Genomic DNA, 57,671 nt, shown 5'->3' with positions numbered 1-57,671 from the left:
TAGCCAATTCCGGTAGAACAGCCGGTAATGAGAATGGATTTTACAGACATAACAAACCTAATTCACTGACGTTATATTTTGTGTCGATCCAGCTTAGTGCTCACTTATAGTGATGTAAAAGGTTTTTTATCGCCGGTTCCAGCCTCGAATAGTTGAAATGAAACCCTAAATCTGTCAGGTGCTTAGGTTTTGCTCTGATACTGTCAAACAGTAATGAACTCGCTTCTCCCATAAGCAGAGCAAGTGCCCACCTAGGAGTAAAAGGCAGATAAGGACGTTTCAGGTTTTTGGCCAGTATCCGGCTGAATTCCCGGTTTTGTACCGGATGGGGGGCGGTGAGGTTAAAGTATCCACTGGCATGCTCGGTGTTCAGAAGATAGCTGATCCCCCGAACCATATCCTGTATGTGGATCCAGGGCATATACTGCCGGCCACTGCCTAATACTGCCCCGGCACCAAATTTATAAGCAGGAAGCATCATTTTCAGTGCGCCCCCATTCAGGCCAAGGACCACTCCGGTTCTGAGGATACAAACCCGGGTATCCTCACTTTGAGCTCTCATCGCCAGTTCTTCCCATCTGGCGCAAACGTGATGAGTAAATTCTTCATGGCAAACATGTAAGGATTCATCAAACGGGTGTTCCTGCTGATCACCGTAATAGCCAACCGCAGAGCCACTGATGAATACGGAAGGCGGCTCGGTACTGGCATAAATCAGTTCGGTTATTTTTCGGGTTATATTCCATCGGCTATCACAGATTTTCTGCTTCTGGCGCTTACTCCAGCGTTTTCCTGCAATGGGCTCTCCTGCGAGATTAATCACAGCGTCAATGTGATTGAGGTCAGAAAGACGGTCTAGCGAGTCGATATAAGTGAGGTGAGCCTGACTGGCATGATTCAATATCTGTCTGGCTTTCGTTACATTTCTGGTTAACAGCACAATGTCATGTGTCATGAGTTGTTTCACCAGCTCAGAGCCGATAAACCCGGTTCCACCTGTAAGCAAAATTCGCATGTTATATCTCTGACCGTCTGTCCATAGTCGTTATTATAGCCAGTATTCTCATTACCCGGCTAGAATCGTTGGTTAAAGGGTTCATATATACCCTTGTAACTCATTGAAAGATCCGCGAATGTCGCTTAATCTTACAAGGGCGTGTTTATCTTTCATTACTTAATTTGTCATCAGCTGAAAATGATTTAATCAAGGTGCGAAAAGTAGTATTTAGTGGTTTTGAATAAGCGTTGAACAACGCATCTTAGTAGTATCTTCATGAAAAGTCAGTCACACAGGAGGGAGCATGGGAGCACTGTTGGCTTTGTTTAAAGCTATGTTTGACAGTCTGCGAGATTTACTCCCTATTGTGTGCGTTATCGCATTTTTTCAGCTGGTGGTTTTACAGGAACCCCTGCCGGATATTCTTTCCATATTGTTTGGGCTGATACTTGTGGTATTCGGACTGACTTTTTTTGTCATAGGGCTGAATATGGGGTTATTTCCTATCGGGGAGTCTATGGCTCAGGCGTTTGCCCGAAAAGGGAGTGTTCTCTGGCTGACTTTATTTGCCTTTTGTCTTGGGTTTGGGACCACGATTGCTGAACCGGCACTGACGGCAGTAGCGGCAGAAGCCGCAGCTGTTGCTGCGGAAGGGGGAATTATCCCTGACTCAGCTCAAGAGATGGATGCCTATGCCCTGGGACTCAGAATTACCGTGGCATTGTCTGTTGGCGTTGCTATTGTGCTTGGCGTTATCCGGATTATTCGGGGGTGGCCGATCCATATCATGATTATTTGTGGGTATGTGGGCGTGGTTGTTCTGACCTGGTTTGCCCCGAGTTCCATTATCGGCATCGCCTATGATTCTGGCGGAGTGACAACGTCAACCATCACTGTCCCTTTGGTTACGGCTTTGGGGGTGGGGTTAGCGTCAGCCATTAAAGGTCGTAACCCCATGTTGGATGGCTTTGGCCTGATCGCCTTTGCCTCTCTTTTGCCCATGATGTTTGTGATGATTTATGGAATGGTGCTGGCATGATTGAATTTAGTAAATTTGCCGATACGTTCTTGCAGACCGTCATGGATGTTGTTCCTATCGCGACGATTATTTTTGGTTTTCAGCTTGCCGTACTGAGACGGCCTGTCGCGAACCTTCCTAAAGTTATTTTAGGGTTCTTTTATGTCATTCTGGGGTTATCTCTGTTCCTTCTCGGTCTGGAACTGGCTCTCTTTCCTCTGGGGGAAATGATGGCTCAGCAACTGACGGCTCCGGACTTTCTTCATCAATTTAAGATCAGCGAAACAGAATCGCTTACATGGTCTGATTATTATTGGGTATATCTGTTCGCCTTTGCCATCGGGTTTAGCACGACTATTGCGGAGCCATCATTAATTGCTGTGGCGATTAAAGCCAATCAGGTTTCGGCCGGAAGTATTAAAGTCAATGGATTAAGGATTGCGGTTGCTTTGGGCGTCGCTATTGGTATATCCCTGGGAAGTTATCGGATAGTCGTTGGTGATCCGATTCATTATTACATTATTACCGGGTATGTCGTGGTGGTCATACAAACTCATTTTGCCCCTAAGCTAATTATTCCTCTGGCCTATGATTCCGGAGGGGTGACAACTTCGACGGTAACGGTGCCTCTGGTGACGGCGTTAGGCTTAGGGTTGGCTTCTACGGTACCGGGCCGAAACCCGGTGATTGACGGTTTTGGGCTGATTGCTTTTGCCAGTCTGTTTCCCATTATTTCTGTGATGGGGTACGCCCAGATAACACAATGGCTGAACCGTAATTCAGCCGCAGAGGAGAGTGAGAATGCGCTTTAAACTAATTATCGCTTTTGTTGAAGATACCAAAACCGATGCTGTACTGGATGCGGCGCGCTCCGCTGGCGCTACAGGTGCAACGGTTATCAATAATGCAAGAGGAGAGGGGCTGAAACAGAAAAAAACCTTTTTTGGTCTGACGTTAGATGTACAGAAAGATGTCTTGCTCTTTATGGTTGAGGAACATTTGTCCCGGCACATTCTGGAGAAAATCCGTGATGTCGGAGAGTTTGATCAGGAGTCAGGGCAGGGTATCGCGATTCAAATAGATATTGAAGATGCGGTGGGGGTTGCTCACCAGGTTCAGACATTAACGTCTATAGTTGAGGATGAGCTATGATTAAGCAAGAGATAATTCGTGTTCGCGACGTGATGGCGAATACCTATGTGGTTGTTGATGGGTTAACCACGGTAAAAGAAGGCATCAAGCTGGCTCGGCAGCACGTAGTGAAAGCCCTGATCGTAGATAAACGCCATGAAGATGATGAATACGGCATTGTCCTGATGAATGATATCGCCAAAAAGGTACTGGCAAAGAATCGTTCTTGCGACAGAACGAATATTTATGAGGTGATGACGAAGCCTGCCTTATCAGTCAGTCCGGATATGAATGTGAAATATTGTGCTCGTCTGTTCGAGCGGTTTGGTATTAGCCGGGCTCCGGTCATTGAAAACGGTAAGGTTATCGGTATGGTGAGCTATAACAATATCGTGGTCAACGGGATGGCTCTGGATACCTGACTTTATTATTACTGATACCTGTGTGTAAAATAGCTTCATAATATTGATTGGATAACGACTATTATGAAGCTTTTCTTTGCCTCCGATCTGCACGGTTCTCTGCCTGCTACGGAAAAAACCATCCAGTGTTTTAAGTCGTCCGGTGCTGATTTTCTTATTTTACTGGGTGATATCTTAAACCACGGACCACGCAACCCTATTCCGGAAGGGTATAACCCATCAGCAGTGGCCGAACGGTTAAACCAGTATGCCGACAGTATTATTGCGGTCAGGGGAAACTGTGACAGCGAAGTCGATCAGATGTTACTGACGTTTCCTATGATGATGGATTATGCATGGGTACTGCTGAATAAAACCCAAAGGCTGTTTCTGACTCATGGTCATACCTACAACTCAGATAATCGGCCAGTCTTGAAAAAAGGGGATGTCATCGCTCATGGTCATACCCATATTCCGGTTGCTGAGTTTCAGGGGGAGCAGATTATTTATAACCCTGGCTCTGTGACATTCCCCAAAGGTGGTTTTCCTGCCAGTTATGGGCTGCTGGTCGATGGATGGTTAACAGTGATGACCTTTGAAGGCCTGGAGCTGGCTAAGGTTCAGTTATAAATTCAGCTGATTCCTACCGCACCCTGCCTAAATGGCTCGGTGCGGTATGTTCTGATGACGGTTAATTAGAGGAAAGAATAATAGAGCCGTGGTCCAGGCTGGTCAGAAGGATGGAATGTTTATTGATAATATCAATACGCTTACTTTCTTGGGCATCCAGCATATACAGCTCTTTGATCATACTTAATTGCTTGTCGGTAAATACCCGGTTTGCTCTTTTGGGGTTGGTGTCAACGACTTCTGTCGGTTGGATCAGCAGGTAGTTATCACTCAGTTCCCAGTTGCCTGATTCGGACAGTTCCAGTTCCATAAGCATAACATTCTCCTCATCATAAAAATTCATAACAGACGCTTTGATATAGGTACCATTAGGCAGGTACTTTATCGTATCTCGTCCGTGTATTTTATTGATAAGATCCAACTCAGGTATCGTTTTAGCCGCCTGCTCTGAAGTGATAAAAACCGTGTTGGTATACCACTCTCTGGAGGTAAGTACTTGCTTCGTTTTTACATCCGTTCCCCAGTACAACCAGCTACTAAAGATTACTGAGATGCTAAGTAATAAATAAGCAAATCTTTTATTATTTATTCTCATTAGTTGCTCCCAGTTTACATAGCTCACTCAGATCGGTTTGGTTAGCAAAAAGGTGGACGGTGATATTTTTAAAAGAATATTCAGCCGGATGGATATAGTTCAAAATCAGGTTTCTCTGCGCCCCCGCTGTTGCAATGATTTCAACTGGCTTTTCTTTATCTGGAAATCGGGAGGCGTAAGAGAGGTAACAAGCCCGGATAAACGGTTTCCAGCTGTCCATTGGTGGATGACCCTGAGTGGTTTTTAGTGGAATACCATCAATCGTATCGATCAATCTAAATTTAGACGGTGCCGGGTTTATCATTGCCAGTGTGACAAATGGCAACAGGAATGCCAGAAACAGAATAAATTTAGGCTGAATATCAAATTTCCGAGCGGACGCCTTTTTTTCTGGAGCGGTGGGCTGCTGTGAGTTGTTCTCAACAGGTGCTTCTCCTGTTAACCCGGGGGCAGCAATGGCATCTGAGGTTAACGGCGTCGGGTCATAGTGTTCTGGTTCCTGATCGAGTTTACTGCTGTTTGTTAGCATGGTGGTTCTTTCTACAGAAGCAATAAACTGATACCCCTTTTTAGGGACGGTCTTTATAAACAGGGGCGCTTTTGTTGAGTCGTTAAGGTTTTTTCTCAACGTTGAAATCGCTTGTGTCAGGCTGGAATCATCTACCTGAAATCCTTGGTCTCTCCAGACAAATTCATGCAATTGATCGCGGGAAATAACCTCACTCGGGCGTTCAGAAAACATCATAAGAATGCGGCTTTCATTACTGCCAAGGCGAATGACCTCATTCTCATTTGACTGATCGGTTAAGGAGTTGTTGTTAGGATCGAATATAAATTTTTCTGAAAAAACGAATTTAGTGCCTACGTTACTCATTGATTTTTATTTCCAACTATCTGTCTCATAACTAGATGTAGGGCTGTGTGAGACTTGATGAATACCATTTGAGAAAGCTTTTGAAGAATACCTAAAATGTGATTTGAGTTGTAGATATTTATGTTTATTTACATTTTAGAATATTTGCTTTCCAACTGTATAGTAACGATAGAGTACACCAACTGGCTCCCGAATGTACAGCTTAATAGTTTTCATCGAATCATTGCTGAGTCCTTTTTTTTTCCAAAGGACGTCCCCATATAAAATGATGGCTTTGATATGAGAAAACTCATGGAGTAAAAATGAGCGAAACAGCAACTTTCAATAAAGAGACCCGAGGATTCCAGTCAGAAGTAAAACAACTTCTTCACCTGATGATCCACTCTCTGTACTCAAACAAAGAAATTTTTCTTCGCGAGCTTATTTCTAACTCATCTGATGCAGCAGATAAGTTACGTTTTCAGGCTCTATCAAACCCTGAACTGTATGAAGGTCAGGCTGATCTGGGTGTTAAGCTCTCCTTTGATTCGGATGCTAAGACACTGACTGTATCTGATAATGGTATTGGTATGACCCGCGAAGATGTGATTGAACATCTGGGCACTATCGCGAAGTCGGGTACTGCCGATTTCTTTGCTAAGTTGTCAGAAGATCAGAGTAAAGACTCTCAGCTTATTGGTCAGTTCGGGGTCGGTTTTTACTCTGCATTTATTGTTGCCGATGCCGTTACCGTGCGTACTCGTGCCGCCGGTTTGACAGCTGATCAGGCGGTGCAGTGGCACTCGAGCGGTGAAGGTGAATATACCGTCGAAGACATCAGTAAAGATTCCCGTGGTACGGAGATTATCCTGCATATGCGGGAAGATGCCCTGGACTTCCTGTCGGACTGGCGTCTGCGCGATGTTGTCAGCAAATACTCTGACCATATTGGTATCCCTGTTTCTATCTGGACCAAAGAGAAAGATGAAGAGGGAAATGAAAAAGAAGAGGGTAAGTGGGAGCAGATTAATAAAGCTCAGGCACTTTGGACCCGTAATAAATCAGAGATCGACGAAGAAGAATATAAAGAATTCTATAAGCACGTTTCTCATGATTTTGCTGAGCCTCTGGTGTGGAGTCATAACCGTGTTGAAGGTAAAAATGACTATACCAGCCTGCTTTACATTCCTTCAAAAGCACCGTGGGATATGATGAATCGTGACCATAAGAGTGGTCTGAAGCTGTATGTGCAGCGTGTATTCATTATGGATGATGCAGAACAGTTTATGCCAAGCTACCTGCGCTTCGTGCGTGGCCTGATAGATTCCAACGACCTGCCTCTGAACGTGTCACGTGAAATTCTGCAGGACAATAAGGTGACTCAGTCTCTGCGTAGTGCTTGTACTAAGCGCGTACTGACGACGCTTGAGCGTATGGCCAAGAATGACGAAGAAAAATATCAGTCATTCTGGAAAGAGTTCGGTCTGGTGATGAAAGAAGGCCCTGCCGAAGACTTTTCTAATAAAGAGAAAGTGGCCGGCCTGCTGCGTTTTGCCTCAACCGAAACGGATTCACCCGAGCAGTCGGTTTCTCTGGCGTCTTATATCGAACGTATGAAAGACGGTCAGGATAAGATCTATTACCTGACAGCGGACAGCTATGCCGCGGCGAAAAACAGTCCGCACCTGGAACAGTTCCGAGCCAAAGGTATTGAAGTTATTCTGATGTACGATCGCATTGATGAATGGCTGATGAACTACCTGACCGAATTCGATGGTAAACAATTCCAGTCTATTACTAAAGCGGGCCTGGATCTGAGCCAGTTCGAAGACGAAGCTGAAAAAGAAAAGCACAAAGAGACTGAGGAAGAGTTTAAGTCTGTTGTTGAGCGCACCAAAACCTACTTGGGTGACCGGGTGAAAGAGGTTCGCACCACCTTTAAGCTGGCGAGTACACCGGCTGTGGTTGTGACCGATGATTTTGAAATGGGCACGCAGATGGCCAAGCTGTTGGAAGCCGCAGGTCAGGAAGCACCTCAGGTTAAATACATCTTTGAGATTAACCCGGATCATGCTCTGGTGAAGCGTATGGCCGATGAAGCTGACGAAGAAGCCTTTGGCCGTTGGGTCGAGGTTCTTCTGGGTCAGGCGATGTTGGCAGAACGAGGCTCTCTGGAAGATCCGACTCAATTTGTTGGTGCAATCAACCAACTGTTGAACAAGTAATGACGGTTTTATCTATTTATCTACGGATGTAAGTAAATTACCTACGGATGTAAGTAAAGTGGTATAAGCAAAGCCCGCATTCTGTGATAGAATCGCGGGCTTGAATTTCTTGATTTGAGAGTTTGTTGAGACTCTCACACGTAACTTTATACCGAAACTTATCGCAGGCACTGCATGCAGAGGCTGTAAGCTTCGGTATAACATGGAAAAAGTTAAGAGGATATAAAATGCGCATCATTCTTCTAGGTGCTCCGGGTGCAGGTAAAGGCACTCAGGCTCAGTTCATCATGGAAAAATACGGTATTCCACAAATTTCTACTGGTGACATGCTACGTGCGGCAATTAAAGCTGGTACTGAACTGGGCAAGCAAGCCAAAGCCGTTATCGATGCTGGTCAGCTGGTTTCTGATGACATTATTCTTGGTCTTATCAAAGAGCGTATCGCTCAGGATGATTGTGAAAAAGGCTTCCTGCTGGACGGTTTCCCTCGCACTATTCCTCAGGCTGACGGCCTGAAAGAAATGGGCGTAGATATCGATTATGTGATCGAGTTTGATGTTGCTGATGACGTTATCGTAGAGCGCATGGCTGGTCGTCGTGCACACCTTGCTTCTGGTCGTACTTACCACGTGGTGTACAACCCGCCTAAAGTGGAAGGCAAAGATGACGTTACTGGTGAAGATCTGGTTGTCCGTGATGACGACAAAGAAGAGACAGTACGTGCTCGCCTGGGTGTATACCATGAGCAGACTGCACCTCTTATCGAATACTATGGTAAAGAAGCGGAAGCGGGTAACTGTCAGTACCTGAAATTTGATGGTACTAAGCAAGTTGCTGACGTGAGCGCTGATATCGAGAAAGCACTGGCGTAATTTGTCAGGAAAAACTGGTTAAGTTTGTTATAGTTAAAGCGACCCGAAAGGGGCGCTTTTTTTATATCGGAGCATTTTTATACGAGTATAGGGGCTGAATTAGAATGAATAAAAACAAAGGTATCCTATTAGTTAATCTTGGGACGCCGGATGAGCCAACCGCTCCGGCAGTCAAACGGTTCTTAAGTCAGTTTCTGCATGATCACCGGGTCGTGGACTTAACCCGTTGGATCTGGTGCCCCGTGCTGCATGGAATTATTTTGCCTCGCCGGTCACCAAAAGTGGCTGAAAAATACCAGCAGATCTGGATGGATGAGGGATCGCCTCTACTGGTTTACTCTCGTCGCCAGAAAGAAAAGCTGGAAAAAAAGCTGACTCTGCCTGTAGAGCTGGGGATGACTTATGGTAACCCATCCATACTGTCCGGTATTCAGGCTCTGATGCAAAGAGGTGTGACCGATATTACGGTACTGCCTCTTTTTCCTCAGTATTCAGGCACGACTACTGGTGCGGTAGAAGATGCTTTAGAAAAGGCTCTGGGTAAACTGGAAACCAAGCCTGAGTGGACGTTCATTAACAGCTATCATGATCACCCTTTGTATATTAAAGCGCTGGCAAAGACCGTCAGGCAACAGTGGGAGAGAGAAGGCCAGGGAGACTTTCTTCTCTGTTCTTATCACGGTATTCCCCAGCGTTATGCTGATAACGGCGATATTTACCCTCAACATTGTGTCGAGACAACGCATTTACTGTCTGTTGAACTGGATTTGACGGAGAAGCAGATAGGTATGAGTTATCAGTCCCGTTTTGGCAGAGAAGAGTGGATAAAGCCTTATACCGATAAGCGGCTGGAATCCATGCCGGAAGAGGGTATCAAGCATTTGAATGTGGTCACTCCTGCATTTTCAGTTGATTGCCTGGAAACACTGGAGGAAGTGGCCGAGGAGTGTAAGTCTGTATTTACCCATGCTGGTGGGAAAATTTTTCATTACGTGCCGTGCCTGAACGATGATGATGCGCATATTGAGATGATGGCCAATCTTATCACAAAAGATTAAGAGAAATTTTCCAATTACTGATTATCCCCTGTAACATATCTCTGAGATTTATCTATAACAAAGAAGTCATAATGAAACGTTGGTATTTACTTTATTGTAAACGGGGAGACCAGAGCCGGGCTAAAAGTCATCTGGAAAATCAGGGAGTTGAATGTTATTACCCTGAAATTGAAGTGGAAAAAATCGTCAGGGGTAAGCGACAAACGGTTTGTGAACCACTGTTCCCGTCCTATGTCTTTGTATACTTTGATTATGAAGAAGGACCGTCATTTACGACCATTCGCTCTACACGGGGTGTCGTGGACTTTATTCGCCTGGGACGGTATCCGCAGGAAGTGCGTGGTGAATTAGTTCAAGAACTGAAGTTGCATGAAGAAGCCGGAGAGACACCGGTGATGGGCTTCCTGCCAGAGAAAGGTCAGAGTGTTGAAATCAAAGAGGGGCAGTTCTCTGGTATCGAGGCCCTGTATCATGAAGCCGATGGAGAAAAGCGTTCTATTCTCTTGATTAAGCTGATAAACCAGACTGTTCCGGTCAGTGTAGATAATAAAAATATTGAACTGAAATAAGAAAGTCTGCTCCGTTTCTATCGGCTGAACCTCCTTAAACAAAAAGCCTACCATCTGACAGTATCAGTGGTAGGCTTTTTAGTCTCTATAGTAGTCTCTAGTAGTCTCTAGTACGCTTCATTGTGCACAGACTGAACCGCACGACCAGATGGGTCGATCATGTTCTTAAATGCTTCATCCCACTCAACGGCTTTTGCCGTTGAACATGCTACTGATGGTCCGCCAGGAACACATTTAGCAGCAGATTCCAGCGGGAATAGCTCTTCAAAGATCTCACGGTATACATACCCTTCTTTGGTTGTTGGGGTATTGTATGGGAAGCGGTACTGAGCAGTTTCCATCTGTTGATCGGTCACTTTCGCTTCAGCGACTTCTTTTAAAGAATCGATCCAGCTATAGCCTACACCATCAGAGAACTGTTCTTTCTGACGCCATGCGATAGAGTCTGGCAGGTAATGTTCGAAACATTCACGCAGAATGTGTTTTTCCATCTTACCGTTGCCGCACATTTTATCTTTCGGGTTCAGACGCATTGCGACATCAATAAACTCTTTATCCAGGAACGGAACGCGACCTTCAACACCCCATGCTGCAAGAGACTTGTTGGCACGGGCACAGTCAAACATGTTCAGGGCCCGTAACTTACGCACGGTCTCTTCGTGGAATTCACGAGCGTTTGGTGCTTTGTGGAAGTACAGGTAACCACCGAAGATTTCGTCAGCACCTTCACCAGACAGTACCATCTTGATACCCATTGCTTTGATCTTACGTCCCATCAGGAACATTGGGGTAGAGGCACGAATAGTTGTTACATCATAAGTTTCAATATGGTAGATAACATCACGAATCGCATCCAGACCTTCCTGAACGGTATAAGTCATTTCATGGTGTACTGTACCCAGCTTGTCCGCAACTTCACGAGCGGCTTTAAGATCCGGAGCACCTTCCAGGCCAACAGCAAATGAGTGCAGTTGAGGCCACCAGGCTGTTGATTTTTCGTCATCTTCGATACGCATAGCAGCAAAACGTTTTGCTACCGCTGAAGTGATAGATGAATCTAAGCCACCAGAAAGTAACACACCGTATGGCACATCAGTCATCAGTTGGCGTTTTACAGCGTCTTCCAGAGCCTGAGTCAGATCTTCTTTGCTGGTCGGGTTCTCTGAAACCGCCTCATATTCCATCCAGTCACGTAGATAGTACCGTTGTGGTTCTTCAGTTTTTGAACTGTAGAAAGAGCCTGGAGGGAATTCACTCACTGTTTTACATACCGGTACCAGTGCTTTCATTTCTGAAGCAACATAGAAGTTACCGTGTTCATCCACACCTTGATACAGCGGAATGATACCGATATGGTCACGACCTACCAGGTATTCGTCTTTTTCTTCATCATACAGGACGAATGCAAAGATACCGTTTAGCTCTTCCAGCAGGTTTTCACCCAGCTCACGATAAAGAGCAAGAATAACTTCACAGTCAGAATCTGTCTGAAATTCATATTTGTCAGCGTATTTGGCACGGATTTCTTTGTGGTTATAAATCTCACCGTTTACAGCAAGAACGTGTTTTTTATCTTTACTGTAAAGAGGCTGAGCACCACTATTCAGACCAACGATAGCCAGGCGTTCGTGAGCCAGAATCGCTTTGTCAGAAGAGTAGATACCAGACCAGTCCGGACCACGGTGGCGAAGTTTTTTAGACATTTCCAGGGCGACTGGACGAAGTGCAGTTGCATCACTCTTGATGTCTAAGATGCCAAATATTGAACACATGAAATACAAATCCTATTCTGTAAACTGCTAATGGGGTTAAATTTGCCACTTTCACTAAAAAAAGCAACCACTTTATTACAGGAAAAATGATAAAAATGGCTAGGTGGTGAATATTATTTAATATTTCTGTTATTTATTAAATTTTATCTATGTTTAGTTATTTGTTAACCATTTTTCCATAAATTAAAGGGACACCACTGGTATCCCCTTTAATCTTTGTTGGTGCAATAGACCCGGTTTATTAAGGTGGAAACAAGAAGCCTGTTAAGCTTGGTCTCCCAGTAATTTTTGTAGCAGGGCTCCATTTAGCATAGAGCGCTTAACCATAGCAAACGCCCCCATGGTCGGTTGCTCTTCCAGTTCTGATGGTACGATAGGTAAGTTACTATGGAAGGTCTTCAGTGACTGAGTCTCCACATTCCGACGGATAGCCGGGTAGACGATTTCTTTGGCCTGGTTGATATCCCCGGCAATGATAATCTTCTGTGGGTTAAACAGGTTGATGGTGATAGCAAGTACTTTTCCGAGTTCATTCCCTACCCGGACCAGACTTTCTTTTGCCAGAGAGTCACCTTCTAATGCGTGTTCGCACACATCCTGCATGGTAATCTTTTTTATACCGGACAAGGATGATTCATAGCCTTTGTCCAGTAGGGTTCGGATACGCTTCAAAATAGCCGGGTTGGCTGCTACGGTTTCCAGACAACCGAAATTACCGCATTGGCACTGTTCTCCAAGAGGATCAATCTGGATATGGCCTATTTCACCGACATTACGGTTGAATCCGAGAAATACCTGGCCGTTCACGATGATGCCTGAGCCGGTTCCCCTGTGAACACTCACCAGAATGGAATCCTGGCAATCCCGGCTGGCACCGAAGAAGTATTCTGCCAGCGCCATCCCTCGTGTGTCATTACCAACGTAGCATTCAATATCAAAGGCATCCCGGACAACATCGCCCAAGGCCAGGTTATCGATATCGGTATTAGGCATATATTCTACGACACCCGTTTCAGGGTTTACCAAGCCTGGTAAAACGATGCCGATGGCAACCAGTTGCTTGATTGAATCGATATGGCCGTTGATGAAGGCATGGACTTGTCTGATAAGTCCTTCGAGAAGATCGGTCTGATTAGAATAGTTAAAAGTGTGTTGTGTTCTTGCCAGCTCTTGACCACCAAGGGTAAATAAACTGAGCTGAATATAATCTCGTCCGATACGGACGGCGATAGAGTGAAAAGGTTCTGTTTCTGTCGTTAAGGATATTGCTCGTCTTCCGCCGGTAGATGCTTGTTGAGCGACCTCTTTTATGAGGCCGCGTTCAAGCAGTTGGCGGGTTATTTTGGTAACGCTGGCGGGAGCCAGTTGACTTACATCCGCTATTTGTATCCGGGAAATAGGGCCCTGTTGATCAATTAAGCGGTAGACAGCTGCACTATTCAGCTGCTTAACTAAATCAACATTACCAATTTGTCCGCCATTCATATTTATTTTTGCTCGTACTGTCCGTTTACTACAGTCGCAAGGACATTGAAGTCACGGTCAAATACAGTAAGGTTTGCGACCATACCTGTTCTGATGCGGCCTAACTTGTTATCCACTCCAATTGCTCGGGCTGGGTACAAGGTAGCCATTCGTAAAGCTTCATCCAGTGCGATACCTACATGCTCGACACTATTCTGAATTGCTTCAATCATGGTTAATGCCGAGCCACCAAGTGTACCGTTTTCATCAACACACTTGCCATCACGGTAATATACTTTCTTACCAACAAAAATAAAGTGATCCATATCAGCGCCAGCCGGAGCTGTGGCATCCGTCACCAATATAAGCTTATCGCCTTTAATTTTATGGGCCACGCGTATGTTTGCGTAATCAACGTGGAATCCGTCAACGATGATACCGGCATAAACATCAGGGGTGTCATAAATTGCACCGACAACACCAGGTTCACGACCGGTCATCGGTGTCATTGCATTAAACAAGTGAGTAGCAAATGAGATACCCGATTCAAACCCTTTTCTTGCTTCGGCGTAGGTGGCATTGGTGTGCCCGATAGATACGACAATACCGGCATCACGCAGTTTATTAATGTGCTGGTGGTTATTCTGTTCCGGGGCTAGTGTAACCTTAGCGATGATATCTTTATTTTCGCAAATAAAGTCGATCATATCGTCATCAGTCTGGCGAATATATTTAGGCTGGTGAATGCCTTTTTTCGCTTCGTTCAGGTATGGGCCTTCAAGGTGCAACCCCAGAGACTGATTTTGATAGTCATTATGATATTCACGGGCAGCCTGAATAGCCTGACGCATATTTTCATCTGAAGAGGTTATCAGTGTCGGCAAGAAACTGGTACAGCCAGACTTGAGATTAGCCTCATGCATCGTTTGCAGTGCGCTGGCTGTGATATCGTCGTTGAACATCACACCACCGCAGCCGTTAAGCTGCAGATCGATAAAGCCAGGGCTCAGGTTTGCACCACCCAAGTTATGGGTGGTGATATTTTGGGGCAGATCAGACTCAGGACATACTGAGTGGATTATTCCATCTTCAATGATAGCTGCGTGATTGTAGAGCACATCACTGCCGGTATAAATTGTACAGTTCGTTAGAGCATACATGGAGATGCATCCTTATTATTTCAGATCTTTGATGTTCTCAGCTTCCAGTTCCTGGAAGTATTTTACGGTTTTAACTTTTAGTTCCTGAGTTGCGGGCTCATCACATACAATAACGGATTTTGGATGCAGTTGCAGCGCAGTGACGGTCCATAAATGGTTTACGGAACCTTCAACTGCCGCTTCCAGAGCCTGAGCCTTATTGTGACCAGTGATGAGAATCATCACTTCTTCGGCATCCAGAAGGGTACCGACGCCGATAGTCAGCGCATATTTAGGAACCTGGCTGATATCTCCGTCGAAAAATCTTGAGTTTGCAATGCGTGTATCTTCCGTAAGTGTTTTAATACGCGTACGGGAAGACAAAGAAGATGCCGGCTCATTAAATGCGATATGGCCATCGTTACCCACACCACCCATGAATAGGTTGATTTTTCCGTAAGACTTGATTTTGTCTTCGTAACGTTGGCACTCTGCTTCATGATCGTCAGTATTACCATTAAGCAGGTTGATGTTTTTTTCCTGAATATCAACGTGGTTGAAGAAGTTGTTGTACATGAAAGAACGATAAGATTCCGGATGCTCAGGATCAAGACCGACATATTCATCCATGTTAAAAGTAACAACGTGCTCGAAACTTACTTCACCTGCTTTATAAAGTTCAATCAGGTGTTTGTATGTATTAAGAGGAGTCCCGCCAGTGGGCAGGCCAAGAACAAACGGGCGTTCAGCTGTTGGGCTGAACTTCTTAATAGTGTTGACAATGTGGCGAGCTGACCATAAGCCTACGTTTTGCGGGTTGTTTAGCGGGATTAATCTCATTGTGATACCTCAAATCTCGTTCTGTAATTGGTTAAAGTTTAGACTGTGAACTATGTTTTTTCGAATCATAAAATAACTTTTATGATCTTGCTAGCAAAATCTGTCAGTATTGCGTTTATCTGGTGATTTCGATCACGATTTGGAAGGCTTTAATTTGCGGAGCGAAATTAAAGTCTTACACTTAGGGTGACTAAATTGGAAGGCTGAAATAAGTCTTCTGCATCTAATACAATTCCTATAGGGGGAACTTAAGGTGAATATTCTTGGATATGCACAGAAGCTGGGTAAAGCGCTCATGCTTCCTATCGCGACCTTACCGGTTGCGGCACTTCTTTTACGTTTAGGTCAGGGCGACCTTTTAGACATTCCTTTTATGGCCCAGGCTGGTGGTGCAATTTTCAGTAATTTGCCACTTCTGTTCGGGCTGGGTATTGCCGTTGGCCTTTCTAAGGACGGTGCCGGAGCTGCTGGTATCGCAGGTGCTGTTGCTTATTTCGTTCTGACTGCAACTGCTGGAACTATTAACGCTGACATCAATATGTCGTTCTTTGGCGGTATCATCGCTGGTATTATTGCCGGTCACTCATACAATGCCTTCCACACAACACGTCTGCCGGAGTGGTTGGCATTCTTCTCAGGTAAACGTCTGGTACCTATCATGGCAGGCCTGTTTGCACTGATCGCTGGTGGTGTTGCAGGTATCGTGTGGCCTGGAATTCAGAGTGGTCTTGATGCTCTGGCTCATGCAGTATCGACATCTGGTTCTATTGGCCAGTTTGTGTATGGTGTTCTGAACCGTGCGCTTATCCCTGTTGGTCTGCACCATGTCCTGAACTCATATATGTGGTTCGGTATGGGTAGCTGTCAGGAAATTATCGTATCAGCAATGCCTGCTCTTAACGGTGCAACTCAGCTGTGTGTTGACCCTGCCCTTGCTAAGACTCTGGTTGCTGGTCAAGAGCACACCTTTACGTTTGCAAACTCTGTAACGCCTGAAATTACGACTGTTGTTCAGGAAGTCACAGATACAGTGAAAACTGGTGACCTACACCGCTTCTTTGGTGGTGATAAAGGCGCTGGTATCTTTATGGCTGGTTTCTTCCCTATCATGATGTTTGGTCTGCCAGGCGCGGCGCTTGCAATGTACTTTGCAGCACCAGCTGAGAAACGTCATCAGATCGGTGGTGCGCTGTTCTCTGTAGCATTCTGTTCGTTCCTGACAGGTATTACTGAGCCTCTAGAGTTTATGTTCGTATTCCTGGCACCGGCTCTGTACGCTCTGCACGCTGTGTTTACTGGTCTGGCTCTGGTTGTGGCTAATATGTTTGGTGCGCTGCATGGCTTTGGCTTCTCTGCGGGTCTTATCGACTTCCTGCTGAATATGGGTCTGGCAACTAAACCAGTAACGCTATTTGTTATTGGTCTATGCTTCGCAGCTCTTTACTTCTTCGTATTTACTTTCGCTATTCGCGCTTTCGACCTGAAATCTCCTGGTCGCGAAGACACGGAGACCGAGACAGGTGATGCTGGTGAACCTCAGGTTGTTACTGAGAAAGGTGACCTGGCTCGTCAATACCTGAAAGCACTGGGTGGTCACGATAACCTGACAGCGATTGATGCGTGTATCACTCGTCTGCGTCTGACATTGAAAGACCGTTCAATTGCAAATGAAGAAGTACTGAAAAAGCTGGGTGCTAAAGGTGTTGTGAAGTTAGGTGAAAATAACCTGCAAGTTATCCTTGGCCCTCTGGCTGAAATCGTTGCCGGTGAAATGAAAAATGTTCCGGCTTCAGACAGCCTTGCTGATGTGAAACTTCCTTAAACTCAGGTTTCATCACTTATTGAACAAATGCCTCCCGAAAGGGGGGCATTTTTTTCATGAAATGAAAGGTTCTGGTTGTGTAATTAAGCAGAAATGTGGATCATTAGCGCTTAATTCTGACAATACTAAAACTAGAGGTGCTTAGATGAGTGAAGCTGAGGCTCGACCATCGAATTTTATCCGCCAGATTATTGATAAAGACTTAGCGGATGGTACACATACTAGCGTGCATACTCGTTTTCCGCCGGAGCCGAATGGCTACCTGCATATCGGTCACGCGAAATCTATTTGTTTGAACTTTGGTATTGCTCAGGACTATCAGGGACAGTGTAATTTACGTTTTGATGACACTAACCCTGAAAAAGAAGACATTGAATACGTCGAGTCGATTAAAAATGATGTGCACTGGTTAGGCTTTGAGTGGGCAGGTGAGATTTGCTACTCATCTAACTACTTTGACAAGCTTTATGGCTTTGCTATTGAGTTGATTAATAAGGGCTTGGCGTACGTTGAAGAGTTGAGTCCAGAGCAGATCCGCGAATATCGTGGCACATTGAAAGAGCCAGGTAAACATAGCCCTTATCGTGAGCGCAGTGTTGAAGAAAACCTTGAGCTGTTTGAAAAGATGCGTTCTGGTGGCTTTGAAGAAGGTAAAGCGTGTCTGCGGGCGAAGATTGATATGGCGTCACCATTTATGGTTATGCGCGATCCTGTACTATACCGTGTACGCTTTGCCGACCACCATCAGACGGGAGATAAGTGGTGCATCTATCCGATGTATGATTTTACGCACTGTATCTCGGATGCCCTGGAAGGTATTACTCATTCTATCTGTACTCTTGAATTCCAGGATAACCGCCGCCTGTATGACTGGGTTTTGGAGAATATCACAATTGATTGCCGCCCCCGCCAGTATGAATTCAGCCGACTGAACCTGGAATATACGGTAATGTCCAAGCGGAAGCTGAATCAGTTGGTGACAGATAAATTAGTCAGTGGTTGGGATGATCCTCGTATGCCAACAATCTCTGGTCTCCGTCGTCGAGGGTTTACTGCAGCCTCTATTCGCGAGTTCTGTAAGCGTATTGGTGTGACCAAACAGGAGAATATGATCGAGTTTGGTTCTCTGGAGTCTTGTATCCGTGATGATCTGAATGATAATGCTCCACGGGCAATGGCGGTATTAGACCCGGTTAAAATTGTGATTGAAAACTTTGACGCAGGCAAAGTGGAGAACTTGTCAGTAGCGAATCATCCGAATAAGCCGGAAATGGGAACTCGCGAGGTACCGTTTACCCGTGAAGTCTGGATTGAGCGTGAAGATTTCCGTGAAGAAGCGAATAAGAAATATAAGCGTTTGGTGCTGGGTAAGGAAGTGCGCCTGCGTGGCTCGTATGTCATAAAAGCTGAGCGAGTAGAGAAGGACGCTGAAGGCAACATTACCACTATTTTCTGTAGCTATGACGCGGATACTCTGGGCAAGAACCCTGAGGATGGCCGTAAGGTTAAGGGTGTTATTCACTGGGTGTCTGCAGAGAAAGGATTATCGGCAGAAATACGTCTTTATGATCGTCTGTTTACGGTGCCTAACCCAGCGGCAGCAGACGACTTTACGGCTGTGATTAACCCTGAATCGTTAGTGATTAAGCAAGGTGTGGTGGAGCCAAGTCTGGCTGAAGCGAAGCCTGAGGCCGGTTATCAGTTTGAGCGTACGGGTTATTTCTGTGTTGATAATAAAGAGTCAACTGAGAGTAAACTGGTATTTAACCGTACTGTTGGCCTGCGTGATACCTGGGCAAAAATTTCTGCCAGCTAGACGTTCAGGACAGTAACAAAAAACCAGCATTCAATGCTGGTTTTTTTCGCCTTAAATAACTATATCTCTTAAATAACTATTCTTCATAAATAACTATTCTTTGCGGTAATTATTTAGGTTTATGTACCTTATCGGCGTTGTGGTGATCACCTTTACACAGCCCATCTTTACATTTGCCGTACAAATAAAGACTGTGGTTGGTTAAGTCGATGTTATATTTATCAGCAATCTCTTTCTGACGCTGTTCGATGACATCGTCCGAAAACTCAATAACGGCACCACAATCAAGGCACACAAGGTGATCATGGTGTTTCTGAGTAGCCAGTTCGAATACTGATTTACCACCTTCAAAATGATGACGGGTAACGATACCTGCATCGTCGAATTGGTTCAAAACTCGGTATACTGTTGCCAGACCAATTTCCTCTCCCTGATCAATCAGCAACTTATAAAGTTCTTCGGCACTGATGTGTTGGCATTCCGGCTGTTGTAACACCTCTAAAATTTTAAGGCGAGGTAGTGTTACTTTTAAGCCGGCATCTTTCAGTGCTTTGTTATTATCTGACATAAATATATTCCGTATTCAAATTGTGCTCTCTGTTCTGCGCAGACAAAGCACAGACCTAAGATAATAATAGGTCTGTTTACTGGCGTTTTTATAGTAAGAGCTCAAATAATTTAATCTTCGAGCTCAGCCAGACACATTTCATCGTAAATCTGATTGACCCATTTTGTCACTCGCTCTTCAGTGAGCTCTGGCTGACGGTCTTCATCAATACATAATCCGACAAATGTTTCATCATCGACTAATGCTTTTGATGCCTCGAATTCATATCCTTCAGTAGACCAGTGTCCAAGGATTGTACCACCTTTCGTTTCGACAATATCGCGAATAGTGCCCATTGCGTCACAGAAATACTCTGCATAATCTTCCTGATCGCCACAGCCAAAAATCGCGACGAGTTTGGTTGAAAAGTCAATGGCTTCCAACTCAGGGAAGAAGTCATCCCAGTCACATTGAGCTTCACCATAGTACCAGGTTGGGATACCCAGAATCAGTAGATCAAAATTGTCGACGTCTTCTTTACTGCTTTTGGCTATATCCTGAACGTGAACCAGCTTTTCACTTAACTTTGTTTGAATCATTTTTGCTACAGCTTCTGTATTACCAGTATCACTGCCAAAGAAGAGACCTACACTTGCCATAATATGTTTACCTGTTTGATTTATCTGTTAACGTCGGCCTTTTGGGCTGGTTATCATGTCTAATGACCAAATTTGTGGCGTAACTATACCATTTTTGTTTGGTAAAGTTAATGCGAAGCGTTATTGAAACAAGGGCTTACCAAGTTGTTTATTTTATTAGAAAACGCTTGATTGCCCTTGTGACCTGTAAGGGTTTTTCGGCATGTAGCCAGTGTCCGGTATTGCTGATGACATGGGCTTTTACCTGTGAAAATTGTGCGTTGACGGCTTGTTGGTGTTCGCTGGTCAGATAATCGGAGTTTTCTCCTTTCAGGAATAGCGTTGGTACATCACAAACGTCTTCTTCTTTCCAGTCTAGAATGGAAAGGTAGTTTTTTTCCAGAGAAGGTACATTAAAACGCCAGGTAAACCCCTCTTTTTGTCGATATAGTGATTTTCCCAGAAATTGTCTGACCCCTTCCGTATGGATATGCTCCGCGAGAATGTGCATTGCTTCGGAACGGCTGGACGGTGATTTCTCTAATACGGCTTTTAAGCCTGCAAATACCGCATCATGCTTTCTTTCCTGATAAGCAAAAGGGGCAATATCCATAATGATTTGCCGACTAACAGTCCGGGGAAGTTGAGTCGTCACCTTCATCGCAACCTTTCCGCCCATTGAGTGGCCTATCAGGGTGACATTTTCAAGTTCCAGGTGTCGGATTAGAGCGATAACATCGTCAGCCATTACCTGATAATTGTGTTCTTCTGAATGGAAGGATTTTCCGTGGTTGCGCAGATCCAGACTGACTACCTGATAGTCAGATACCAGATCTCTTTCCAGTAATCCAAGATTGTCCATGTTACCAAACAAGCCATGAATCAGCAGGATAGTCTGACCGGTTCCTTTTTGTCTGTAATTAAGTAAGGCTGACATTTTTCTCTTATTCGTAGTGGGATTGGCGTAGAGTATCATGTTAGATCTGGTTATAATCATCAAGATTTTAAAACAATGAGATTGTGAAAAGCGAATGAAAACAATTGAGGTTGATGAGGATCTATACCGCTATATTGCCAGCCAAACCCAGCATATTGGCGAGAGCGCATCGGATATTTTGAGACGTTTGTTGAATGTAGGATCTATTGTGTCAGAACCTGCTGCAACGGAGGCGTCATTAATCATACCGGATACAAAAGAATCCTCTGTGAACATGGAAAAAGCCGAACCACAGAATGGAATTGTGGTTGGAAAAGAGGCAGGTCAGAAAACAACAGTAGATGGTGTTAAGACGATGCGGTCGTTACTGATTTCTGATGAATTTGCAGCGAGCAATAAAGCCATTGACCGATTTATGCTGGTGCTTTCTTCACTGTATCACATTGACAACGTTAGTTTTGCTGAGGCGGCTCAGGTTAAAGGCAGGACAAGAGTTTATTTTGCTGAGAACGAAGACGTGCTACTGGCAAGCGGAAAAACAACCAAACCAAGGTTAATCCCGAACACGCCATTCTGGGTTATCACGAATAATAATACCAACCGAAAACGTCAAATGGTTGATCAGCTTATGACAAGAATGGGATTTCAGGCTGATTTAATCGAAAAAGTTTGTAGTTCAATTTAACAAAAGATACAAAACCTTATAATATGTTACCACTATGTTATAAGGTTTTTTTTGTACTTGAGATAAAAGGAATAATAATAATGGCTATGCACCCTCGCGCAGGACAGAAGGCTTTGCAGGAAGATTTACATAATATTCCAGCGTTAGTGGCTAACTATTTTCTGCTACAACCGGCATCAGACAATCCGGCTCACCGTGTTCAGTTCGGAACTTCCGGACACCGGGGTACCGCAGATAAGTCGACTTTTAATGAGAACCATATTCTGGCGATTGCTCAGGCAGTTGCTGAAGTGAGGGCAGAACAGGGAACCAAGGGCCCGCTTTTCCTGGGGAAAGATACCCACGCACTTTCTGAGCCGGCATTCTCTTCTGTACTGGAAGTACTAATTGCTAATGGAGTTCAGGTTATTACACAGGAAAATAGCGGCTATACACCGACTCCGGGTATTTCTCATGCCATTCTGACCTACAACATCAAACACGAAGATAAAGCGGACGGTATCGTGATTACACCGTCGCATAACCCTCCGCAAGATGGTGGTATCAAATATAATCCGACTCACGGTGGTCCGGCGGAAGCTGAGTTAACTCAGGCTATCGAAGATCGGGCTAATGAAATTATCGCAGCGGGTATGCAGGGAGTGAAGAGAGTCCCTCTTGCCGATGCGAAAGCCAGTGATTTTCTGATAGAGAAAGATCTGGTTAAGCCTTATATCGAAGACTTGGTCAATGTTATCGATATGGAAGCGATCCAGAAAGCGAATCTTAACATTGGTGTGGATCCATTGGGTGGTTCAGGCATTGATTACTGGCGTCAGATTGGTCAGTACTACAACCTTAATCTGACTCTGGTTAGTGAAGCCGTTGATCCATCCTTCCAGTTTATGTCTCTGGATAAAGACGGCGTAGTTCGTATGGACTGTTCGTCTCCGTATGCCATGGCTGGCCTTCTGGCTCTGAAAGATGAATACGATCTGGCTTTTGGTAATGACCCTGATTATGACCGTCATGGCATTGTTACGCCAAAAGGCTTGATGAACCCGAACCACTTCCTAGCGGTATGTATTGATTATCTGTATCGTCATCGCGATAACTGGGGTAAAGACGTCGCTGTTGGTAAAACGTTGGTTTCCAGTGCTCTGATTGACCGTGTTGTTGCGGATCTGGGTCGTGAGCTGTGTGAAGTACCTGTGGGCTTTAAGTGGTTCGTCGACGGCCTGTACAGCGGTAAATTTGGTTTCGGCGGTGAGGAAAGTGCTGGAGCTTCTTTCCTTCGTAAAGACGGTACACCATGGTCAACGGATAAAGACGGTATTCTTCTGTGTCTTCTGGCGGCGGAAATCACGGCTGTAACTGGCAAAAACCCGCAGCAGTACTACGAAGAGCTGGCAGCGAAGCACGGTGAGTCGAAATATAACCGTATCCAGGCGGTAGCTAACGGTGAGCAGAAGAATATTCTGAAAAAATTGTCTCCGGAAATGGTCTCGGCTGAGACTCTGGCTGGTGATCCAATTACTGCCCGTCTGACTCACGCTCCGGGTAATGGTGCGGCGATTGGTGGCCTGAAGGTGACAACCGATAATGGTTGGTTCGCGGCTCGTCCTTCCGGTACCGAAGATATCTATAAGATTTACTGTGAAAGCTTTAAAGGTGAAGAGCACCTTAAGCAGATTGAACAGGAAGCTCAGGAAATCGTTAATCAGGTATTCTCTGACGCTGGCCTGTAAATTAACTGATTGATTTAATAGAAAACCGGTGCATTTAGCACCGGTTTTTTTGTGCCCGAAGTCGGGGAAAGGTAAGATGATATCCAGTAGGATATGTCGCCACTCTTAATGGATACCTAATGATGACAAAAGTCGGTGTGATACAGATGACATCAGGGCCAGAACCTGAGCATAACCTTTCCTTTATTACTCAACAGTTAGATAAAAGCCGGGATGCTGGAATTGACCTGGTACTTCTCCCTGAGAATGCGTTGGTGTGCGGTAAGAAAGAGGATTACCATCAACATGCCGAGCCACTTGGTGACGGGGTGGTTCAGGCAAAGCTATCGGTATTAGCACAAACGTATCAGACATGGCTGGTGGTTGGCAGTATGCCCATCAGGAGAGAGAACGGAGTGACCACCACCACCTTGGTTTATAGCCCTGAGGGCAGGCTGACGGCTCATTACGATAAACTGCATATGTTTGATGTCGATGTGGCCGATGCGCATGCAAGATACCGAGAATCAGAAACCTTTATGCCGGGTAACCACGTCGTCCTGACTGAAACCCCTCTGGGCAAAACGGGGCTGTCGATCTGTTATGACCTGCGTTTCCCTCACCTCTACGCAGAGCTTAGGCGGGCAGGGGCGGAAGTGATTCTGGTACCAGCGGCATTTACCGCCACGACGGGAAGAGCGCATTGGGAGACTCTGTTGAAAGCCCGAGCTATTGAAACTCAGTGCTGGATTATTGCCGCCAATCAGGGAGGCGTACATCAGGACGGAAGGGAAACCTGGGGCCACTCAATGGTGATCAACCCGTGGGGAGAGGTGGTTGCAGAGTTGGCTGAAGGGACCGGGATGTTAACGGCGATACTTGACCATAAGATCACGGCGGCTGTACGGGAAAAAATGCCATTGACCCAACAGGCAAGGTTTTCTTCCGTATTTAAAAATGAAAAAGCTAAAGATGAAAAAGCTGACGGTGAAAAGTAACACAGGAAAACCGGGAGAACAGAATGAATATCAGATTAGAACAACAGTTAGCGCTGATCATGGAGCTTGATCAGCTAAAATCCGTACTGCGAAGAACCCGGGTGCTCAGTGATGAAATGCGCTTGGAAAACAGCGCAGAGCACAGTTGGCATGTGGCCCTGATGGCATTGCTTCTTGAGGAGCACGCTAATGAGCCCGTTGATATCAGTAAAGTGGTTAAGATGCTGCTTCTGCACGATATTGTTGAGATCGATGCCGGAGACACATTTGTCTATGATACGGTTGCTTTGCAGGCGCAGGAAGAGAAAGAGCTGGCAGCCGCAGACAGGCTGTTCGGTATGTTACCTGCGGATCAGGGGGAAGCACTTAAGGCTGTCTGGCTAGAGTTTGAGCAGGCAGAAACAGCGGAAGCAAAATTTGCCAAAGCCTTGGACCGGATTATTCCTATGCTTATGAACTACAATAATAATGGTCAGAGCTGGCTTGAGCACGGCGTGGCAAAGCAGCAGGTGGTAAAGGTTAACCAGAGAATTGAGCAAGGCTCTGTGATTCTGTGGGACAAAGCGATGCAGGTGATAGACGAAGCCGTAGCAAAAGGTTGGCTGAAGCCATAGGGGCAGACAGACTCTGGACGGGAGTGTGGGTACAGAACGTATATTTTTCGGAGATGGGTTTATGATTAGAACAGCTTACTTTTCCGGCCAGACACTGAGCTACGGTGGCAGAGAATATGTGGACACATTTTTACAAAATGAGGGGTATCTCTGGATCGATATCGACGATGAATTATCTTCTGAAGATGAAGGTATTCTGAGACAACTCGGTTGTCACCGTCTGGCTATTCAGGATTCACAACGGCTTCGTCATCCTCCCAAAATGGAGGAGTTTGAAGAGAACTGTTTTGTGTTGTACCGCGGGTTCAGTTCCTGCGAAGGGCTGCTTAACATAACGACCTTGCCACTGGCGTTCTTCGTCAATGACGTTCTGCTGATCACTAAGCGGTCCATGCCATCCATTGGTGTCGATACTTTGTGGGAGCATGGCAAGCTTACTCAGCTGATTGTTACGCCATCATTGCTGTTGAGTAAAATCATGAATGCATCCGCTCAGAGGTATGTTGATGTGATTCTGGAAGCGGAAAATGATATCACTGAGCTGGAAGATACCATGCTGGAGAATCCGGATGATCAGGTCATGCATAAGCTCATTTCTTTAAAGTCTCACTTACGAAAATTACTGAGAACCTCCCGATATCATACTAAATTAACCGACCAGTTACTGAGTGGCGGTAGCCGGTTTATCAATGTCGAAGATAATGAAGTCAAGCATAGTTTCAGGGATGTACACGATAAGTTTGAGCGCATAGAGAGTTTGTGCAGTATGTATTACGATCTGTGCGGTGACCTGATTGAAGGTTATATCTCTCTGAGCTCGCATCAGTTGAACAAAACCATGCAGGTACTGACCGTGATTACCGCTATTTTCGTGCCGCTGACGTTTATTGCGGGTATCTATGGGATGAACTTTGAAAATATGCCCGAGCTCAAATATTCATCAGGGTATTTTATTGTTTGGGTCGTGATGCTTGTTATCGGCGTCAGTTTATTGGTTTTGTTCAGGAAAAAACGCTGGCTTTAGTTTGTTCACTCTAAGCGGAAAATGCTATATATATAACGGATATTTACCGTAGGGTGTACTCTAATGTCTTCTGAAGTTTCCCCGTTCTGAACTTGCTTATCTAAGGTATATAAAGGCATACAATGAATTTAGATTTTACCGGCTATGTAGTCACCTTTCTGTCCGGCGTTGGTGCTTTGTTTTTGTTCCTTCAGGTAAGGGCTCAGTACCGCGCGCGCGTGGATGCCACCCGAAGAAAAGAAAAGGCGAAGTTACTACATAACTTAAGGGTTATTAAAGAGTTACTATCAGCCGCTCAGAAATTACCGTTTAGTAAGCCGCTATTTATTTGTCTGTATCGCAGACTACTCACTATATTGACGGATTTGGTTGAATTCGAACCTGATAATACAAAATTAATCAGTAAAATAGAGTATGTACAAAATAAAATCAGTCTGATAGAGGGAGGCTCTTCACCTGTCAGTAAATCTTCTTTCGAAGTCCCGGGAAATGAACTGGAAGCCATTGAACTACTAAAGTCCCTGAAAAAACTGCGGGTGGTTGTCCGGAACGGCCATTCCAAAAGACAGATTAATACCAATATGTTTGTGCATGAGAACGCCAGGCTGGATAATTATCAGACACGTATCATCATTGGTAACCTGATCAAACGAGTCAACTATGCCATAGAACGCAAACAGATGGTGATTGCGAAAGAATTACTGAAAAAAGGCATTCACTATCTGCATGCCAGATCCAGTTCTCACTCAATGGAAACCGTAGTGAAGCTGATAGAGCAACTGGAGATGATGGAGCGCAAGCTTTCCGGCGAAGACGAGCTTCAGGATTTACTCGGAACGACCAGCGATTATCTGGAAGATGATTCCACTGATCTGGATTCGACTCTGGTTGCGGATAGCTTGCCGCATGAAGGGGAAACGGAAACCAGCCATCCTGAGAGAGCAGGTTCGGTCTCATCCGTTTAGAAGTCAGTTAAACCGGGTTATCGATATCCACGAACGCCACATCAAAGCCATGCTTGGTGGCCAGCCACTCACCCAGAGCCTTCACACCATAACGTTCTGTTGCGTGGTGTCCTGCGCTGAAAAAGTGTATTTCCTGTTCCCGGGCGCTGTAGGTGGTGCGTTCAGATATCTCTCCAGAGATAAATGCATCCAGCCCTTTTTGTGCTGCCAGTTCGATGTAGTCCTGACCGCCACCGGTGCACCAGCCGATAGTCTGAATGGGTTTGTCTGTTTCCGGAGCGATATGCAAAGGTGTACGGTTTAGGGCTTTTTCAATACGCTCTGTGAGCTCTGTAGCCGTTATCGGTGTTGGGAATGAGCCATAAATAGCAACAGACTGTGGGGTGGGCTCTAATCCGCCTTCCACGCGTATACCCAGTAGTTCAGCCAGTCTGGCGTTGTTACCCAGCTCCGGATGGATATCCAGTGGCAGATGGTAACCGTAAAGGTTGATATCGTTTTGGATCAGGGCCTTGATGCGGGCTCCTTTCATACCACGGATAGGTTGCGGTTCACCTTTCCAGAAATAGCCGTGATGAACTAAAATTGCATCGGCATTCAGTTCTATGGCTTTTTCTATCAAAGCCTTAGAGGCTGTGACACCCGTTATTATTTTTCTGACTTCCCGTCGGCCTTCAACCTGCAATCCGTTCGGGCAGTAATCTTTGATCTGTTCGGGTGACAGTTTATCATTCAGCAGACTTTCCAGTTGCAGGTTATTCATTTTCTATCCTCGGGTATTTCAGTTTCAGACCCAGAAGTGTATACGTTAAGATAGAGAAAGCAATATCACGGGGAAGAGACCATCATGGCAGAAGATCAGTTAAGTCTGTTACAGGCACAAAACAGAATTGCACAGTGGATGACTGAAACCCAGCCTATATTGCTGCCCGGGTCATCCCCTATAACCAGCAACCCTTTTGCTTCTCTGGAGAGCCCGGAAATTGAACCCTTTGAACGAAGTGTCCGGTTGGGGTTTATCTATCAGGATCTCTGTCGCCAGCTTTTTATACAGCATCCGGGGTATGAGATTGTGGCGGAAGAAGTGCAGTTGCAGTCAGGCAAAACCACCATCGGTGCCATAGATTTTTTGCTAAGGCATGAAGATGCCATTGAGCACTGGGAAGTCGCCCTTAAGTTTTATCTTCTGAAAGGTGGCCAATGGTATGGCCCGGACAGCCGGGACCGGCTGGATAAAAAGCTGCACCGGATGCTCACTCATCAACTTAAAATGTCAGAGACAGAAGCGTTTGCCGAGCGGTTTCCTGACGTACAGAAAGTGATCCCTAAACTGCTTATGCAGGGGCGGTTATATCTGAATCCATTTGAAGAGGAACGGGTACCGGAGCAGTGCTGCGGTTATACGCTAAATCCGGATAGTGTTAACGGATACTGGTGCTATCAGCATCAGGCTCATCGTATCGGGGAAGCCTTGTACAAACTGGCAAAACCAGACTGGCTGACCGGTACTGATGAACCTGAAAATATGTTGAATGCCTTTCCTGATTATTCGGTTCACTGTCAGTCTGAGTCCGGTCATTTCTGGATGGTTGTGCCTGAGCACTGGCCGACATAGATTATCGATATTGATATGGATAAATATACAGTATTGATATATGATTCACACGAGTAAACGCTGTTATTTAGACCCCTTGTGCAAAAGACTGACACCCCATCTCAGGTACGTAAGATCATCCACGTTGATATGGACTGCTTTTTTGCGGCTGTAGAAATGCGGGATAACCCGGAATACCGTAACCGCCCTTTGGCGGTTGGTGGAAGTGAAAAGCAGCGTGGCGTGATCAGTACCTGTAACTACGAAGCCCGGCAATATGGCGTGCGCTCTGCAATGCCTACCGGACAGGCTTTGAAGCTTTGTCCTGGCCTTTTAGTGATCCGAGGCCGGATGGAGGTGTACAAAAGCGTGTCCAGACAGATCCGGGCTATTTTCGAACGTTATACCTCTCTGATTGAGCCCCTTTCGCTGGATGAGGCTTATCTGGATGTGACCAACAGTACCCACCTTCATGGTTCTGCGACCTTAATCGCCGAAGCTATCCGGAACGATATCCGTAATGAGCTGAATCTGACTGCATCGGCCGGTGTGGCTCCGGTTAAGTTCCTGGCTAAAGTGGCTTCAGATATGAATAAACCCGATGGGTTGTTTGCTATTCCCCCTCAGGATGTACAGAAGGTGGTGGACAAGCTGCCACTGGAAAAGATTCCCGGGGTAGGGAAGGTGAGTTTAGAAAAACTTCATCAGGCGGGGTTTTATATCTGTGAAGATATTAAAGGCAGTGATTATCGTGAGTTACTGCTGAAATTTGGCCGCTTAGGGGCGTCTTTGTGGAAAAAAAGTCATGGTATTGATGACCGTGAAGTCGAAACTTACCGGGAGAGGAAATCGGTCGGGGTCGAAAGAACGTTCAGCCGTAATATCTTCAGTTATGAAGAGTGCTGGGAAGTGATTGAAAGCCGCCTGTTTCCAGAGCTGGAACTGCGTCTGGAAAAAGCCAGCCCGGACAAAGCGATCATCAAGCAGGGTATTAAGGTGAAATTCTCGGATTTCCAGCAAACCACGATTGAACATGTGCATCACCAGTTGGAACTGGCTTATTTTAGACAGCTATTAAAGGATGTGCTTGAACGGCAGAAAGGGCGGGAGATTCGCTTGCTTGGTCTGAGTGTCATGTTAAAGCCGGAAGATCAAAATAAGCAGCTCAACCTGCAGTGGTAGAGTGAGAATTGACCGAAATCTGTCAAAAGTTTGCAGGAAATCTGATATTGTCAGACGCATTAAACGATGCAGTTTGTTGTCCTGAGGTAAATATGAAAATTGCAGCATTGGTTATGACTCTGGCGTTGAGTTTTGGTGTTCAGGCACAACAGTGCCGGGTTGATATTCAGAATGAAGTCCGCTTGGACGGAGAGCAGGTTGAGATCTATCAGACGGGTTCGCCTAAGGTAATGATTGATGAGGACAATAATGTCTTTATCAACGGCGAAAAGCTGGACCTAGATGCGATGCAGCGGGAAGCAGTAAAGCAGTACCGTGAAAAAATGAATGAATATCTGCCGAAAGCGAAAGAGCTGGCGAAAGACGGGCTTGAAATGGCCAATGATATTCTTGACGATGTGGCTGAGACTATCGGTAACAGTGAAGCGTTCGATAATGTACGCAAAGCGCTGGAAGAGTTCTACCGCAAGCAGGAAGAAAAACATCAGCAGGGAGACGAGTATATTCTGCAGGAAGCCAGTTTTTCTGAAGGGGCTGAAAGCTGGAGTGAGCAGTTTACCGAGATGAAAGAGCTCTTTACCGATGAGTTTCTGTCCAGTGCCTTTGATGTGGTGGCTGAAAATATGAAGCAGGATGGCGGTATTAACTTTACCCAGTTGCAAGACCAGCTGGTGGAACTGCAAGGTAAAATTGAGAAGAGGTTCGGTCAGGACGATATCCAGGATAAAGTAGACAACTATTGTGACTCTCTGGATGATATGGCCGAAGAAGAACAAACGCTTCAGGAAAAAATACCCGAGCTGAAAGATTACCCGGTCTTTCTTATTTAGTCGCCTGTCTGCAAGCGGTTAACACACTACCCTTCCTCTGGTTGAGGTACCTATACCTCAACCATTATTTTCTGACTGAACTGTAAGATAATCTTTACAGAGTAAAATTCTAAAATATTCTCCTTTTGCATAGCGAACATACGGATGCTTATTGTTTATAGCAGTGTTTTTCATTACTGTACTAGCCTGCTAGTTTGTTGTTGTGGTTGTAGAGTATTATGAATCAATCTGATCAGTCGCGGGAAAGTTTTGGTTCCCGTTTAGGTTTTATTCTTGCTGCTGCCGGTGCGGCGGTGGGTCTTGGTAATATCTGGGGATTCCCCACTCAGGCTGCCAGTAATGGTGGTGGCGCTTTTCTGCTGGTTTATCTGGTTATGATTCTGGTCGTCGCGTTTCCCATGTTAGTGGTGGAGATGGCCATTGGACGTCATGGTCAGGCGAACCCTGTCGACAGCATGAAATCCCTGACCAGCCATCCTGTTGGTAAACATATCGGCGGTTTGGTTGGCTGGGTTGGGCTGAGCGTACCGAGTGCTGTGCTGGCCTTTTACAGTATCGTCGGCGGCTGGTTGATCTGCTTTCTGTTTGGCGCGGTCACCGATATTCTGGGCATGGATACGGCAACGGCCTGGCTTAAAGGCTTTAGTGTGGAGCGCAATCTGTTCGGTACCATTTTATTCTATGTGCTGACGGTTCTTATCGTGCAGGGTGGTGTAAAGCAAGGGATTGAAAAATGGTCCACTCGCCTGATGCCGGCTCTGTTTGTCCTGTTTGGTGTCCTGTTTATCTATATTATGTTGCAGGACGGCGCTGTTGAGGGGCTTAAACATTATCTGATCCCGGATTTTTCTAAGGTAATGGACAGAAAACTGATTCTGGCTGCAATGGGGCAGGGCTTCTTCTCCCTGACTATCGGTGGCTGTTCTATGCTGATTTACGGGTCTTATCTGAGTAAGAAAGAGAACCTGCCCAAGATGGCGATGAACGTTACACTGGTGGATACTGCCGTTGCTTTTATCGCGGGTCTGGTGGTGATGCCAGCAATGTTCGTGGCAATGCAAAAAGGGGTGCAGATTTATGCGGAAGATGGTTCACTGCTGAGTTCTGATACGCTGGTCTTTACTGTATTACCGCTGATGTTTGACAGCCTTGGCCTGTTTGGCCAGCTGTTTGCTATTGTGTTCTTTTTACTTCTGGTGATAGCGGCTTTGACATCGTCTATTTCTATGCTGGAGTGCCCGGTGGCCCTGGTGAGTGAACGTTTCAAGACGAAGCGTACGCCAACGTCCTGGGTTCTTGGGGCATTAATCGCGGCGTTTAGTGTGGTAATTGTTTATAACTTTGGTGCGATGTTCGGACTGGTCGTAACGGTTGCGACGCAGTATCTTCAGCCGACAGCGGCATTAATGTTCTGCTTGTTTGGTGGCTGGGTATGGCACCGCCATTCGAAAGTGAAAGAGCTTGAGCTGGGCTTTCCTGAGTTTCAGCAAAGCTGGTTTGGGAAAGTGTGGCCGCTGTATGTGAAGTTTGTCTGTCCGGTACTGGTTGCTACCGTTATCTGGGCGTCGTTTGGGTAATAAAAAAAGAGTACAGAACGCTTCGCTTTCAGAATACAGAGAGGCAATTAAGCTCAAAGCTTCTAGGTTGTATTATCTCAGTATCTAGAAGCGATCTAGTTTCTAGAGGGGCGCTTTAGCGCCCGTTCTGTACGCTCGAATTAACGGAACTGCCCGATATCAGCCAGAAACTCAAAGCCTGCTGTTGCCAGTTTGGCTTCCAGCGCGGCACGGTCGATATCAAAGAATTTCACCAGTTCATTCAGGTCACCATCAAAATCGTCTCTTAGTTTAAGATTAACGATACTCATCAGCATGATGGGATCCATCTTTTCAAAGTTAGCTAAATCCATGGTATTTTCCTTACCGGCTTAATCTTCAAAATCAGAGATTAGCAGATTAGCCGCGGCAAAAGCCGCCTTTTCTCTGACTTCCTGAGGCAGTGAAGTATCTTTAGCAATATCATTCAGTGCTTTCAGTGCACAGGTAATGGCCTGAGGCACATAGCCCTGGTCACCTCCGCCAATCTGAGCATAAAGCTCACGAACCAGATCACAGCAATCATAAATTTTCATAATCTTTTCCATAACAAATGAGAACTTATCGCAATATACACAGGGTCGTGTTTAAAGACAAAATATTCGACTGACCTGACGCAAAAGAATCGCTTGTGTGGTGGAGATCTATACCATTCAGACAACATTTCTGTTCATCAGGCAGGAATTACAGGCAAAAGAAAGGGCTGCCCTTGGCAACCCTTATCTTATATGTTGAACCGCATGCTGACTTAAGCCAGTTGAGTCTTAATATGCTCAACGATATCAGTCATTGAAACCGGAGTTTTTTCACCGCTGCGACGGTTTTTGTATTCGAAGTTACCTTCGTCCATGCTACGGTCACCGATCACAATCGTATGTGGAACACCGATAAGCTCAATGTCTGAGAACATCACACCCGGGCGCTCTTTACGGTCATCGAACAGCACTTCGATACCGGCAGCCGTCAGTTCAGCGTATAGCTTTTCAGCTGCTTCTTTTACGCGCTCAGACTTGTGCATGTTCATTGGCACAATAGCCACCTGGAACGGTGCAATTGCATCTGGCCAGATGATGCCGTATTTGTCGTTGTTCTGTTCAATAGCGGCCGCCACAACACGTGATACACCAATACCGTAACAACCCATCTCCAGAGTTACGCTTTTACCGTCAGGCCCAAGAACGTTACAGTTCATTTTCTCTGAGTAGTTCGTTCCTAACTGGAAGATATGGCCCACTTCGATACCACGTTTCAGCATGATAGTGCCTTTACCACATGGGCTTGGGTCACCTTCCACTACGTTGCGCAGATCTTCAACCTGACCAAGTTCAACATCACGGCCCCAGTTGATACCAAAGTAGTGTTTATCATCAATGTTTGCACCTGCGCCAAAATCGCTCATCACCGCGACACTACGGTCAACAATAAATGGCAATTCCAGACCTACAGGCCCCAGAGAACCCGGGCCGGCACCGATTAGCGCGCGGATTTCTTCTTCCGTTGCCATCTCCAGTGGCGCAGCCACTTCTTTCAGGTTTTCTGCTTTCACTTCATTCAGTTCGTGATCGCCACGGACAATCAATGCAATGATATCGGCATCGACTTCGTCTGATGCTTTTACAAACAGGGTTTTTATTGTCTTTTCGATTGGAAGGCCGTGTTGTTCCACAAGCTCAGCAATGGTTTTGGCGTTAGGAGTATCAACCAGTTCCATTTCCTGAGTGGGTGCTGCCGCTTCAGCTGCTGGGGCAATAGCTTCTGCTTTTTCGATGTTCGCGGCGTAGTCTGATTCAGTAGAGAAGGCGATGAGATCTTCCCCGCTTTCTGCCAGTACATGGAACTCCTGAGAGCCGCTGCCACCGATAGCACCGCTGTCAGCCAATACCGGGCGATAATCCAGTCCCATTCGGTCGAATGCTTTACAGTATGCATCGTGCATCGCGTCATACGTTTTTTGTAGTCCGTCTTTGTCGATATCGAAGCTGTAGGCATCCATCATTGAGAATTCACGTGCACGCATCACACCAAAGCGAGGGCGTCTTTCGTCACGGAATTTAGTCTGGATTTGGTACAGGTTTATCGGAAGCTGTTTGTATGAGTTGACCTCATTACGCACAAGGCTGGTGATCACTTCTTCAGCTGTCGGGCTAAGTACAAACGGACGCATATGGCGGTCAGTAAAGCGAAGCAGTTCTGGACCCATTTTTTCAGAGCGACCTGTCTCTTCCCACAGTTCAAACGGTTGCACAACGGGCATCAAGGTTTCAACAGCACCGCCATTGTTGATTTCTTGACGAACGATGTTTTCGACTTTACGCAGTACGCGCAGACCAGTAGGCAGCCAGGTGTAAAGACCAGAAGCCAGCTTACGGATCATACCTGCACGTAGCATGAGCTGGTGACTCACGATTTCAGCGTCGTTTGGAGTCTCCTTCAGAGTAGAAAGAAGATATTTACTGGTACGCATTTATGGTATCCGTTCATTAGGTTTAAAGAAAACTACTGCGGTTGCAGTAATCAAAAATCAGGGCGCTAATAATAGCAGCCTAACCGGCTTGTCAAAAGCGTTCTATTGCCGTCACGGTAATTAATTCACCGTGATAACGGAATTTTACATTCAAATCGAATAATTTTACTGCATATTCCTTAGCATCTGGTTTCCCTTTTTTATAAGCCGGGCGGGGATCCTGCCCCAGAACTTCTTTGATTACAGCGTAAACCTGTTGTTTGTTGGGGTGGAAGCGAAGCTGTTCAAAGGCCAGCTCAGAAAAAGTGACCTCCATAATGGCGGGCTCTGAGCGGGCAAAACCACCGTGAGCGTCACCAATGACATCGGAGTACGGAATATAGGGTTTGATATCAACAATAGGCGTTCCGTCAACCAGATCTATGCTGCCAAGTTCAAGCCACATCTGATTACCTTTTTGCTGTACGCCTTTGAGTTCGACAGCAGACATACCTATCCCGTTGGGACGAAACGGAGAGCGAGAGGCAAACACACCGACTTTTTTATTACCACCCAAACGGGGAGGGCGGACCATGGGTGTCCAGCCTGCTTCCAGATTCTGATCAAACAGAAACAGCAGCCATAGGTGGCTGAACTGCTCGATACCGCGAACAGCCTCAGGTGAATTGGCCTCACCTGTCAGTTTAAGGCGGGCAGTAGCACTTGGGGCCAGTCCCGGCTGACGGGGTACAGCAAATTTCTCTTTAAACGGCGTTTCTATTATCCCGATAGGGTCGATGTGGTAGCTCATTTCTTTCCTGAGTGATTTGGCGTAGCAACACAATACCACAAAAAACACTTGTCGATGTTTTTGAGAAATATTATCATTATTGTAATGTTATAATATAACTCATTTGGGAAGGTTAATATGAAAGTTCTGAGTTCATTAAAAAGTGCTAAAACCCGTAGCCCGGACTGTCAGGTGGTAAAAAGAAGAGGGCGGGTTTATGTGATCTGCAAGTCCAACCCTCGCTTTAAGGCTGTTCAGGGTAAGAAGAAAAAGTAGCCCGGGTGTAAAGCAATTTTGTGTCCATCACCTAAACTTATCAGAAAGGAAAAGGGTATCAGGTGGGCAGCGATGAGATTAGAAAGCAGTGATGTGCATAATTATCTTCATATCGGCATGAAGGTCTCTGGTGTGATTGAATTCGGGCCTGATGACGAGTACCCCATCCATTGTAGTTTTATTGGAATGAAGGAAGGTCAGTTTCTGATCTTTGAAATCGGCGGTAAAGCGATGGGGGATTTGATTACCCGAAGGCTGAAAAATGTCGACGTGGTGATCCGCGGGTTTGCTGATACGCTGGACGGGCATGTGATTGCTTTTAAAAGCCAGATCCTGTGTGTGAAGCAGCTTGTCACCTGGTTGATGTTTCTTAAGTTTCCCCGTCAGGTTGAATCACGAAAATTAAGAGAAGACCGGCGTTATAAGCTGCGCCTTGATACCCGCGTTGGTGTTGGCGGTAAACGGGTCACCTCTAAAGTGACCGATGTGTCACTGTCCGGCTGTGGGCTGTGTTTTGAAGGGCTGGTGGATCTTGAGGTTGGCGATGAAATTGATATTGAATCCCCTCTGGATCATGTCCCTGAACCGTATCCGAAATGTACTGTGGTAAATGTGCGCAAATATCATGACATGACTTATGTTGGGGTCAGATTCGAGCCTAAAATCGAGGCGGATGATGAATTGAGGTATGAGGTTTTTCGTCAGGTATTTATGAGTCAGACAGAATAAAAGGTTCTGTCTGACTCTTTCAGGTTTATCGTGTCAGGTGCTGATTACCAGCCTTTTACGACACCACCATTAAAGATTTCTGAAGCGGCTTTGTAAACTTCTTCAGTCTGATAAGCTTTTACAAAGTTTTTCACGTTTTCTGCATCTATATTATCTTCACGAGCCACAATCAGGTTTACGTAAGGAGACTCTTTATCTTCCACAAAGACACCGTCTTTTTCCGGAGTCAGGTTGATAGAGCTTGCGTAAGTGGTGTTGATAATAGCCAGTGCCACATCATCCAGAGAGCGAGGCAGTTGTGGTGCTTCCAGCTCTACAATCTCGATGTTTTTCGGGTTTTCAACAATATCACGTACTGTTGCTGTCAGACCTGCGTCGTCAGCCAGTTTGATCAGGCCTTGTGCTTGCAGAAGCAGCAGTGAACGGCCAAGGTTAGTCGGATCGTTTGGTACTGCGATGCGGGCACCATCTTCAATTTGATCAACAGAAGTCACTTGCTTAGAGTAACCAGCGATAGGGTATACGAAAGTGTTACCGGCAATAGCCAGTTTGTAACCACGGTCAGCGATCTGCTGATCAAGGTATGGTTTGTGCTGGAATGCGTTGATATCCACAGAGCCGTCATCGGTTGCAGCATTAGGGGTCACGTAATCTGTAAAAGTGACCAGTTCAACGTCAAGATCATATTTTTCTTTGGCAATTTTAGCGGCTACTTCTGCGACCTGAGCTTCCGCTCCTGCAATAACTGCGACTTTGATTTTGCTGGTCTCAGCTGCTTTATCGCCGCAACCAGACAGAATAAGAGCTGACGCTGCTGCCGCGATAGTGAGTAATTTCTTAAGGCTAAATGTCATGTTTATCTCCTTGAGTAACCTTTATTCTCGTTAATTTAATAAGCGATGGTTGTTTGCTATCTGTGGTCAAAACGGCGAACCAAAGCGTCACCGATTGACTGAATAATCTGTACCAATACAATCAGCATCACGACGGTAACGGCCATAACCGCGATGTCGTAACGATGGAATCCGTAACGGATGGCCACATCGCCCAGACCACCACCACCAACGGTTCCCGCCATTGCTGAGTAGCTGACCAGTGTGACCATAGTAATAGTGACAGAGTTTAATATTGTCGGCAGTGCTTCAGGCAGCAGTACCTTAGTAATAATCTGGGTTGGCGTCGCCCCCATTGATTGCGCGGCTTCAACCAATCCTGCCGGAACTTCCAGCAGCGCACCTTCAATAAGGCGGGCGACGAAAGGAATAGCGCCGATAGTCAGTGGAACAATAGCCGCAGTGGTACCGATAAAAGTACCGACCAGGATCTTGGTGACCGGGATAATGGCCACCATCAATACCAGAAACGGTACCGAACGGCCGATATTCACAATGGCACCAAGTATCGTGTTCAGCCGGGGGTTTTCGAGTAGCCCGCCTTTCTTGCTGATATGCAGGATAACGCCAAGCGGAATACCGATAGCGAAGCCGATAATACCGGCGACAGTCACCATATAGATGGTTTCCCAGGCTGCTCCTAAAAGCAGATTGCTGTTATGGCTCAGCCAGTCAGTCATTGTATTAATGGACATAACCCAGTACCTCTACTTTTACGTTATGATCTTTCAGATATTGAATCGCGGCTTCATCGTCTTTTTCATTACCAAACAATTCAGCAACCATCATCCCGAACTTCACCCCACCAGCATAATCCAGATCGGAACTAAGAATGCTCACGTCCAGGTTAAATTTGCGTGAAATCTGGCTCATCAGCGGAGCATCTACGGTGGCACCGGTGAACTCCAGGCGTACCAGAGGGTAACTTCCCTGAGAGCGAGTATCTTTAAGCCTCACCGCATAATCTTCAGGGATAGAGAGATCCAGCGTTGAGCGGATAAATTCATGCGCCAGCTCTGTCTTCGGACGAGCGAAGATCTCACCAACCGTTCCTTTTTCTACCAGTTCACCATCACCAATAATAGCGACTTCATGACAGATGCTTTTTACCACGTCCATTTCATGGGTGATCAGCAGCATCGTGATATTAAGCTGTTTGTTGATTTTCTTTAGCAATTCCAGGATCGACTGAGTCGTTGCCGGATCGAGTGCGCTGGTGGCTTCATCACACAGCAGTACCTTAGGGTCAGACGCCAGTGCCCGGGCAATGGCCACACGCTGCTTCTGACCGCCGCTCAGGTTTGACGGATAAGTATCCCGTTTTTCAGCCAGACCGACCAGATTCAACAGTTCTGACACTTTTTTCTCAATATGCGTTTTCTCAGCACCGGCTAGCTCCAGCGGCAATGCAATATTCTCAAACACTGTCCGGGACGAAAGCAGGTTAAAATGCTGGAAAATCATGCCTATATTACGGCGGGCCTGACACAGCTCAGCATGTGACAGTTTGGTCAGGTCTGTACCATCCACAACGACAGCGCCTGACGTTGGCGCTTCCAGCATATTGACACAACGGATCAGGGTACTTTTACCCGCGCCCGATGAACCAATAACACCGAAAATAGTGCCTTGTGGAATGTGCAGATTGATATCTTTCAGAGCGGGAATTTCCCTTTTGCCCTGATAGAAGATCTTATTAACCTGAGTAATTTCAATCATGTAAAAAACCTATTTTTGGGTCTGCAGACCAAGGAAATATCACGCTTTCTAATTTGATTTACGAAACAGAAAACGATATTAACCACTAATAATAGAATAAAATGTTGATCAACATCTCACTTGGTAGATGATGCTATTGCCTGCGAGATTTTAAGTCAATAGAAATTTTTACGTCTAGACGTCTAAAACCCCATTTTGACCCTTTGAAATTGTAATTTACTATTCCTGACCGTTATAAAGCGTGCGATAATCGGCACTTAACCCGCTTGTGAGGATAGGATTTTGGCTAAACCTGCCGTTTTTTTGGATCGTGATGGTGTAATAAACGTAGACCATGGTTATGTACATGACGAACACGATTTCGAGTTTATTGATGGTGTTTTTGAAGCAACCAGAAAACTTAAGGATATGGGATATCTGCTGGTACTGGTGACCAACCAGTCTGGTGTTGCCCGCGGTATGTTTAGCGAAGAACGTTTTCTTTCTCTGACTGAGTGGATGGACTGGAACTTTATTGATAACGGTGTGGAATTGGATGGTATCTATTACTGTCTGCACCATCCTGAGCATGGTATCGGTGAATACAAACAGGACTGTGATTGTCGTAAGCCAAAACCGGGAATGTTTCTTTCGGCCAGAGATTATCTGAAGATTGATATGGAAAAGTCGGTTATGGTCGGTGATAAAGCCGAAGATCTAATGGCGGCTGAAGCGGCTGGTGTGGGTACTAAAATACTGGTTAGATCCGGTAAGCCGGTTACTGATAAAGGTGAGTCTCTGGCGACGGTTGTGCTCGACAGCATTAAAGACGTTCCGGCATTTTTAGCTAAGTAAGGGGTCGGTTGTCTAAATGGGTAAAAAGCTCACCATTCTTGATATTGCGAAATTGGCCGGAGTGGGTAAATCGACCGTATCTCGTGTTCTCACGGACGATCCGAAGGTTAAACCGGAAACCCGCGCCAGAGTGGAGCAGGTTATTGCCGAGTCTGGTTATATTCCCTCAAAATCGGCTCAGTCTATGCGGGGTGGGCGACAGAAAGTCATTGGCGTCATCATTTCCCGTCTGGATTCCCCTTCAGAGAACCGCGCTGTCAGAGCAATACTACCAACGCTTTATGCTGCTGGTTATGATGTCGTTATTATGGAAAGCCAGTTTGATGTTGAAAAAACCAGTGGGCATTTAGATGTTCTGAAGCGGCGCAGTGTGGATGGTGTCATCCTGTTTGGTTTTACCGGCCTGGAAAGTTGTTCAGTGGAACGCTGGAAAGAAAGAATTATCGTCATTGCTATGGAAGCGGAAGCGGTATCCTCTATAAACTATGATAACCGTGGCGTAATCGTAAGAGCTCTTGAGCATGTTTTTGCCGATAACAAACGCGAAATCGCTTACATTGGAGTCGATCCTGAAGATAAAACCACTGGTGAACTACGTTTGAATGCTTACCTGCAATGGTGTAATGATAAAGCGATTCAGCCGGTTTATCAGACCGGTCAGCTGCATCATGAAAGTGCCTATATGCTGGTGGATAAAGTACTAAAGCCAGAAACCCAGGCGATTGTCTGTGCCAGTGACACCATTGCTCTGGGCGTGATTAAGCGTCTGCAGGAGCTGGGACGTTCAGACGTTTCCGTGACCGGTGTCGGCGGTAACGATCTACTGTCGTTTCTTTTCCCGAATACCTACAGTGTCGACCCCGGTTATAAAACGGCGGGGAAGACCGCAGCTAAACAGCTTATCAAACAGCTTTCCGGTGAAACAGAAAGAGTGCATCTGACTTTAGATCCTGAATCCAGAAACTAGATCGCTGCGCTTCTAGATACTATACATCCCATAAGGATTAAGGTCACTGCGTTTTAAGGCTGAAGGGGCTATCGAAGTTTAGGTTCTGTTGGAAACTGAACGGGTTAACGCCTTAATCCTTTTACCTTTTTCCTATCCACTCAAAATGGTTTCTATACTTTCTTCTAGTTTCTAGTTTCTAGTTTCTAGTTTCTAGTTTCTAGTTTCTAGTTTCTAGTTTCTAGTTTCTAACTTATTGATTTAAAGCGTGTTCCCAAACTTTTCTGTGATCCGACTCAATTAATGGGACTGTTCCCATTTTGTCTTTTCCTCTTTCGGTGCACTATATAATCAGTTTTTGGGACTGTTCCCATTTTTGTCTGTGATAGACTTATATTATCAATAACGGGTAGAGAATTATGAGCAAAATTGCACCAAAAGACGTCCAGCGTCTGATCGAATTGGTGGGCGGCAGCGAGAACATCGCCAGTGTAAGTCACTGTTTAACACGGCTGCGCTTTGTACTGAATGATACGGACAACGCGGATGTTAAAGGTCTGGAAGCGATGAGCCTGGTTAAGGGGTGTTTTACCAATGCCGGTCAGTTTCAGGTAGTGATTGGTACTGAAGTCGATCAGGTCTACAAAATGCTGATCGACATGGCTGGTAAGAAAGCCTCCTCTAAGGATGAAGCGAAACTGGCCGCGCGTCAGAACATGAACCTGCTGGAACGTGGGATTTCCCATTTAGCTGAAATCTTTGTCCCGCTGCTTCCGGCGATTATTACGGGTGGTCTTATCCTTGGCTTCCGCAATGTGATCGGTGATATCAAAATGTTTGACGGTCAGAGCCTGACGCAAATCAGTCAGTTCTGGGCAACCGTACACTCATTCCTGTGGCTGATTGGTGAAGCTATTTTCTTCTTCCTGCCGGTAGGTGTGTGCTGGTCTACGGTGAAAAAGCTCGGTGGTACGCCAATTCTGGGTATTACTCTGGGTGTGACGCTGGTATCTCCACAACTGATGAATGCTTATCTTATCGGTAAACAGGTACCGGAAGCGTGGGACTTCGGTCTGTTTGTCATCGAGAAAGTGGGTTATCAGGCACAGGTGATCCCAGCCATGCTGGCAGGTATCGCGCTGGCCTTTATTGAGACAAATCTGAAGCGAATCGTACCGGCTTATTTGTATCTGGTGATTGTGCCGTTTGTTTCTATTATCTTGTCTGTGATTCTGGCACATGCCCTGATTGGCCCGTTTGGCCGTATGATTGGTGATGGTGTCGCTTTTGCTGCAAAAGCGGCGATGACCGGTGATTTTGCGATACTTGGTTCCATGATCTTTGGTTTCTTCTATGCGCCACTGGTTATTACCGGGGTTCACCACACAACCAACGCCGTGGATTTGCAATTGATGCAGGAAATGGGCGGAACACCTATCTGGCCTCTGATTGCTCTGTCAAATATCGCCCAGGCATCTGCCGTTGTCGGTATTATCCTTATCAGCCGTAAAGATGATGAACGTGAAATCTCTGTTCCGGCAGCTATTTCTGCTTACCTTGGTGTGACTGAACCGGCGATGTACGGTATTAACCTGAAATACAAATTCCCTATGCTATGCGCCATGATTGGTTCTGCTGTTGCAGCCGGTATCTGTGGTAGTGCTGGTGTGATGGCCAACGGTATCGGTGTGGGTGGTCTGCCGGGTATTCTGTCTATTCAGCCTCAGTACTGGGTGGTGTACTCCATTGCGATGCTGGTTGCGATATTGCTTCCTGCCGCACTGACTCTTTTCTTCTATAAACGCGCAAAGTCGAAAGGCGACCTTGAAGTCGCGAGTGCGTAACTCCCCCCAGAGTGGCTGCCTGACAGCCACTCTCTATTTTCCTTTTATTATTTTGTAAGTGAGTAAAAAGATGTCAGTACAAACCGAGTGGTGGCGCACCGCGACCATATACCAAATTTACCCGAAAAGTTTTTGTGATAGTGGCAGTAAAGGTACCGGTGATATCCAGGGTATTATTTCTAAACTGGGTTATCTTAAGTTACTGGGGACTGATGCTATCTGGCTAACGCCGGTGTATGAATCACCAATGGTAGATAATGGCTACGATATTTCCGATTACTATGCGATTAATCCGGATTTCGGTACCATGGCCGATTTCGATGAGTTGTTGGAGAAAGCACACCAGAATGGTATCCGCATTATCATGGATATCGTGGTCAACCATACGTCAACGGCACACAAATGGTTTCAGTCAGCACTGGGTGACAAAAACAGCCCGTACCGTGACTACTATATCTGGAAAGATCCTGTGGATGGTCGCGAGCCGAATAACTGGGCATCCAAGTTTGGCGGTAATGCCTGGGAACTGGATGAGGCCACCAATCAGTATTACCTGCATCTGTTTGCCAAAGAGCAGGCGGATCTGAACTGGGAAAACCCGCAGGTTAGGGAAGAAGTTAAGCACATCATTGATTTCTGGGCAGAAAAGGGCGTGGATGGTTTCCGTCTGGATGTGATTAATCTGATTTCTAAACAGCAGGATTTTACTGATGACGAGAGTGGCGATGGCCGCCGTTTTTATACCGATGGACCAAGAGTGCATGAGTATCTGCAGGAGATCAGTGAAGCGGTATTCCAGAAATACGGCTCAGTGACCGTCGGTGAGATGTCGTCAACCACGCTGGAGCATTGTCAGCAGTATTCGGCCAATGATGGCAAAGAGCTGTCGATGGTGTTTAACTTTCATCACCTGAAAGTGGATTATTCTAACGGTGAAAAATGGACCAAAGCACCGTTTGACTTTATCCAGCTTAAGCAGATTTTTAATAAATGGCAAACCGGTCTGAATGGCAAAGGCTGGGGGGCTCTGTTCTGGTGTAACCATGATCAGCCTCGGGTGGTCAGTCGTTTGGGGGATGATCAACAGTACCGGGTAGAATCCGCGAAGATGCTGGCAGCTTCTGTACATATGATGCAGGGCACACCTTATATCTATCAGGGTGAAGAGATTGGCATGACCAACCCTCACTACACGGATATCAGTCAGTACCGGGATGTAGAAAGCACCAATATGTACGACATTATGGTTAACCATGATGGTGTAAGTAAAGAAGACATGTTGGCGATTCTGGCTCAGAAATCCAGAGACAACTCCCGCACACCGATGCAGTGGAATACCGAAGAACATGCCGGTTTCACTCAGGGACAGCCATGGCTGGAAGTGGCACGTAATTATCCGGAAATTAATGCAGCACATGCCGTGGATGACCCGGATTCCGTGTTTTATTTCTACCAGAAGCTGATTCAGCTGCGTAAAGCGATCCCGGTGATTACGAGTGGCGAGTATATTGATTTGCTGCCGGAGCATAAGCAGCTGTTCTGTTATGCCCGAAGAGACGAAAAGCAGACTCTGCTGTGCCTGAATAACTATTATAGCGAAGAGGTTGAGTATTCTGTCCCGCCGACATTTTCGATGGAAAAAGCTCAGTGTCTGCTGTCTAACTATGACGTTGCTGAATCTGGCAATACATTAAGTCTGAGACCTTATGAGACTCGGATTTATCTGATAGAGGAGTGCTGATCTTCTTCACTTTGAGTGAACTTATGGTCGTTAAGGCACTGATAAGCGGGTTTAGATTGTAAGCCCGCATTTTTGTGTGTATCGGTGTTTTGCGTTATGTAACCGATTGTAAAGTAAATTACAGCATAGTTGCGAATGACTCGCATAATTAATCCATTTCGTATCCAAACCATAACCTGTCTTATTGAGCTTGTTGCGTATCTAGTGTTCACCGCTTACATTTCCCGTCCCAAAATTAACTTTATGTCTCAATAAAGGAAAAATAATGTGTAGGCTCTTTGTTTTATGTTTGGCTTTATTCGTGACTGCGTGTGGTGGCTCAGGTAGTGATGAGAAGAAAAACGCGAATAGTGGTGGGACGGAAATTAACGCTACTCAATCAGTAGCGGTTGAAACAAATTCTTATTCTATCTCTGCGGGGCGGTCGGTTTATCATCCTGTCCCGAATGGAAGTGCTCAGGAACTGTATGTATTTACCGATGAAACCACGAATTTTACTGCCTATGGGTTCAATGATATTGCGCCCGAAGAGCATACCTGGGAGTTAATTGACTCTTCGGTAAAAGATTCCGCTCAGGCTATTATTTCTAGCAGTAAGGGAGCAGAGTATGACTTTAAAGGGCAGAGCGCAGGGGAATATACCCTGGTTGGTTGCAAGGATAAGGCAAAATATAACCCTGCCAGCCCGGAAGGTCATGGTTACTGCATCAATATCATCGTGAATGTGATTGATAAGGTTTGGGTAGAAGCTTCCACGGACAAAGAGACGAAAGTTACTTTTTCCGTTGCCGATTTTACCGGTTTACCGCTGAAATTTATTGATATCCGGCAGCCTAAGCGAGGGCGTTTAATCGTGGATAAAACCCGTCAGCAGTTAACGTATGAGCCACTGGGTGGCTACGATTACCTGATGACTGGTGATACTGCTGTAGAGGAAGTTGCTGTCACGCTGGCAGATAACGGTAATGTGGTTAAGAAGATGCTCAGGCTGACGGTGCAGGGGACAGCTACCCTGCCTAAGTGTACTGCGGAAAACAGTATGAAAATTACGCCAGCGAGCGGCAGTAATCAGAAGCCTATTGAAGTGGGGCCTAATCAGTGTATTGAACTTGATGCGACTAATTATAGTCAGTCGGGCTACTGGTCATTGTTAAAAAGTCCGTTGTATAGTTTTCTGGCTTATGCCGGAATTGATGGCAGCAAACCGGTATTGCGATTTAAGTACCCTCAATACGGGGATCTCCGTTTTCAGTGGTGTTACGCTCTCAATAAATGTGAAGATGACACCTGGTGGGTGAAAACATCAGTACTAAAAAGTAATGCGCTCGAAGCACCGAATTTAGAAATCTGGGGCTTTTCACCGAGAAAGACGGTTGGAGAGACTATGACACTGCAAGCTAAGCTAACAAGTGATAGTGTGCGACGGGATCCTGTTTATCTGTGGGAAATTCGTGATAAAAGCTACGCTAACATCCTTGTTGGCCATCTACAGACCTTGAGTGATGAGATTGATATTGACCTGCCTGAAGTAACCAGCGACTGGGAAATCAAAGCTCGTGCAAAAAATGCCGGATACAATGATACGTACTGGGGAAACGGCATGACGAGTTTGCCTGAAGAGCAAACTATATATGTTAGGGGAGATCGCAATGATGCGCCTTTAGCGGTGGTTTCGGTTAATGGTGTGGTATATCGTGGGGAAGAGTCTTCACTGGTTCAGATTATAGATTTACGCCCAGGTGATCTTATTACCTTTGATGCATCAGAGTCAGTGTTCAGGGACAGCAATCCTTACAATAGCTCTGCTTTTTATACGGCTGTTGGTGGGCCTTATAATAAAATGTTCTCAGGCGAGATATATCAGCACCGCTTTGGTGAACGTGCTTATCAACAAGTGACCTTCTGTGTCTGGAATGATTATGGCTGGAGTTCAGTTGATGGCAGTTGTATTACCTTCCAGCTTGAGGAAAGTTGGTAATACCTTATACAAGGGAGGCTAAGCCTCCCTATTTTACATGGATTCAACTGACCGGCGTTTAGCCGTAACTCACAATATACCGGCTGGGTTTATGGTTCATCCCCAGCACCAAATTGATGATGGCGGCCCCCGTGACCGACAGAGCAACCACCCAGGGCGTCACAAAAAAGAATGAGGCAATCACGATGACGCAGTCGATAAGCACCTGGGTTTTGCCGACAGAGATGCCCCATTTATCCTGAATCACCAGACACATAACATTGAATCCGCCTAAGCTGGAACGATGACGGAACAGGATCAGCATACCCAGCCCCATGAGCGTTCCACCGACGACAGCACAGTATAGGTCGTTGACCACATCAAGGTGGATCACCAGATCAAGATGATCGGTAAATACCGACACCATTGCACCGGATACGATACTTCTGATAGCAAACATTTTACCGAACCGCAGCCACCCCAGAATATAAAACGGACAATTGACCAGAAAATACAATACACCGAAAGAAAGCGGCATAAGTTGCGCTAAGAGTAATGCCAGCCCGGCGGTTCCTCCGGTCAGCAGTTGCGCCGACTGTAGGAAGAATAAACCCTGAGCCGTAATAAAAGTTCCGGTAAGAATGGCGATCCAATCTTCTTTAACTGAGTGTTTTTCCATCTATTTAAAAATTTTCTTGTAGAGAATGGCGAGAATACTAGATAAAAACGTTTAATTTCGGTAGGTTGGGATGAAAATTTAAGGCAACGGTATGTAATCGGCTTTTTACGCTGTGTAAAGCCGTAGAGTTTACAGGGGAATTGATTGGACATTATTCACCTGTAAGCTAGATTTATACCCATGCAGGACATGAGTCTTTTTCAACCCGAACATGAAAATTGTGCATAAAGAAATTGAAACTTTATCTTTCTTGATTACGGTGATTTTTGTACACTAGCGCCACCTATAAAGGTGACGGAAACGTTTGCTTTCGGACTTTATGTACTTTTTCGGAACTTTGTGAATATCTGAGTCAGGAGATACAGATGCTAAAGCGCGACATGAACATCGCTGATTACGATGCAGAGCTATATGCTGCAATCCAAGAAGAAACTCTTCGTCAGGAAGAGCATATTGAGCTAATCGCTTCAGAAAACTACACCAGCCCACGAGTTATGGAAGCTCAGGGTTCTCAGCTAACTAACAAGTATGCAGAAGGCTACCCAGGCAAGCGTTACTATGGCGGCTGTGAATATGTAGATAAAGCAGAATCTCTGGCGATTGACCGTGCATGCAAACTATTTGAGTGTGAATACGCAAATGTACAGCCTCACTCTGGCTCTCAGGCCAACAGCGCAGTTTATATGGCTCTGCTAAATCCAGGCGACACAGTACTGGGAATGAGCCTGGCACACGGTGGTCACCTTACTCACGGTTCACCAGTAAACTTCTCTGGTAAGCACTATAACGTTATCCCTTACGGTATCGACGATAACGGCCAAATCAACTACGAAGAAATGGAAGCACTGGCTCTTGAGCATAAGCCTAAGATGATCATCGGTGGTTTCTCTGCGTATTCTCAGGTTGTTGACTGGGCTCGCATGCGTGAGATTGCGGATAAAGTTGATGCTTACCTGTTTGTTGACATGGCACACGTTGCTGGTCTGATCGCTGCTGGTGTTTACCCGACTCCACTGCCACACGCACACGTTGTTACTACAACAACGCACAAAACACTGGCTGGTCCTCGCGGTGGTCTGATCCTGTCTAACGCTGGCGAAGACATGTATAAGAAGCTGAACTCAGCGGTATTCCCAGGTGGTCAGGGTGGTCCTCTGATGCACGTTATTGCAGGTAAAGCCGTAGCATTTAAAGAAGCGATGGAACCTGAGTTCAAAGCCTATCAGCAGCAAGTTGTGGTTAACGCTAAAGCAATGGTTGCAGAATTTATTGCTCGTGGTTACAAAATCGTTTCTGGCTCTACAGAAAACCACCTGTTCCTAGTTGACCTGATTGACAAAGACATCACAGGTAAAGAGGCGGATGCAGCACTGGGTGCAGCGAACATCACTGTAAACAAAAACTCAGTACCAAACGACCCTCGCAGCCCATTTGTGACTTCAGGTATCCGTGTGGGTACTCCGGCGATCACTCGTCGTGGCTTCACAGTAGAAGATGCGAAAGCTCTGGCTGGCTGGATGTGTGACGTTCTGGACAACATTAATGATGAGTCAGTAATCGAAGCGACCAAAGCCAAGGTACTGGACATCTGTAAGCGTCTTCCAGTTTACGCATAAGTTTTCTGCTCAATCCTTTCGTTCCCATGCTCCTGCGTGGGAACGCATATTCTGTCTAAGAGTTACATGTATTTGTTTCTACTAAGGAATATGGAAATGACGGGAATGGAAACATTGAAATAAAAAAGCCCGCTGAATGATCAGCGGGCTTTTTCGTAGACAAAAAGTTATTTACTCTCTTCTTCTCTTTCGTGCAGAGGTTTAAAGTCACGCTGAGCATAACCTTGATACAGCTGACGAGGGCGACCAATACGGCTATCCGGACTGCTGTGCATCTCGTTCCAGTGTGCGATCCAGCCGATAGTACGGGACAGAGCAAAGATTACCGTAAACATGGTGACCGGAATACCGACAGCTTTAAGAATGATACCTGAATAGAAATCCACGTTCGGGTACAGTTTCTTCTCAACAAAGTAATCATCAGACAAGGCGATGCGTTCCAGCTCCATTGCCACATCCAGTAGCGGATCTTCAATATCCAGCTCTTTCAGTACATCATGACATGCCTGACGCATAACGGTGGCACGCGGGTCATAGTTTTTGTATACCCGGTGACCAAAGCCCATCAGGCGGAACGGGTCATCTTTATCTTTCGCACGGGCGATAAACTCAGGAATTCTCTCTACGCTGCCGATTTCTTCCAGCATACGCAGACAGGCTTCGTTTGCACCACCGTGAGCTGGGCCCCACAAAGAGGCAATACCCGCTGCAATACAGGCAAATGGGTTCGCACCCGATGAACCTGCAAGTCGCACAGTCGAAGTAGAAGCGTTTTGTTCATGGTCAGCATGCAGTGTGAACACCTTGTCCATTGCCCGGGCAAGAACAGGATTAACTTCGTATTCCTCACACGGCGTAGCAAACATCATGTGCAGGAAGTTTTCTGCGTAGCTCAGATCATTCCTTGGGTAGATAAATGGCTGTCCAACCGAGTACTTGTAACACATCGCGGCAAGTGTTGGCATTTTGGACATAAGACGGAATGCCGCAATTTCCCGGTGGCTGTCATTATTGATATCCAGTGAATCGTGATAGAACGCAGCTAATGCGCCGACTACCCCACACATAATGGCCATTGGGTGTGCGTCACGACGGAAGCCATGGAAGAAGCTGGCAATTTGCTCATGCACCATGGTATGACGGGTGACGATGGTTTTAAAGTCTTCGTATTCTTTACGGTTAGGTGCTTCTCCGTAAAGAAGGATATAACACACTTCCAGATAGTCGGCATTGTTTGCCAACTGATCGATTGGATAACCACGATGCAGAAGAATCCCTTTATTACCATCGATATAAGTGAGCTGAGACTCACAAGAAGCAGTGGCAAGAAAACCTGGGTCAAGGGTGAAATACCCATTTGCTCCCAGTTGACGAACATCGATCACTTCAGGCCCCATTGTTCCCTGTAAAATCGGTAGTTCGATAGGCGCTTTACCTTCAATATGAAGGGTCGCAATCTTATCTGCCATAACATTCTCCTTTGTTATTTTCATCCATCCAGGATTCTTTGTGTGCCGCTTTTTTACTTAGGATTGCAGCTAAAGTCAATTTTTCTGGTGCATTGTGTGCAACTGACACACTATAAATTGGATGAAAAAATTAACCATTTGTTCCGTTTAGCCACAATTATTTACCGCATCCAGCTATACCGGTCGTTGTTTTGATAAACAAGTTTATTTTTTGGTTTTTCTTTATAATCTGAGGGGTTACCTCAATTTTAAGGCTGACTGAATATCAGGATTCACCTCTATATACTACACTAACGTTTAAAATAAATTCAGGCGGTGGTTGTTAAAATGTTAAAAATGTGGGGTAACACAGATAACCAGCACCTGGCGAAACGGTCAGAAAAAAGTGCTGGCGATTCAGGATTTGCTAAGCGATATGCAGCATTTTTATAAAATTTATGCCACAGTTAGAGCTATGTCAGAAAGTATTGATGTAACTACTTGTCAAAAGGGATTAAATCCACCTGAAGCAATTGGTAATATAGGCTTAACGTGGTCACGCTCTCTGTATGCGTTGAAAGGAAGAATAAAGATTGCCGCATAAGCGGCATAGAGCACCCGAGAAAAGGGTGGTGATGATAACAAACTGGTTAAGGGAAAGTATGCACAACGGTGTGATGAAGGCATGGCTTGAGTCTTCACACTTGGCCGGTGCTAATGCGACATATGTAGAGGAACTCTACGAACTGTATCTGAGTGATCCGGAGCAGGTAAGTGATGAATGGAAACGTGTGTTTGACGAGCTGCCGCAGCAGCCATCACAAGCGGCTGAACAGCCGCACTCACGGGTTCGTGATTACTTCCGGCGACTCGCGAAAGAGACAAAGCATTACAGTGTCCAAGTAAGTGATCCTGAAGTTGATGCCAAACAGGTCAAAGTACTTCAGTTAATTAACGCGTACCGGTTTCGGGGGCATCAGGCGGCAAACCTGGATCCTCTTGGTATCTGGAAGAGAGAACCGGGGCCGGATCTTAAACCTGAATTTCATAACCTTACTGAAGATGATTTTGAAGAGACCTTCCATGTGGGGTCTTTTGCTGTTTCGGACAAAACCATGCGTCTTGGTGACCTGTACCAGGCGCTGAAAAAAACCTATTGTGGCTCCATTGGTGCAGAATACATGCACATGACGAATACAGAACAGAAGCGCTGGATACAGCAGCGTTTAGAGTCTGTGTTAGGGCAGCCTTCTTTTTCACTTGGTGAGAAACGTACTTTTCTTCAGGAATTAACCGCAGCAGAAGGGCTGGAGCGGTATCTGGGCGCTAAGTTCCCGGGCGCTAAACGGTTTTCTCTGGAAGGCGGTGATGCGTTAATTCCGATGACGAAAGAGCTGGTAAGGCATGCCGGCCGTAATGGTATCCGCGAAGTTGTCATCGGAATGGCTCACCGGGGCAGGTTGAATATGCTGGTGAATGTACTGGGGAAAAGACCTCAGGACCTGTTTGATGAGTTTGCCGGTAAGCATGATGAAACCTGGGGAACCGGTGATGTGAAGTATCATCAGGGATTCTCTGCCGATTTTTCTACTCCCGGCGGTGATATACACCTTGCTCTGGCCTTTAATCCTTCTCACCTTGAAATAGTCAATCCGGTTGTGATGGGGTCGGTCCGTGCCCGTCAGGACAGATTGGGGGATAAAACCGGCAGTATGGTTTTGCCTATCACCATTCACGGTGACTCCGCCATTGCCGGTCAGGGGGTCGTGCAGGAAACCTTTAATATGTCCCGGACCCGGGGCTTTCAGGTTGGCGGTACCATCCGGATTGTGGTGAATAACCTGATAGGCTTTACCACGTCTAATCAGCGGGATACCCGCTCGACCATGTACTGTACCGATATCGCGAAAATGGTTCAGGCACCGATTTTCCATGTGAATGCCGATGATCCTGAAGCAGTCGCATTTGTTACCCAGATAGCGCTGGATTACAGAAACACGTTTAAACGGGATGTGGTGATTGATCTGGTGTGTTACCGACGCCATGGTCATAACGAGGCGGATGAGCCGAATGCGACTCAGCCACTGATGTATCAGAAAATTAAAAAACACCCGACACCACGCAAGTTGTACGCGGACATGCTCATGGAGCGTGGAGAAGTGGACATCGAAGGCGCGACCCAGATGGTGAACGAATATCGGGATGCTCTGGATCACGGTGAAGTTGTCGTGAAAGAATGGCGGCCGATGGAAAAACACTCGGTAGACTGGTCTCCCTATCTGGGGCATGACTGGAATATGGAGTGGGGAAGCCGTTTCGATTTACATCGTCTGCAAGAGTTGGGAAGCAGAACCTGTCAGCATCCGGAAAGCCACGTTCTGCAAAGCCGGGTAGATAAAATCTATTCAGACCGGCAGGCCATGTTAGCCGGTGAAAAACAGCTGGACTGGGGGATGGCTGAAACGCTGGCTTATGCCACGCTGGTGGATGATGGTAAGCGTATCCGTATCTCTGGTCAGGATTCAGGGCGTGGTACCTTCTTCCATCGTCATTCCGTGCTGCATAATCAGAACGATGGTAGTGTGTATACCCCTTTAGCTCATATTCGTGAGAATCAGGGAAAGTTTCAGGTATTTGATTCCGTCTTATCGGAAGAAGCGGTGCTGGCCTTTGAATACGGCTACGCCACCGCAGAGCCGGGCGGACTGACCATATGGGAAGCTCAGTTTGGTGACTTCGCCAATGGTGCACAGGTTGTGATTGACCAGTTTATTTCTTCCGGCGAGCAGAAGTGGGGAAGGCTGTCTGGCCTGACCATGTTGCTTCCACACGGTTACGAAGGTCAGGGTCCGGAACATTCATCAGCCCGCCTTGAACGTTATTTGCAATTGTGTGCGGAGTCTAATATTCAGGTCGTCGTACCGTCGACTCCGGCTCAGGTGTATCACATGCTGAGAAGGCAGGTGGTTCGGCCTATGCGTCGTCCGCTGATTGTCATGTCGCCTAAATCATTGCTGCGTCACCCGCAATGTGTATCCAGCCTGGAAGAATTGGCAGAGGGTACATTCCAGGCCGCTATTCCTGAGGTTGATGCTCTGGATCCGGCCAAAGTCCGGCGAGTAGTTTTCTGTGCAGGTAAGGTCTATTACGATTTGCTTGAGCAACGGCGTAAAAATGAACAGGAAGATGTTGCCATTATCCGAATCGAGCAGCTTTACCCGTTCCCTCTGTTTGAGGTCAGAGAACTGATTGAGCAATATACCAATGTAGAAGATTACGTTTGGTGTCAGGAAGAGCCTCAGAATCAGGGAGCCTGGTACTGTAGCCAGCATAATTTCCGTAACGCTGTTCATGGTGCGGAAGTGAAATACGCCGGGCGACCGGCTTCGGCATCTCCTGCGGTGGGCTACATGTCCGTTCACCTGAAACAACAAAAAGCCTTGGTTGATGAGGCACTGACCCTAGATTCAGAACTAGAAGAATAAGGAAGAGACGAATATGACAATTGACATTCTGGTTCCCGATTTACCTGAGTCCGTTGCGGATGCTACGGTAGCAACCTGGCACAAAAAAGAAGGCGATAGCGTATCCCGTGATGAAGTTATCGTAGACATTGAAACGGACAAGGTTGTGTTGGAAGTTCCGGCTCCGGATGACGGAGTATTGGAAAGCATTACTGAGCCGGAAGGCTCGACGGTATTAGCCAAACAACTGCTTGCCCGTATTCAGACGGAAGCGGTGGCGGGTGAGCCAACCAAAGATTCAGCACAGGCATCCGAATCCTCGCCGGATAAACGTTACCGGGCTTCGCTAACGGAAGAAACCAATGACTGGCTGACTCCTGCTACCCGCCGTCTTCTGGCTGAACATGGTCTGGATGCCGCTGATGTTAAAGGAACAGGCGTTGGCGGGCGTATTACCCGTGAAGATATCGATGCGGTACTGAAGCAAAGAGCGGAAGAGCAGGAAGTTGCTCAGGAGAAGAAAGCCGAAGACGAAGACAACGAAGCACTGGCAGAGTCACACCATACCACGCGTAGTCAGAAACGTGTGCCAATGACCCGCCTGCGTAAGCGAGTTGCGGAACGTTTGTTAGAAGCGAAAAATGCGACGGCGATGCTGACGACCTTCAATGAAGTGAATATGAAACCTATCATGGATTTGAGAGAGCAGTACAAAGACTCATTTGAAAAACGACATGACGTTCGTCTTGGTTTTATGTCTTTTTACGTAAAAGCGGTTACAGAGGCTCTAAAACGGTATCCGGAAGTGAATGCATCTATTGATGGCGACGATATTGTTTATCATAATTTCTTCGATATCAGCATTGCTGTATCTACTCCGAGAGGCCTAGTGACCCCGGTTTTAAGAGATTGTGACACTTTAAGCTTCTCAGATGTAGAAAAAGGCATTAAAGATCTTGCAATTAAAGGTAGAGATGGCAAATTAACGGTTGAAGAACTGACAGGTGGTAACTTTACCATTACTAATGGTGGAGTCTTTGGTTCGCTCATGTCGACACCAATTATTAATCCTCCACAGGCTGCTATCCTTGGAATGCACAAAATCCAGGATCGCCCTATGGCGGTGGACGGAAAAGTGGAAATACTTCCGATGATGTATCTGGCACTTTCCTATGACCACCGGCTTATTGATGGCAGAGAATCTGTGGGCTTCCTGGTAACCATAAAAGAGTTACTGGAAGATCCGGCTCGCTTACTACTTGATGTTTAAGCTATCTGAGCTCTGCAGTGTACACAGAGTCAGATAAGCTCAACGTCTGACTCTGTATAAAAATATGAGAACGTACCCTGCATACGTTAAGCTCTTTTGCCTGAGCCGTTTCGTGGCAAAGAGTCTTATGGAAATAATAAATCCCGTGATGGGAAAACTAACGGAATGACAGAATGAATTTGCATGAATACCAAGCCAAACAGCTATTTGCTGAGTTCGGTTTGCCAGTACCGGAAGGCTACGCCTGTGATACACCACAGGAAGCGGCTGAAGCGGCTGGAAAAATCGGTGGTGAAAAATGGGTTGTAAAATGTCAGGTACATGCCGGTGGCCGGGGAAAGGCCGGTGGTGTGGAACTGCATACCGATAAAGAAGCTATCCGTGAGTTTGCACAGAAGTGGCTGGGTCAGAACCTGGTGACTTATCAGACGAACGCCAATGGTCAGCCAGTATCCAAAATTCTTGTAGAAGCTGCATCGGGTATCGCCAGTGAGATGTACCTTGGCGCCGTTGTTGATCGCTCTTCACGTCGGGTGGTGTTTATGGCCTCAACAGAAGGTGGGGTTGAGATCGAAAAAGTGGCGGCAGAAACACCGGAGCTGATTCATAAAGCAACGATTGATCCTCTGACTGGTCCTCAGCCATATCAGGGCAGGGAACTTGCGTTTAAGCTGGGCCTGCAAGGCGATCAGATAAAGCAGTTCACTAAAATCTTTATGGGATTGGGTAAAATGTTCACTCAGCACGATTTGTCGCTGCTGGAAATCAACCCGCTGGTGATCACTGACGAAGGAAACCTTCTCTGCCTGGATGGCAAAATCAATATCGATTCTAATGCCCTTTATCGTCAGCCAAAACTCAGAGAAATGCGCGATCCGACTCAAAAAGACGAGCGTGAAGCACATGCCGCACAATGGGAACTGAACTATGTCGCGCTGGACGGCAACATCGGTTGCATGGTGAACGGTGCCGGTCTGGCAATGGGCACCATGGACATTATCAGCACTTATGGTGGTCAGCCTGCTAACTTCCTGGATGTTGGCGGTGGTACAACCAAAGAGCGTGTTAGTGAGGCCTTTAAGATCATTCTTTCCGACAGCAAAGTAAAAGCGGTATTTGTGAACATCTTTGGTGGCATTGTTCGTTGTGATCTGATTGCCGATGGCGTTATCGGTGCGGTGCAGGAAGTGGGTGTCGAGGTTCCTGTTATCGTTCGCCTTGAAGGTAACAAAGCGGATATCGGTTCGAAGAAGCTGGCAGACAGTGGTCTGAATATTATTGCTGCAACTTCTCTGACTGAAGCAGCAGAAAAAGCTGTAGCAGCAGCGGAGGGCAAATAATGTCGATTCTTATTGATAAAAACACCAAGGTTATCTGTCAAGGCTTTACCGGCGGCCAGGGTACCTTCCATTCAGAGCAGGCGCTGGAGTATGGTACTCAGCTTGTTGGTGGTGTATCTCCGGGTAAAGGCGGTCAGACTCATTTGGGACTGCCGGTTTTCAATACTGTACGTGAAGCGGTCGAAACGACGGGTGCAACAGCATCGGTTCTGTATGTTCCGGCACCATTCTGTAAAGACGCCATTCTGGAAGCCATTGATGCTGGTATCAAACTGATTGTGACCATTACCGAAGGTATTCCGACGCTTGATCTGCTTCAGGTGAAACTGCGCCTTGAAGAAGCTGGTGTGACTATGATTGGGCCAAACTGTCCGGGCATTATCACTCCGGACGAATGTAAAATCGGCATCATGCCGGGCCATATCCATAAAAAAGGTAAAGTCGGTATTGTTTCCCGATCCGGTACTTTGACGTATGAAGCGGTAAAACAGACCACAGATGAAGGCTTTGGCCAGTCCACCTGCGTAGGTATCGGTGGCGACCCGATCCCGGGTTCAAACTTTATTGATATGCTGAAACTGTTCCAGGAAGACCCGGAAACCGAAGCGATTGTGATGATTGGTGAAATCGGCGGAACCGCAGAAGAAGAAGCGGCCGCGTTTATTAAAGCGAATGTCACCAAACCCGTCGTGTCTTATATTGCAGGTGTGACCGCACCAAAAGGCAAACGTATGGGGCATGCGGGGGCCATTATCTCTGGCGGTAAAGGTACAGCCGAAGATAAGTTTGCCGCACTGGAAGCCGCTGGTGTTAAAACGGTGAAAAGTCTGGCTGATATCGGTAAAGGTCTGAGGGAAATTACCGGCTGGTAATTCCTCATCATCGCGATGATAAAAAGATAAGCCCGGGCAATAATAGCCCGGGCTTTTATGTTGTAAACTTGATTATGTTTGCATTACAAATGAGAATGGGTATTATTCTTTATTTGAATTTTACCGGGTGATGTGTGTTTAGCGGTAATGTTGTTTAACTAACTGGAATAGTGAAGAGTTTTATATGTCTTCAGGTGGTGTTATAAGCAGGCTGTTGATCGGGAAAACCCAGATGATGGTTGCCTGTATTCTTTTTTTATCAGCCTCCCTTCCGTCTTCGGCTGATGAGATCA

56 protein-coding genes (2 of these 56 running past the window's edge) are annotated in these 57,671 nt (G+C 46.1%); 35 read left to right on the top strand and 21 right to left on the bottom strand.

Translation table 11 applies throughout. The annotated features are described in order from the left end of the window. On the bottom strand, positions 1–50 hold the 5' portion of the coding sequence (locus DI392_RS04685; RefSeq protein WP_109318749.1) for an SDR family oxidoreductase. It extends 781 nt beyond the left edge of the window; 50 of the gene's 831 nt are visible here — the first part of the coding sequence; it begins with the start codon at positions 48–50; the stop codon falls past the left edge of the window. Between the two features lie 50 nt (positions 51–100). Continuing rightward, the gene (locus DI392_RS04680) at positions 101–1,015 is read right to left on the bottom strand and encodes a TIGR01777 family oxidoreductase (RefSeq protein ID WP_109318748.1); all 915 of its coding nucleotides are present in this window, start codon (positions 1,013–1,015) and stop codon (positions 101–103) included. 286 nt (positions 1,016–1,301) lie between these two features. Here DI392_RS04680 and DI392_RS04675 point away from each other — a divergent pair, with 286 nt between their 5' ends. From DI392_RS04675 to yfcE, 5 genes are all read left to right on the top strand, one after another. After that, positions 1,302–2,036 carry a DUF1538 domain-containing protein gene (locus tag DI392_RS04675; protein WP_109318747.1) on the top strand — a complete coding sequence of 245 codons (735 nt, stop codon included), beginning with the start codon at positions 1,302–1,304 and terminating at the stop codon, positions 2,034–2,036. Further along, the gene (locus DI392_RS04670) at positions 2,033–2,827 is read left to right on the top strand and encodes a DUF1538 domain-containing protein (RefSeq protein WP_109318746.1); all 795 of its coding nucleotides are present in this window, start codon (positions 2,033–2,035) and stop codon (positions 2,825–2,827) included. Before DI392_RS04675 ends, DI392_RS04670 begins: the two co-directional genes overlap by 4 nt. Further along, complete coding sequence (locus DI392_RS04665) at positions 2,817–3,167, top strand: P-II family nitrogen regulator (protein ID WP_109318745.1); 351 nt, start codon at positions 2,817–2,819, stop codon at positions 3,165–3,167. The genes DI392_RS04670 and DI392_RS04665 overlap by 11 nt, the downstream gene beginning before the upstream one ends. Continuing rightward, a complete protein-coding gene (locus DI392_RS04660) occupies positions 3,164–3,568 on the top strand; it encodes a CBS domain-containing protein (RefSeq protein WP_109318744.1) in 405 nt (134 codons plus the stop codon). Before DI392_RS04665 ends, DI392_RS04660 begins: the two co-directional genes overlap by 4 nt. 63 nt (positions 3,569–3,631) lie before the next feature. After that, entirely contained in the window at positions 3,632–4,177 is a 546-nt protein-coding gene (gene yfcE, locus DI392_RS04655; protein WP_109318743.1) for a phosphodiesterase, read from the top strand. 61 nt (positions 4,178–4,238) lie between these two features. Here the strand turns inward: yfcE and DI392_RS04650 are convergent, their stop codons facing one another. Next, a complete protein-coding gene (locus DI392_RS04650) occupies positions 4,239–4,772 on the bottom strand; it encodes a regulatory protein ToxS (protein ID WP_109318742.1) in 534 nt (177 codons plus the stop codon). Further along, positions 4,759–5,646, bottom strand: a complete 888-nt coding sequence (locus tag DI392_RS04645) for a transcriptional regulator (protein WP_109318741.1) — start codon at positions 5,644–5,646, stop codon at positions 4,759–4,761. Before DI392_RS04645 ends, DI392_RS04650 begins: the two co-directional genes overlap by 14 nt. A gap of 302 nt (positions 5,647–5,948) precedes the next feature. Between DI392_RS04645 and htpG the strand changes: the two genes are divergently transcribed. The 4 genes from htpG (at position 5,949) to rfaH (ending at position 10,349) form a co-directional block, all read left to right on the top strand. Beyond that, positions 5,949–7,850: a molecular chaperone HtpG gene (gene htpG / locus DI392_RS04640; RefSeq protein ID WP_109318740.1), complete on the top strand. Its 1,902-nt coding sequence runs from the start codon at positions 5,949–5,951 to the stop codon at positions 7,848–7,850. A gap of 227 nt (positions 7,851–8,077) precedes the next feature. Beyond that, positions 8,078–8,722 (top strand): adenylate kinase, encoded by a 645-nt coding sequence (adk, locus tag DI392_RS04635; RefSeq protein WP_109318739.1) that lies wholly within the window; start codon positions 8,078–8,080, stop codon positions 8,720–8,722. A gap of 104 nt (positions 8,723–8,826) precedes the next feature. After that, positions 8,827–9,780, top strand: a complete 954-nt coding sequence (hemH, locus tag DI392_RS04630; protein ID WP_109318738.1) for a ferrochelatase — start codon at positions 8,827–8,829, stop codon at positions 9,778–9,780. A 71-nt stretch (positions 9,781–9,851) separates the two neighbouring features. Further along, on the top strand, positions 9,852–10,349 hold the full coding sequence (gene rfaH / locus DI392_RS04625) for a transcription/translation regulatory transformer protein RfaH (RefSeq protein WP_109318737.1): 498 nt from the start codon (positions 9,852–9,854) through the stop codon (positions 10,347–10,349). Positions 10,350–10,456: 107 nt separating this feature from the next. On the opposite strand, the gene asnB is transcribed toward rfaH, so the two are convergent. The 4 genes from asnB to nagB form a co-directional block, all read right to left on the bottom strand. After that, positions 10,457–12,121: an asparagine synthase B gene (gene asnB, locus DI392_RS04620; RefSeq protein WP_109318736.1), complete on the bottom strand. Its 1,665-nt coding sequence runs from the start codon at positions 12,119–12,121 to the stop codon at positions 10,457–10,459. A 264-nt stretch (positions 12,122–12,385) separates the two neighbouring features. Then, positions 12,386–13,606 (bottom strand): DNA-binding transcriptional regulator NagC, encoded by a 1,221-nt coding sequence (gene nagC, locus DI392_RS04615; protein WP_109318735.1) that lies wholly within the window; start codon positions 13,604–13,606, stop codon positions 12,386–12,388. 2 nt (positions 13,607–13,608) lie between these two features. Beyond that, on the bottom strand, positions 13,609–14,745 hold the full coding sequence (gene nagA, locus DI392_RS04610; RefSeq protein ID WP_109318734.1) for an N-acetylglucosamine-6-phosphate deacetylase: 1,137 nt from the start codon (positions 14,743–14,745) through the stop codon (positions 13,609–13,611). A 15-nt stretch (positions 14,746–14,760) separates the two neighbouring features. Next, positions 14,761–15,564, bottom strand: coding sequence for a glucosamine-6-phosphate deaminase (nagB, locus tag DI392_RS04605; protein WP_109318733.1), 804 nt, complete (start codon positions 15,562–15,564; stop codon positions 14,761–14,763). 253 nt (positions 15,565–15,817) lie between these two features. Here nagB and nagE point away from each other — a divergent pair, with 253 nt between their 5' ends. Continuing rightward, the gene (nagE, locus tag DI392_RS04600) at positions 15,818–17,386 is read left to right on the top strand and encodes an N-acetylglucosamine-specific PTS transporter subunit IIBC (protein WP_109318732.1); all 1,569 of its coding nucleotides are present in this window, start codon (positions 15,818–15,820) and stop codon (positions 17,384–17,386) included. 145 nt (positions 17,387–17,531) lie between these two features. After that, positions 17,532–19,202, top strand: a complete 1,671-nt coding sequence (gene glnS, locus DI392_RS04595) for a glutamine--tRNA ligase (RefSeq protein WP_109318731.1) — start codon at positions 17,532–17,534, stop codon at positions 19,200–19,202. A 109-nt stretch (positions 19,203–19,311) separates the two neighbouring features. Here glnS and fur read toward each other — a convergent pair whose 3' ends face one another. The 3 genes from fur to DI392_RS04580 form a co-directional block, all read right to left on the bottom strand. Continuing rightward, positions 19,312–19,770 (bottom strand): ferric iron uptake transcriptional regulator, encoded by a 459-nt coding sequence (gene fur / locus DI392_RS04590; protein ID WP_109318730.1) that lies wholly within the window; start codon positions 19,768–19,770, stop codon positions 19,312–19,314. Positions 19,771–19,880: 110 nt separating this feature from the next. Then, positions 19,881–20,408, bottom strand: coding sequence for a flavodoxin FldA (gene fldA / locus DI392_RS04585; protein WP_109318729.1), 528 nt, complete (start codon positions 20,406–20,408; stop codon positions 19,881–19,883). A 148-nt stretch (positions 20,409–20,556) separates the two neighbouring features. Next, on the bottom strand, positions 20,557–21,324 hold the full coding sequence (locus tag DI392_RS04580; RefSeq protein ID WP_109318728.1) for an alpha/beta fold hydrolase: 768 nt from the start codon (positions 21,322–21,324) through the stop codon (positions 20,557–20,559). Between the two features lie 94 nt (positions 21,325–21,418). Between DI392_RS04580 and seqA the strand changes: the two genes are divergently transcribed. The 6 genes from seqA to DI392_RS04550 all read left to right on the top strand — a co-directional run bounded on the left by seqA (position 21,419) and on the right by DI392_RS04550 (position 27,316). Then, positions 21,419–22,009, top strand: coding sequence for a replication initiation negative regulator SeqA (gene seqA / locus DI392_RS04575; RefSeq protein WP_109318727.1), 591 nt, complete (start codon positions 21,419–21,421; stop codon positions 22,007–22,009). 80 nt (positions 22,010–22,089) lie between these two features. After that, the gene (pgm, locus tag DI392_RS04570) at positions 22,090–23,736 is read left to right on the top strand and encodes a phosphoglucomutase (alpha-D-glucose-1,6-bisphosphate-dependent) (protein ID WP_109318726.1); all 1,647 of its coding nucleotides are present in this window, start codon (positions 22,090–22,092) and stop codon (positions 23,734–23,736) included. Between the two features lie 122 nt (positions 23,737–23,858). Continuing rightward, on the top strand, positions 23,859–24,713 hold the full coding sequence (locus DI392_RS04565) for a carbon-nitrogen hydrolase family protein (protein WP_109319023.1): 855 nt from the start codon (positions 23,859–23,861) through the stop codon (positions 24,711–24,713). Between the two features lie 23 nt (positions 24,714–24,736). Further along, positions 24,737–25,327 (top strand): HD domain-containing protein, encoded by a 591-nt coding sequence (locus DI392_RS04560; protein WP_109318725.1) that lies wholly within the window; start codon positions 24,737–24,739, stop codon positions 25,325–25,327. A gap of 61 nt (positions 25,328–25,388) precedes the next feature. Continuing rightward, a complete protein-coding gene (locus tag DI392_RS04555; protein ID WP_109318724.1) occupies positions 25,389–26,351 on the top strand; it encodes a magnesium transporter CorA family protein in 963 nt (320 codons plus the stop codon). A gap of 122 nt (positions 26,352–26,473) precedes the next feature. Beyond that, positions 26,474–27,316 (top strand): hypothetical protein, encoded by an 843-nt coding sequence (locus DI392_RS04550; RefSeq protein WP_109318723.1) that lies wholly within the window; start codon positions 26,474–26,476, stop codon positions 27,314–27,316. Between the two features lie 7 nt (positions 27,317–27,323). On the opposite strand, the gene DI392_RS04545 is transcribed toward DI392_RS04550, so the two are convergent. Continuing rightward, positions 27,324–28,079 (bottom strand): Nif3-like dinuclear metal center hexameric protein, encoded by a 756-nt coding sequence (locus DI392_RS04545; protein WP_109318722.1) that lies wholly within the window; start codon positions 28,077–28,079, stop codon positions 27,324–27,326. 84 nt (positions 28,080–28,163) lie between these two features. Between DI392_RS04545 and DI392_RS04540 the strand changes: the two genes are divergently transcribed. The 4 genes from DI392_RS04540 (at position 28,164) to DI392_RS04525 (ending at position 32,499) form a co-directional block, all read left to right on the top strand. Continuing rightward, positions 28,164–28,931: a DUF1853 family protein gene (locus DI392_RS04540; RefSeq protein ID WP_181388358.1), complete on the top strand. Its 768-nt coding sequence runs from the start codon at positions 28,164–28,166 to the stop codon at positions 28,929–28,931. A 78-nt stretch (positions 28,932–29,009) separates the two neighbouring features. Further along, the gene (gene dinB / locus DI392_RS04535) at positions 29,010–30,092 is read left to right on the top strand and encodes a DNA polymerase IV (RefSeq protein WP_281259818.1); all 1,083 of its coding nucleotides are present in this window, start codon (positions 29,010–29,012) and stop codon (positions 30,090–30,092) included. 92 nt (positions 30,093–30,184) lie between these two features. Next, complete coding sequence (locus DI392_RS04530; RefSeq protein ID WP_109318720.1) at positions 30,185–30,922, top strand: DUF2884 family protein; 738 nt, start codon at positions 30,185–30,187, stop codon at positions 30,920–30,922. Positions 30,923–31,140: 218 nt separating this feature from the next. Beyond that, complete coding sequence (locus tag DI392_RS04525) at positions 31,141–32,499, top strand: sodium-dependent transporter (RefSeq protein ID WP_109318719.1); 1,359 nt, start codon at positions 31,141–31,143, stop codon at positions 32,497–32,499. Between the two features lie 140 nt (positions 32,500–32,639). Here the strand turns inward: DI392_RS04525 and DI392_RS04520 are convergent, their stop codons facing one another. The 4 genes from DI392_RS04520 to tsaA form a co-directional block, all read right to left on the bottom strand. Further along, positions 32,640–32,831, bottom strand: a complete 192-nt coding sequence (locus DI392_RS04520; protein WP_109318718.1) for a DUF4250 domain-containing protein — start codon at positions 32,829–32,831, stop codon at positions 32,640–32,642. A gap of 18 nt (positions 32,832–32,849) precedes the next feature. Further along, positions 32,850–33,053, bottom strand: a complete 204-nt coding sequence (locus tag DI392_RS04515) for a YaeP family protein (RefSeq protein WP_109318717.1) — start codon at positions 33,051–33,053, stop codon at positions 32,850–32,852. A 212-nt stretch (positions 33,054–33,265) separates the two neighbouring features. Continuing rightward, the gene (locus DI392_RS04510) at positions 33,266–34,981 is read right to left on the bottom strand and encodes a proline--tRNA ligase (RefSeq protein WP_109318716.1); all 1,716 of its coding nucleotides are present in this window, start codon (positions 34,979–34,981) and stop codon (positions 33,266–33,268) included. A gap of 91 nt (positions 34,982–35,072) precedes the next feature. Further along, complete coding sequence (gene tsaA / locus DI392_RS04505) at positions 35,073–35,771, bottom strand: tRNA (N6-threonylcarbamoyladenosine(37)-N6)-methyltransferase TrmO (protein ID WP_109318715.1); 699 nt, start codon at positions 35,769–35,771, stop codon at positions 35,073–35,075. Between the two features lie 117 nt (positions 35,772–35,888). Between tsaA and ykgO the strand changes: the two genes are divergently transcribed. Together ykgO and DI392_RS04495 are read left to right on the top strand one after the other, a co-directional pair. Further along, positions 35,889–36,026 (top strand): type B 50S ribosomal protein L36, encoded by a 138-nt coding sequence (gene ykgO, locus DI392_RS04500; protein WP_100801252.1) that lies wholly within the window; start codon positions 35,889–35,891, stop codon positions 36,024–36,026. 72 nt (positions 36,027–36,098) lie between these two features. Continuing rightward, entirely contained in the window at positions 36,099–36,755 is a 657-nt protein-coding gene (locus DI392_RS04495) for a PilZ domain-containing protein (protein WP_109318714.1), read from the top strand. 44 nt (positions 36,756–36,799) lie between these two features. Here the strand turns inward: DI392_RS04495 and DI392_RS04490 are convergent, their stop codons facing one another. The 3 genes from DI392_RS04490 to metN are packed head-to-tail and all read right to left on the bottom strand — an operon-like array spanning position 36,800 to position 39,367. Continuing rightward, the gene (locus DI392_RS04490; protein ID WP_109318713.1) at positions 36,800–37,609 is read right to left on the bottom strand and encodes a MetQ/NlpA family lipoprotein; all 810 of its coding nucleotides are present in this window, start codon (positions 37,607–37,609) and stop codon (positions 36,800–36,802) included. A 56-nt stretch (positions 37,610–37,665) separates the two neighbouring features. Continuing rightward, positions 37,666–38,343, bottom strand: a complete 678-nt coding sequence (locus DI392_RS04485; protein WP_109318712.1) for a methionine ABC transporter permease — start codon at positions 38,341–38,343, stop codon at positions 37,666–37,668. Next, positions 38,333–39,367: a methionine ABC transporter ATP-binding protein MetN gene (gene metN / locus DI392_RS04480; protein ID WP_109318711.1), complete on the bottom strand. Its 1,035-nt coding sequence runs from the start codon at positions 39,365–39,367 to the stop codon at positions 38,333–38,335. Before metN ends, DI392_RS04485 begins: the two co-directional genes overlap by 11 nt. Positions 39,368–39,649: 282 nt before the next feature. On the opposite strand from metN, the gene gmhB reads away from it, so the two are divergent. From gmhB to DI392_RS04455, 5 genes are all read left to right on the top strand, one after another. Further along, positions 39,650–40,201 (top strand): D-glycero-beta-D-manno-heptose 1,7-bisphosphate 7-phosphatase, encoded by a 552-nt coding sequence (gene gmhB / locus DI392_RS04475; RefSeq protein ID WP_109318710.1) that lies wholly within the window; start codon positions 39,650–39,652, stop codon positions 40,199–40,201. 16 nt (positions 40,202–40,217) lie between these two features. Further along, positions 40,218–41,168, top strand: coding sequence for a trehalose operon repressor TreR (gene treR, locus DI392_RS04470; protein WP_109318709.1), 951 nt, complete (start codon positions 40,218–40,220; stop codon positions 41,166–41,168). Positions 41,169–41,566: 398 nt separating this feature from the next. Continuing rightward, positions 41,567–42,991 (top strand): PTS trehalose transporter subunit IIBC, encoded by a 1,425-nt coding sequence (gene treB, locus DI392_RS04465; protein WP_109318708.1) that lies wholly within the window; start codon positions 41,567–41,569, stop codon positions 42,989–42,991. 70 nt (positions 42,992–43,061) lie between these two features. Further along, positions 43,062–44,732: an alpha,alpha-phosphotrehalase gene (treC, locus tag DI392_RS04460; protein WP_109318707.1), complete on the top strand. Its 1,671-nt coding sequence runs from the start codon at positions 43,062–43,064 to the stop codon at positions 44,730–44,732. A 265-nt stretch (positions 44,733–44,997) separates the two neighbouring features. Continuing rightward, a complete protein-coding gene (locus DI392_RS04455; protein WP_109318706.1) occupies positions 44,998–46,710 on the top strand; it encodes a hypothetical protein in 1,713 nt (570 codons plus the stop codon). A gap of 58 nt (positions 46,711–46,768) precedes the next feature. On the opposite strand, the gene DI392_RS04450 is transcribed toward DI392_RS04455, so the two are convergent. After that, positions 46,769–47,368 carry a DUF6198 family protein gene (locus DI392_RS04450; RefSeq protein WP_109318705.1) on the bottom strand — a complete coding sequence of 200 codons (600 nt, stop codon included), beginning with the start codon at positions 47,366–47,368 and terminating at the stop codon, positions 46,769–46,771. A 365-nt stretch (positions 47,369–47,733) separates the two neighbouring features. Here DI392_RS04450 and glyA point away from each other — a divergent pair, with 365 nt between their 5' ends. Continuing rightward, a complete protein-coding gene (gene glyA, locus DI392_RS04445) occupies positions 47,734–48,984 on the top strand; it encodes a serine hydroxymethyltransferase (protein ID WP_109318704.1) in 1,251 nt (416 codons plus the stop codon). A 167-nt stretch (positions 48,985–49,151) separates the two neighbouring features. Here glyA and DI392_RS04440 read toward each other — a convergent pair whose 3' ends face one another. Then, on the bottom strand, positions 49,152–50,453 hold the full coding sequence (locus DI392_RS04440; protein WP_109318703.1) for a citrate synthase: 1,302 nt from the start codon (positions 50,451–50,453) through the stop codon (positions 49,152–49,154). A gap of 385 nt (positions 50,454–50,838) precedes the next feature. On the opposite strand from DI392_RS04440, the gene DI392_RS19480 reads away from it, so the two are divergent. The 6 genes from DI392_RS19480 to DI392_RS04415 form a co-directional block, all read left to right on the top strand. Then, complete coding sequence (locus DI392_RS19480; protein WP_146194517.1) at positions 50,839–51,036, top strand: hypothetical protein; 198 nt, start codon at positions 50,839–50,841, stop codon at positions 51,034–51,036. Positions 51,037–51,094: 58 nt separating this feature from the next. After that, entirely contained in the window at positions 51,095–53,917 is a 2,823-nt protein-coding gene (gene sucA, locus DI392_RS04435; RefSeq protein WP_109318702.1) for a 2-oxoglutarate dehydrogenase E1 component, read from the top strand. 13 nt (positions 53,918–53,930) lie between these two features. Then, a complete protein-coding gene (gene odhB, locus DI392_RS04430; RefSeq protein ID WP_109318701.1) occupies positions 53,931–55,166 on the top strand; it encodes a 2-oxoglutarate dehydrogenase complex dihydrolipoyllysine-residue succinyltransferase in 1,236 nt (411 codons plus the stop codon). Between the two features lie 173 nt (positions 55,167–55,339). Then, positions 55,340–56,506, top strand: coding sequence for an ADP-forming succinate--CoA ligase subunit beta (gene sucC / locus DI392_RS04425; protein WP_109318700.1), 1,167 nt, complete (start codon positions 55,340–55,342; stop codon positions 56,504–56,506). Further along, positions 56,506–57,378 carry a succinate--CoA ligase subunit alpha gene (sucD, locus tag DI392_RS04420; protein WP_109318699.1) on the top strand — a complete coding sequence of 291 codons (873 nt, stop codon included), beginning with the start codon at positions 56,506–56,508 and terminating at the stop codon, positions 57,376–57,378. Before sucC ends, sucD begins: the two co-directional genes overlap by 1 nt. 184 nt (positions 57,379–57,562) lie before the next feature. Next, on the top strand, positions 57,563–57,671 hold the 5' portion of the coding sequence (locus tag DI392_RS04415; RefSeq protein WP_245883947.1) for a DUF3450 domain-containing protein. 686 nt of this gene lie beyond the right edge of the window; only the first 109 of its 795 coding nucleotides appear in the window; it begins with the start codon at positions 57,563–57,565; the stop codon falls past the right edge of the window.

The sequence above is a fragment of the Vibrio albus genome, assembly GCF_003144035.1.
Lineage (GTDB): Bacteria > Pseudomonadota > Gammaproteobacteria > Enterobacterales > Vibrionaceae > Vibrio > Vibrio albus.
The sequence above is the reverse complement of the archived record's forward strand: the minus strand, read 5'-3'. Positions and strand labels throughout refer to the sequence as shown.

Bases quoted from the DNA above. Each gene is read 5' to 3' on its own strand.
- DI392_RS04550 (WP_109318723.1), top strand. From the start codon at position 26,474: ATGAATTTAGATTTTACCGGCTATGTAGTCACCTTTCTGTCCGGCGTT.
- yfcE (WP_109318743.1), top strand. From the start codon at position 3,632: ATGAAGCTTTTCTTTGCCTCCGATCTGCACGGTTCTCTGCCTGCTACG.
- DI392_RS04520 (WP_109318718.1), bottom strand. From the start codon at position 32,831: ATGGATTTAGCTAACTTTGAAAAGATGGATCCCATCATGCTGATGAGT.
- DI392_RS04565 (WP_109319023.1), top strand. From the start codon at position 23,859: ATGACAAAAGTCGGTGTGATACAGATGACATCAGGGCCAGAACCTGAG.
- rfaH (WP_109318737.1), top strand. From the start codon at position 9,852: ATGAAACGTTGGTATTTACTTTATTGTAAACGGGGAGACCAGAGCCGG.
- DI392_RS04545 (WP_109318722.1), bottom strand. From the start codon at position 28,079: ATGAATAACCTGCAACTGGAAAGTCTGCTGAATGATAAACTGTCACCC.
- pgm (WP_109318726.1), top strand. From the start codon at position 22,090: ATGGCTATGCACCCTCGCGCAGGACAGAAGGCTTTGCAGGAAGATTTA.
- tsaA (WP_109318715.1), bottom strand. From the start codon at position 35,771: ATGAGCTACCACATCGACCCTATCGGGATAATAGAAACGCCGTTTAAA.
- DI392_RS04665 (WP_109318745.1), top strand. From the start codon at position 2,817: ATGCGCTTTAAACTAATTATCGCTTTTGTTGAAGATACCAAAACCGAT.
- DI392_RS04510 (WP_109318716.1), bottom strand. From the start codon at position 34,981: ATGCGTACCAGTAAATATCTTCTTTCTACTCTGAAGGAGACTCCAAAC.
- nagC (WP_109318735.1), bottom strand. From the start codon at position 13,606: ATGAATGGCGGACAAATTGGTAATGTTGATTTAGTTAAGCAGCTGAAT.
- treC (WP_109318707.1), top strand. From the start codon at position 43,062: ATGTCAGTACAAACCGAGTGGTGGCGCACCGCGACCATATACCAAATT.
- DI392_RS04675 (WP_109318747.1), top strand. From the start codon at position 1,302: ATGGGAGCACTGTTGGCTTTGTTTAAAGCTATGTTTGACAGTCTGCGA.
- DI392_RS04495 (WP_109318714.1), top strand. From the start codon at position 36,099: ATGAGATTAGAAAGCAGTGATGTGCATAATTATCTTCATATCGGCATG.
- DI392_RS04580 (WP_109318728.1), bottom strand. From the start codon at position 21,324: ATGTCAGCCTTACTTAATTACAGACAAAAAGGAACCGGTCAGACTATC.
- DI392_RS04525 (WP_109318719.1), top strand. From the start codon at position 31,141: ATGAATCAATCTGATCAGTCGCGGGAAAGTTTTGGTTCCCGTTTAGGT.
- DI392_RS04485 (WP_109318712.1), bottom strand. From the start codon at position 38,343: ATGTCCATTAATACAATGACTGACTGGCTGAGCCATAACAGCAATCTG.
- sucC (WP_109318700.1), top strand. From the start codon at position 55,340: ATGAATTTGCATGAATACCAAGCCAAACAGCTATTTGCTGAGTTCGGT.
- glnS (WP_109318731.1), top strand. From the start codon at position 17,532: ATGAGTGAAGCTGAGGCTCGACCATCGAATTTTATCCGCCAGATTATT.
- metN (WP_109318711.1), bottom strand. From the start codon at position 39,367: ATGATTGAAATTACTCAGGTTAATAAGATCTTCTATCAGGGCAAAAGG.
- DI392_RS04450 (WP_109318705.1), bottom strand. From the start codon at position 47,368: ATGGAAAAACACTCAGTTAAAGAAGATTGGATCGCCATTCTTACCGGA.
- odhB (WP_109318701.1), top strand. From the start codon at position 53,931: ATGACAATTGACATTCTGGTTCCCGATTTACCTGAGTCCGTTGCGGAT.
- DI392_RS04515 (WP_109318717.1), bottom strand. From the start codon at position 33,053: ATGAAAATTTATGATTGCTGTGATCTGGTTCGTGAGCTTTATGCTCAG.
- nagB (WP_109318733.1), bottom strand. From the start codon at position 15,564: ATGAGATTAATCCCGCTAAACAACCCGCAAAACGTAGGCTTATGGTCA.
- seqA (WP_109318727.1), top strand. From the start codon at position 21,419: ATGAAAACAATTGAGGTTGATGAGGATCTATACCGCTATATTGCCAGC.
- fldA (WP_109318729.1), bottom strand. From the start codon at position 20,408: ATGGCAAGTGTAGGTCTCTTCTTTGGCAGTGATACTGGTAATACAGAA.
- ykgO (WP_100801252.1), top strand. From the start codon at position 35,889: ATGAAAGTTCTGAGTTCATTAAAAAGTGCTAAAACCCGTAGCCCGGAC.
- DI392_RS04530 (WP_109318720.1), top strand. From the start codon at position 30,185: ATGAAAATTGCAGCATTGGTTATGACTCTGGCGTTGAGTTTTGGTGTT.
- DI392_RS04680 (WP_109318748.1), bottom strand. From the start codon at position 1,015: ATGCGAATTTTGCTTACAGGTGGAACCGGGTTTATCGGCTCTGAGCTG.
- DI392_RS04555 (WP_109318724.1), top strand. From the start codon at position 25,389: ATGATTAGAACAGCTTACTTTTCCGGCCAGACACTGAGCTACGGTGGC.
- DI392_RS04490 (WP_109318713.1), bottom strand. From the start codon at position 37,609: ATGACATTTAGCCTTAAGAAATTACTCACTATCGCGGCAGCAGCGTCA.
- DI392_RS04560 (WP_109318725.1), top strand. From the start codon at position 24,737: ATGAATATCAGATTAGAACAACAGTTAGCGCTGATCATGGAGCTTGAT.
- sucD (WP_109318699.1), top strand. From the start codon at position 56,506: ATGTCGATTCTTATTGATAAAAACACCAAGGTTATCTGTCAAGGCTTT.
- DI392_RS04650 (WP_109318742.1), bottom strand. From the start codon at position 4,772: ATGAGAATAAATAATAAAAGATTTGCTTATTTATTACTTAGCATCTCA.
- htpG (WP_109318740.1), top strand. From the start codon at position 5,949: ATGAGCGAAACAGCAACTTTCAATAAAGAGACCCGAGGATTCCAGTCA.
- adk (WP_109318739.1), top strand. From the start codon at position 8,078: ATGCGCATCATTCTTCTAGGTGCTCCGGGTGCAGGTAAAGGCACTCAG.
- hemH (WP_109318738.1), top strand. From the start codon at position 8,827: ATGAATAAAAACAAAGGTATCCTATTAGTTAATCTTGGGACGCCGGAT.
- treR (WP_109318709.1), top strand. From the start codon at position 40,218: ATGGGTAAAAAGCTCACCATTCTTGATATTGCGAAATTGGCCGGAGTG.
- fur (WP_109318730.1), bottom strand. From the start codon at position 19,770: ATGTCAGATAATAACAAAGCACTGAAAGATGCCGGCTTAAAAGTAACA.
- sucA (WP_109318702.1), top strand. From the start codon at position 51,095: ATGCACAACGGTGTGATGAAGGCATGGCTTGAGTCTTCACACTTGGCC.
- DI392_RS04455 (WP_109318706.1), top strand. From the start codon at position 44,998: ATGTGTAGGCTCTTTGTTTTATGTTTGGCTTTATTCGTGACTGCGTGT.
- DI392_RS04440 (WP_109318703.1), bottom strand. From the start codon at position 50,453: ATGGCAGATAAGATTGCGACCCTTCATATTGAAGGTAAAGCGCCTATC.
- DI392_RS04540 (WP_181388358.1), top strand. From the start codon at position 28,164: ATGGCAGAAGATCAGTTAAGTCTGTTACAGGCACAAAACAGAATTGCA.
- asnB (WP_109318736.1), bottom strand. From the start codon at position 12,121: ATGTGTTCAATATTTGGCATCTTAGACATCAAGAGTGATGCAACTGCA.
- DI392_RS04670 (WP_109318746.1), top strand. From the start codon at position 2,033: ATGATTGAATTTAGTAAATTTGCCGATACGTTCTTGCAGACCGTCATG.
- nagA (WP_109318734.1), bottom strand. From the start codon at position 14,745: ATGTATGCTCTAACGAACTGTACAATTTATACCGGCAGTGATGTGCTC.
- DI392_RS04645 (WP_109318741.1), bottom strand. From the start codon at position 5,646: ATGAGTAACGTAGGCACTAAATTCGTTTTTTCAGAAAAATTTATATTC.
- treB (WP_109318708.1), top strand. From the start codon at position 41,567: ATGAGCAAAATTGCACCAAAAGACGTCCAGCGTCTGATCGAATTGGTG.
- glyA (WP_109318704.1), top strand. From the start codon at position 47,734: ATGCTAAAGCGCGACATGAACATCGCTGATTACGATGCAGAGCTATAT.
- DI392_RS04660 (WP_109318744.1), top strand. From the start codon at position 3,164: ATGATTAAGCAAGAGATAATTCGTGTTCGCGACGTGATGGCGAATACC.